The sequence below is a fragment of the Sphingomonas sp. LH128 genome, from assembly GCF_000293195.2.
Classification (GTDB): domain Bacteria; phylum Pseudomonadota; class Alphaproteobacteria; order Sphingomonadales; family Sphingomonadaceae; genus Novosphingobium; species Novosphingobium resinovorum_A.
The window spans coordinates 1-57,323 of record NZ_ALVC01000338.1 but is presented as its reverse complement, the minus strand read 5'-3'; the positions used below and the strand labels follow the sequence as shown (position 1 = coordinate 57,323).

General features: G+C 66.9%; 50 protein-coding genes (1 of these 50 running past the window's edge). 35 read left to right on the top strand and 15 right to left on the bottom strand.

What is annotated here, in order from left to right; genetic code table 11:
• Both LH128_RS23895 and LH128_RS23890 read left to right on the top strand, forming a co-directional pair.
• Window positions 1-1,309 carry the 3' portion of a 3-hydroxyacyl-CoA dehydrogenase/enoyl-CoA hydratase family protein gene (locus tag LH128_RS23895; RefSeq protein WP_008832265.1) on the top strand. It extends 1,016 nt beyond the left edge of the window, so the window shows 1,309 of its 2,325 coding nt (coding positions 1,017-2,325); its start codon lies off the left edge, out of view; the stop codon is at window positions 1,307-1,309.
• 41 nt (window positions 1,310-1,350) lie between these two features.
• Complete coding sequence (locus LH128_RS23890) at window positions 1,351-3,141, top strand: acyl-CoA dehydrogenase C-terminal domain-containing protein (RefSeq protein ID WP_008832264.1); 1,791 nt, start codon at window positions 1,351-1,353, stop codon at window positions 3,139-3,141.
• A gap of 195 nt (window positions 3,142-3,336) precedes the next feature.
• On the opposite strand, the gene LH128_RS23885 is transcribed toward LH128_RS23890, so the two are convergent.
• Window positions 3,337-4,386, bottom strand: coding sequence for a Leu/Phe/Val dehydrogenase (locus LH128_RS23885; RefSeq protein ID WP_008832263.1), 1,050 nt, complete (start codon window positions 4,384-4,386; stop codon window positions 3,337-3,339).
• A gap of 135 nt (window positions 4,387-4,521) precedes the next feature.
• Here LH128_RS23885 and LH128_RS23880 point away from each other — a divergent pair, with 135 nt between their 5' ends.
• The 6 genes from LH128_RS23880 to LH128_RS23855 all read left to right on the top strand — a co-directional run bounded on the left by LH128_RS23880 (window position 4,522) and on the right by LH128_RS23855 (window position 11,537).
• On the top strand, window positions 4,522-4,983 hold the full coding sequence (locus LH128_RS23880; RefSeq protein ID WP_008832262.1) for an Lrp/AsnC family transcriptional regulator: 462 nt from the start codon (window positions 4,522-4,524) through the stop codon (window positions 4,981-4,983).
• 32 nt (window positions 4,984-5,015) lie between these two features.
• Window positions 5,016-6,338: an MFS family transporter gene (locus LH128_RS23875; RefSeq protein WP_008832261.1), complete on the top strand. Its 1,323-nt coding sequence runs from the start codon at window positions 5,016-5,018 to the stop codon at window positions 6,336-6,338.
• 321 nt (window positions 6,339-6,659) lie between these two features.
• Window positions 6,660-7,298, top strand: coding sequence for an aldehyde dehydrogenase iron-sulfur subunit PaoA (gene paoA, locus LH128_RS23870; RefSeq protein WP_008832260.1), 639 nt, complete (start codon window positions 6,660-6,662; stop codon window positions 7,296-7,298).
• A complete protein-coding gene (locus LH128_RS23865; protein ID WP_008832259.1) occupies window positions 7,295-8,245 on the top strand; it encodes an FAD binding domain-containing protein in 951 nt (316 codons plus the stop codon). The genes paoA and LH128_RS23865 overlap by 4 nt, the downstream gene beginning before the upstream one ends.
• Window positions 8,242-10,437 (top strand): aldehyde oxidoreductase molybdenum-binding subunit PaoC, encoded by a 2,196-nt coding sequence (paoC, locus tag LH128_RS23860; protein ID WP_008832258.1) that lies wholly within the window; start codon window positions 8,242-8,244, stop codon window positions 10,435-10,437. The genes LH128_RS23865 and paoC overlap by 4 nt, the downstream gene beginning before the upstream one ends.
• Window positions 10,438-10,631: 194 nt before the next feature.
• The gene (locus tag LH128_RS23855) at window positions 10,632-11,537 is read left to right on the top strand and encodes a LysR family transcriptional regulator (protein ID WP_008832257.1); all 906 of its coding nucleotides are present in this window, start codon (window positions 10,632-10,634) and stop codon (window positions 11,535-11,537) included.
• A gap of 102 nt (window positions 11,538-11,639) precedes the next feature.
• Here LH128_RS23855 and LH128_RS23850 read toward each other — a convergent pair whose 3' ends face one another.
• Window positions 11,640-12,626 carry an aldo/keto reductase gene (locus LH128_RS23850; protein ID WP_008832256.1) on the bottom strand — a complete coding sequence of 329 codons (987 nt, stop codon included), beginning with the start codon at window positions 12,624-12,626 and terminating at the stop codon, window positions 11,640-11,642.
• 193 nt (window positions 12,627-12,819) lie between these two features.
• On the opposite strand from LH128_RS23850, the gene fumC reads away from it, so the two are divergent.
• The 19 genes from fumC to LH128_RS23760 all read left to right on the top strand — a co-directional run bounded on the left by fumC (window position 12,820) and on the right by LH128_RS23760 (window position 33,465).
• On the top strand, window positions 12,820-14,202 hold the full coding sequence (fumC, locus tag LH128_RS23845; RefSeq protein WP_008832255.1) for a class II fumarate hydratase: 1,383 nt from the start codon (window positions 12,820-12,822) through the stop codon (window positions 14,200-14,202).
• A 272-nt stretch (window positions 14,203-14,474) separates the two neighbouring features.
• Window positions 14,475-14,651 carry a hypothetical protein gene (locus tag LH128_RS33750; protein WP_155986136.1) on the top strand — a complete coding sequence of 59 codons (177 nt, stop codon included), beginning with the start codon at window positions 14,475-14,477 and terminating at the stop codon, window positions 14,649-14,651.
• On the top strand, window positions 14,648-16,003 hold the full coding sequence (locus LH128_RS23840) for an AtzE family amidohydrolase (RefSeq protein ID WP_008832254.1): 1,356 nt from the start codon (window positions 14,648-14,650) through the stop codon (window positions 16,001-16,003). Before LH128_RS33750 ends, LH128_RS23840 begins: the two co-directional genes overlap by 4 nt.
• A gap of 5 nt (window positions 16,004-16,008) precedes the next feature.
• Window positions 16,009-17,376 carry an NCS2 family permease gene (locus LH128_RS23835; protein WP_008832253.1) on the top strand — a complete coding sequence of 456 codons (1,368 nt, stop codon included), beginning with the start codon at window positions 16,009-16,011 and terminating at the stop codon, window positions 17,374-17,376.
• A complete protein-coding gene (locus LH128_RS23830; RefSeq protein ID WP_008832252.1) occupies window positions 17,376-18,317 on the top strand; it encodes a 5'-methylthioadenosine/S-adenosylhomocysteine nucleosidase in 942 nt (313 codons plus the stop codon). Before LH128_RS23835 ends, LH128_RS23830 begins: the two co-directional genes overlap by 1 nt.
• Window positions 18,318-18,325: 8 nt before the next feature.
• Entirely contained in the window at window positions 18,326-19,903 is a 1,578-nt protein-coding gene (locus LH128_RS23825; RefSeq protein WP_008832251.1) for a gamma-glutamyltransferase family protein, read from the top strand.
• Window positions 19,897-21,138, top strand: coding sequence for an allantoate amidohydrolase (locus LH128_RS23820; protein WP_008832250.1), 1,242 nt, complete (start codon window positions 19,897-19,899; stop codon window positions 21,136-21,138). The genes LH128_RS23825 and LH128_RS23820 overlap by 7 nt, the downstream gene beginning before the upstream one ends.
• Before the next feature lie 43 nt (window positions 21,139-21,181).
• Window positions 21,182-22,363 carry a pyridoxal-phosphate-dependent aminotransferase family protein gene (locus tag LH128_RS23815; RefSeq protein ID WP_083910339.1) on the top strand — a complete coding sequence of 394 codons (1,182 nt, stop codon included), beginning with the start codon at window positions 21,182-21,184 and terminating at the stop codon, window positions 22,361-22,363.
• Window positions 22,364-22,481: 118 nt separating this feature from the next.
• Window positions 22,482-23,372 (top strand): allantoinase PuuE, encoded by an 891-nt coding sequence (gene puuE, locus LH128_RS23810; protein WP_008832248.1) that lies wholly within the window; start codon window positions 22,482-22,484, stop codon window positions 23,370-23,372.
• Window positions 23,359-23,754, top strand: a complete 396-nt coding sequence (gene hpxZ / locus LH128_RS23805) for an oxalurate catabolism protein HpxZ (protein ID WP_008832247.1) — start codon at window positions 23,359-23,361, stop codon at window positions 23,752-23,754. The genes puuE and hpxZ overlap by 14 nt, the downstream gene beginning before the upstream one ends.
• Complete coding sequence (gene uraD / locus LH128_RS23800; protein WP_008832246.1) at window positions 23,751-24,191, top strand: 2-oxo-4-hydroxy-4-carboxy-5-ureidoimidazoline decarboxylase; 441 nt, start codon at window positions 23,751-23,753, stop codon at window positions 24,189-24,191. The genes hpxZ and uraD overlap by 4 nt, the downstream gene beginning before the upstream one ends.
• Window positions 24,188-25,618 carry an FAD/NAD(P)-binding protein gene (locus tag LH128_RS23795; RefSeq protein WP_008832245.1) on the top strand — a complete coding sequence of 477 codons (1,431 nt, stop codon included), beginning with the start codon at window positions 24,188-24,190 and terminating at the stop codon, window positions 25,616-25,618. Before uraD ends, LH128_RS23795 begins: the two co-directional genes overlap by 4 nt.
• A complete protein-coding gene (gene uraH / locus LH128_RS23790) occupies window positions 25,615-25,947 on the top strand; it encodes a hydroxyisourate hydrolase (RefSeq protein WP_008832244.1) in 333 nt (110 codons plus the stop codon). Before LH128_RS23795 ends, uraH begins: the two co-directional genes overlap by 4 nt.
• A 7-nt stretch (window positions 25,948-25,954) precedes the next feature.
• A complete protein-coding gene (xdhA, locus tag LH128_RS23785) occupies window positions 25,955-27,367 on the top strand; it encodes a xanthine dehydrogenase small subunit (RefSeq protein WP_327195246.1) in 1,413 nt (470 codons plus the stop codon).
• Window positions 27,360-29,666, top strand: a complete 2,307-nt coding sequence (gene xdhB / locus LH128_RS23780) for a xanthine dehydrogenase molybdopterin binding subunit (protein ID WP_008832242.1) — start codon at window positions 27,360-27,362, stop codon at window positions 29,664-29,666. Before xdhA ends, xdhB begins: the two co-directional genes overlap by 8 nt.
• Window positions 29,663-30,586 (top strand): xanthine dehydrogenase accessory protein XdhC, encoded by a 924-nt coding sequence (gene xdhC / locus LH128_RS23775; protein ID WP_008832241.1) that lies wholly within the window; start codon window positions 29,663-29,665, stop codon window positions 30,584-30,586. Before xdhB ends, xdhC begins: the two co-directional genes overlap by 4 nt.
• Window positions 30,587-30,722: 136 nt before the next feature.
• Window positions 30,723-31,991: a guanine deaminase gene (gene guaD / locus LH128_RS23770; RefSeq protein ID WP_008832240.1), complete on the top strand. Its 1,269-nt coding sequence runs from the start codon at window positions 30,723-30,725 to the stop codon at window positions 31,989-31,991.
• A complete protein-coding gene (locus LH128_RS23765) occupies window positions 31,988-32,998 on the top strand; it encodes an adenosine deaminase (RefSeq protein ID WP_008832239.1) in 1,011 nt (336 codons plus the stop codon). Before guaD ends, LH128_RS23765 begins: the two co-directional genes overlap by 4 nt.
• 179 nt (window positions 32,999-33,177) lie before the next feature.
• Window positions 33,178-33,465 (top strand): GIY-YIG nuclease family protein, encoded by a 288-nt coding sequence (locus tag LH128_RS23760; RefSeq protein WP_008832238.1) that lies wholly within the window; start codon window positions 33,178-33,180, stop codon window positions 33,463-33,465.
• 8 nt (window positions 33,466-33,473) lie between these two features.
• Here LH128_RS23760 and LH128_RS23755 read toward each other — a convergent pair whose 3' ends face one another.
• The 3 genes from LH128_RS23755 to LH128_RS23745 form a co-directional block, all read right to left on the bottom strand.
• Window positions 33,474-34,052 (bottom strand): TIGR00730 family Rossman fold protein, encoded by a 579-nt coding sequence (locus LH128_RS23755; protein WP_008832237.1) that lies wholly within the window; start codon window positions 34,050-34,052, stop codon window positions 33,474-33,476.
• A gap of 2 nt (window positions 34,053-34,054) precedes the next feature.
• Window positions 34,055-34,588 (bottom strand): phosphoribosyltransferase, encoded by a 534-nt coding sequence (locus LH128_RS23750; protein ID WP_008832236.1) that lies wholly within the window; start codon window positions 34,586-34,588, stop codon window positions 34,055-34,057.
• A gap of 82 nt (window positions 34,589-34,670) precedes the next feature.
• On the bottom strand, window positions 34,671-35,612 hold the full coding sequence (locus LH128_RS23745; protein ID WP_008832235.1) for a LysR family transcriptional regulator: 942 nt from the start codon (window positions 35,610-35,612) through the stop codon (window positions 34,671-34,673).
• Window positions 35,613-35,904: 292 nt separating this feature from the next.
• Between LH128_RS23745 and LH128_RS23740 the strand changes: the two genes are divergently transcribed.
• The 4 genes from LH128_RS23740 (at window position 35,905) to LH128_RS23725 (ending at window position 42,344) form a co-directional block, all read left to right on the top strand.
• Complete coding sequence (locus LH128_RS23740) at window positions 35,905-37,014, top strand: purine nucleoside permease (protein ID WP_008832234.1); 1,110 nt, start codon at window positions 35,905-35,907, stop codon at window positions 37,012-37,014.
• The gene (locus tag LH128_RS23735) at window positions 37,011-38,546 is read left to right on the top strand and encodes an adenosine deaminase family protein (RefSeq protein WP_037521099.1); all 1,536 of its coding nucleotides are present in this window, start codon (window positions 37,011-37,013) and stop codon (window positions 38,544-38,546) included. Before LH128_RS23740 ends, LH128_RS23735 begins: the two co-directional genes overlap by 4 nt.
• A 146-nt stretch (window positions 38,547-38,692) precedes the next feature.
• Window positions 38,693-41,158 (top strand): TonB-dependent siderophore receptor, encoded by a 2,466-nt coding sequence (locus LH128_RS23730; protein ID WP_155986137.1) that lies wholly within the window; start codon window positions 38,693-38,695, stop codon window positions 41,156-41,158.
• A gap of 67 nt (window positions 41,159-41,225) precedes the next feature.
• Window positions 41,226-42,344 carry a purine nucleoside permease gene (locus LH128_RS23725; RefSeq protein WP_008832231.1) on the top strand — a complete coding sequence of 373 codons (1,119 nt, stop codon included), beginning with the start codon at window positions 41,226-41,228 and terminating at the stop codon, window positions 42,342-42,344.
• Window positions 42,345-42,438: 94 nt separating this feature from the next.
• Here LH128_RS23725 and LH128_RS23720 read toward each other — a convergent pair whose 3' ends face one another.
• The 9 genes from LH128_RS23720 to accD form a co-directional block, all read right to left on the bottom strand.
• Window positions 42,439-43,125 (bottom strand): cytochrome b/b6 domain-containing protein, encoded by a 687-nt coding sequence (locus tag LH128_RS23720; RefSeq protein ID WP_008832230.1) that lies wholly within the window; start codon window positions 43,123-43,125, stop codon window positions 42,439-42,441.
• An 8-nt stretch (window positions 43,126-43,133) separates the two neighbouring features.
• A complete protein-coding gene (locus LH128_RS23715) occupies window positions 43,134-43,610 on the bottom strand; it encodes a c-type cytochrome (RefSeq protein WP_008832229.1) in 477 nt (158 codons plus the stop codon).
• Window positions 43,611-43,641: 31 nt separating this feature from the next.
• Window positions 43,642-44,946 (bottom strand): ankyrin repeat domain-containing protein, encoded by a 1,305-nt coding sequence (locus LH128_RS23710; RefSeq protein WP_008832228.1) that lies wholly within the window; start codon window positions 44,944-44,946, stop codon window positions 43,642-43,644.
• 130 nt (window positions 44,947-45,076) lie between these two features.
• Complete coding sequence (locus LH128_RS23705) at window positions 45,077-46,414, bottom strand: DUF1552 domain-containing protein (RefSeq protein WP_008832227.1); 1,338 nt, start codon at window positions 46,412-46,414, stop codon at window positions 45,077-45,079.
• Complete coding sequence (locus tag LH128_RS23700) at window positions 46,411-49,038, bottom strand: DUF1592 domain-containing protein (protein ID WP_051211569.1); 2,628 nt, start codon at window positions 49,036-49,038, stop codon at window positions 46,411-46,413. The genes LH128_RS23705 and LH128_RS23700 overlap by 4 nt, the downstream gene beginning before the upstream one ends.
• A gap of 345 nt (window positions 49,039-49,383) precedes the next feature.
• Window positions 49,384-50,331, bottom strand: a complete 948-nt coding sequence (locus tag LH128_RS23695) for an acetyl-CoA carboxylase carboxyltransferase subunit alpha (protein WP_008832225.1) — start codon at window positions 50,329-50,331, stop codon at window positions 49,384-49,386.
• 148 nt (window positions 50,332-50,479) lie between these two features.
• Entirely contained in the window at window positions 50,480-51,832 is a 1,353-nt protein-coding gene (gene accC, locus LH128_RS23690; protein WP_008832224.1) for an acetyl-CoA carboxylase biotin carboxylase subunit, read from the bottom strand.
• A 13-nt stretch (window positions 51,833-51,845) separates the two neighbouring features.
• Complete coding sequence (gene accB / locus LH128_RS23685) at window positions 51,846-52,307, bottom strand: acetyl-CoA carboxylase biotin carboxyl carrier protein (RefSeq protein ID WP_008832223.1); 462 nt, start codon at window positions 52,305-52,307, stop codon at window positions 51,846-51,848.
• Window positions 52,304-53,152, bottom strand: a complete 849-nt coding sequence (gene accD / locus LH128_RS23680) for an acetyl-CoA carboxylase, carboxyltransferase subunit beta (RefSeq protein ID WP_008832222.1) — start codon at window positions 53,150-53,152, stop codon at window positions 52,304-52,306. The genes accB and accD overlap by 4 nt, the downstream gene beginning before the upstream one ends.
• A gap of 466 nt (window positions 53,153-53,618) precedes the next feature.
• On the opposite strand from accD, the gene fdhD reads away from it, so the two are divergent.
• From fdhD to LH128_RS23660, 4 genes are all read left to right on the top strand, one after another.
• Entirely contained in the window at window positions 53,619-54,440 is an 822-nt protein-coding gene (fdhD, locus tag LH128_RS23675) for a formate dehydrogenase accessory sulfurtransferase FdhD (RefSeq protein ID WP_008832221.1), read from the top strand.
• 75 nt (window positions 54,441-54,515) lie between these two features.
• The gene (locus tag LH128_RS23670; RefSeq protein ID WP_008832220.1) at window positions 54,516-55,724 is read left to right on the top strand and encodes a toxic anion resistance protein; all 1,209 of its coding nucleotides are present in this window, start codon (window positions 54,516-54,518) and stop codon (window positions 55,722-55,724) included.
• Between the two features lie 6 nt (window positions 55,725-55,730).
• Window positions 55,731-56,441, top strand: a complete 711-nt coding sequence (locus LH128_RS23665; protein ID WP_008832219.1) for a hypothetical protein — start codon at window positions 55,731-55,733, stop codon at window positions 56,439-56,441.
• A 48-nt stretch (window positions 56,442-56,489) separates the two neighbouring features.
• Window positions 56,490-56,843: an EthD domain-containing protein gene (locus LH128_RS23660; protein ID WP_008832218.1), complete on the top strand. Its 354-nt coding sequence runs from the start codon at window positions 56,490-56,492 to the stop codon at window positions 56,841-56,843.
• A gap of 177 nt (window positions 56,844-57,020) precedes the next feature.
• On the opposite strand, the gene LH128_RS23655 is transcribed toward LH128_RS23660, so the two are convergent.
• A partial coding sequence (locus tag LH128_RS23655; protein ID WP_008832217.1) for an SDR family oxidoreductase occupies window positions 57,021-57,323 on the bottom strand: 303 nt, incomplete at its 5' end.

Here is a 57,323-nt window from a genome sequence, read left to right as displayed (position 1 = left end):
GCCGATCGGCGAATACGCCTGGGCGGTTCTGGGCGGGACGCTGGCTTATGCGGCCTCGCTGGTTCCCTCAGCGGCGGACGATGTGGTTGCGATCGACGATGCGATGAAGCTCGGCTACAACTGGAAGGCCGGGCCGTTCGAGATGATCGACAAGCTGGGCACCGCTTGGCTGGCGCAGCGCCTTGAATCCGAAGGAAAACCCGTCCCGGAAATCCTGAAGGTGGCGGGCGACAGGCCGTTCTACCGCGTCGAGAATGGTGTGCGGCAGGCACTGGCACTCAGCGGCACCTACGAGGACATTAAACGCCCCCAAGGTGTCCTCAGCCTTGCCGACGTGAAGCTGGCAGGCAAACCGCTGTTGAAGAATGCCTCCGCCGCGCTGTGGGACATCGGCGACGGTGTCACCGCCCTCGAATTCACCGGCAAGATGAACGCGCTCGACGGCGAGGTCATGAAGCTGATCGTCGAGGCGATTCCGCTGGTGGCATCGAAGTACAAGGCCCTGGTCGTCTACACCGACGCCGACAACTTCTCGGCGGGGGCCAACCTCGGCCTCGCGATCTTCGCGGTGAACATCGCCGCGTGGAGCGAGATCGAGAAGCTCGTCGCCGGTGGGCAGATGGCGTACAAGGGCCTGAAGTACGCGCCGTTCCCCGTGGTCGGTGCGCCGGCGGGCATGGCGCTGGGGGGCGGGTGCGAAATCCTGCTCCACTGCGATGCGATCCAGGCCCATGCCGAGCTGTATATGGGCCTCGTCGAATGCGGCGTCGGCCTCGTTCCGGGCTGGGGCGGCAATGGCGAACTGCTCGACCGCTGGCAGAGCAATCCGATGATGCCCAAGGGGCCGATGCCCGCCGTCGCCAAGGTGTTCGAGACGGTCTCCACCGCCTCGGTATCGAAGTCGGCCGCGCAGGCGAAGGAGATGCTGTTCCTGCGCGCGGACGATGCGATCACCATGAACCGCGATCGCCTGCTCTACGACGCCAAGCAGAAGGCGTTGTCGCTGGTCGAGGGCTACAAACCGCGCGAGGCCCCGCACTTCCGCCTGCCCGGCGAGAGTGGCCGCACCGCGCTGTCGATGGCGGCCGAGGGCTTCCACAAGCAGGGCAAGGCCACTGACTACGACATGGTCGTCTCCGATGCGCTGGCGACGGTGCTGACCGGCGGCGAGGCCGATCTGGTCGATGTGGTGAGCGAACAGGAACTGCTCAAGCTGGAGCGCGAGGCGTTCATGCGGCTGGTCCGGAGTCCGCGCTCGATCGCCCGGGTGGAGCACATGCTCGAAACCGGCAAGCCGCTGCGCAATTAAGATAACAGGGCGGCCACCGCGCCGCCCGAGGAGAGTGACACATGCAAGTCTATGAGGCGCCCCTGCGCGACATGCGGTTCGTGATCCACGAACTCCATCAGGACGACGGCTTCGGCAATCTGGAGGCGCTGGAGGAATTCAGCCCCGACCTCGTCGACGCCGTGCTCGAAGAGGCGGCCAAGGTGGCGCAGGAAGTTCTGCTGCCGCTCAACCGCTCGGGCGACATCGAGGGCTGCGTGCTGGAAAACGGCGTGGTCCGCACCCCCAAGGGCTTCAAGGAAGCCTACGAGATGTTCCGCGACGGCGGCTGGTGCGCGCTCGCGTCCGATCCCGAGTGGGGCGGGCAGGGCCTGCCCGAGGCGGTGAACAAGATGACCGAGGAGATGATCTGCTCGGCCAACCTCTCGTTCAGCCTCTACCCCGGCCTGACGCACGGCGGCACCACTGCGATCGAGGCTTACGCCAGCGAGGATCTGAAGCAGTTCTACCTGCCGAAGATGGTATCGGGCGAATGGTCGGGCACGATGTGCCTTACCGAGCCGCACTGCGGCACCGACCTTGGAATGCTGCGCACGAAAGCTGTCCCGCAGGAGGACGGCTCGTACAAGCTGACCGGCGCCAAGATCTTCATCTCGGCGGGCGAGCATGACCTGACGCCCAACATCGTCCACCTCGTCCTCGCGCGGCTGCCCGATGCGGCAGAGGGCGTGAAGGGGATCAGCCTGTTCCTGGTGCCCAAGTATCTGCCCAAGGACGACGGCACCCCGGGTCCATCGAACGGCGTCTCGGTGGCGGCGATCGAGCACAAGATGGGGCTCAAGGCCTCGGCCACCTGCCAGCTCAACTTCGACGATTCCACCGGCTGGATCGTCGGCAAGCCGGGCAAGGGCATGGAGGCCATGTTCAAGATGATGAACACCGAGCGTGTCTCGGTGGGCGTGCAGGGCCTTGGCGTCGGCGAGGCGGCCTATCAGTCGGCGGTCTACTACGCGAAGGACCGCCTGCAGGGCCGATCGCTCTCAGGCGTCAAGAACCCGAACGGCCCGGCCGATCCGATCATCGTCCACCCCGACGTGCGCCGCATGCTGATGACGATGCGCGCCTACAACGAAGGCTGCCGTGCGCTGGGCGGCTGGGTCAGCCGCGCGCTCGATGCCGAGAAGCACGCGACCGATCCCGCCGTGAAGCAGAACGCCGAGGATTTCATCGCGCTGATGACCCCGGTGGTGAAGGCGCTGTTCACCGACCTCGGCCACGAAAGCGCCAATCTGGCGGTGCAGGTCTATGGCGGCCACGGCTACATCGCCGAGAGCGGCGTGGAGCAGTACGCCCGCGATGCGCGCATCGCGATGATCTACGAGGGCACCAACGGCATCCAGGCGCTCGATCTGGTCGGGCGCAAGATGCCCGCGCACATGGGCCGCTATCTGCGCAGCTTCTTCCATCCGGTGTCGGCTTTCGTCGAGGCGAACAAGGCGGACGCGCAGTTCGGTCCGATGATCGCCGCGCTGGAGAAGGCGTTCGGTGCGCTGCAGCTTTCCACCGGCACCATCGCGCAGAAGGGCATGAAGGATCCCGAGGAAGCAGGCGCTGCGGCGACTGATTACCTGCGGCTGATGGGGCTGGTGGCGATGGCCTACTGCTTCGCGAAGTCGGCGATGATCGCGCGGGACAGGCTGGGCGAAGGCAGCGAGGACGCGGGCTTCTACAAGGCGAAGCTGGCGACGGCGCAGTTCTACTTCGATCGCATCCTGCCGCAGGCGACGGCGGCGTTCCTTGCGATCAAGGCGGGCAAGGCCTCGATGATGGCGCTGGAAGACGCGGCGTTCTGATGGGGGAGGGGTGGGGGTTGCCCACCCCCTCGTTCTAAAATCCGTCATCCCCGCGAAGGCGGGGACCCATCTGATGCCGGTGCAACAGGCTCTGTCATCAGTTGGGTTCCCGCCTTCGCGGGAATGAAGACGTGTAAACGAGAGTGACCTCTCATTCCCCTCCCGCTTGCGGGAGGGGGCAGGGGTGGGCCTCTATTAAGCCGCCACCGTCTCCGGCCGCATCAGTTCCTCGGCCATGCGATCGGCCACGACCGGCGGCGGCAGACCGTCGCTGGCGGCGGTGTCCAGCAGTTCGCGCATGCGCGGACCGATCGCCATGACCCGGCCGCGCACTTCGCTTTCGCTCTCGCCGAGGTATTCGGCCGCGACGTTGATGATGCCACCCGCGTTGGCGACGTAGTCCGGGGCATAGGCAATGCCGCGCTCCATCAGCAGGTCCGCGACATGCGGCGCGGCAAGCTGGTTGTTGGCCGCACCGCACACGACCTTTGCGTGCAATGCCTCGACCGTCGCGTCATCGAGCGCACCGCCCAGCGCGCAGGGCGCGAAGACTTCGGCCTCCACGGCGGCGATGCCCGCGATCCCCATGATCCGCGCGCCGGTTTCCTCGGCGAGACGCGCGCAGCGCAGCGGGTCGATGTCGGCAACCACCAGCTTCGCGCCCGCGCCGTGGAGCAGCCGCGCCAGCCCCGCGCCGACATTGCCGACGCCGGAGATCGCCACCGTCACGCCCGCAAGGCCGCTTCCGTAGCGGAACTCGACCGCCGCCTTCATCGCCTCGAACACGCCGAGCGCCGTCCAGGGCGAGGGATCGCCGCCGGCCAGACCCGGCAGCGCGGTGCGTCCGGCGACATGGCGGGTATGGCGGGCCACGCACTCCATGTCGGCGACGCCGGTGCCGACGTCCTCGGCGGTGACGTAGCGGCCATCGAGCTTCTCGACCGCCTCGCCGAATGCCTCGAACAACGCGCGGCGGTCGAAGTCACCGGCGGGGCGGCGTAGCACGGCCTTGCCGCCGCCGAGCGGCAGGTGGGCCATGGCGTTCTTGTAGCTCATGCCCTCGGCCAGCCGGAAGGCGTCGCGCATGGCGGCTTCGGGGTCGTCGTAAGTCCACAGGCGGCAGCCGCCCGCCGCAGGCCCGCGCGCGGTCGAGTGGATGGCGATGATGCCGTCAAGACCGGCGGCTTCGTCGGACAGGCGGACATATTCGATCGGCGGCATCATGCGCCGGGTCTGGGCAACCATCGTCAAGGCTCCATGCGGGAGTGGTGTTAGCCCCCGCATTATGCCGGGAGAGGCGAGGGCGTTCTGACCTCATTTCGACGTTGGCGGGGAAAATCCGACGCGACGAAGGTGCTGGCCTCGTGATATGCGGTGAAAATGACCGGACTTGATCCTTATGAGCGAAAAATTCTCCGCGAACTGCAGCGCGACGCGAATCAGACCACGGCGCAGATCGCCGAGCGGGTGGGGCTGTCCCCCTCGCCCTGCTGGCGGCGCATCGACCGGCTGGAGCGCGAGGGCTTCATCCAGCGCCGCGTGGCGATCGTCGACCGGCACAAGGTGGGCCTCAACGCGCATGTCTTCGTGCAGGTGAAGCTCAACGCCCATGGCCGCGCCAACCTCGATGAATTCGCCGCCAAGATCCGCGAATATCCCGAGGTTCTGGACTGCTACGTGCTGCTGGGCTCGGTCGATTTCATGATCCGGGTGGTCGCGGAGGACATCAGCGCCTATGAGCGCTTCTTCTTCGAGAAGCTGTCTCAGCTTCCCGGCGTTCAGGAAATCACCTCGACGGTCGCGCTGTCGGAGATCAAGGCGACGACCGCGTTGCCCATCTGATGGGGCCGATTTGAACGAACGAAAGGTTTTGGATGTCGCACCCCCTCACGATCGAGCCCACCCCCGAGGCCCCGCAACTGACGGACAGGATGCGCCTCAAGGCCATCGTCGCGGGCTCTGCGGGCAATCTGATCGAGTGGTACGACTTCTACGTCTACGCCTTCACCGCGCTCTATTTCTCCTCGGAGTTCTTCCCCAAGAGCGACGCGCTGGTGCAGGTCATGGCGACCAGCGGCATCTTCGCGGTGGGCTTCCTGATGCGCCCGATCGGCGGGTGGTTCTTCGGGCGCTATGCCGACCGGCACGGGCGGCAGAAGGCGATGGTCGTCTCGGTGCTGATGATGGGCGCGGGCGCACTGCTGATCGCCGCGCTGCCGACATACGCGACGATCGGCGTCGCGGCCCCGGCGCTGCTGCTGGTGGGACGCATGCTGCAGGGCTTCTCGACCGGCGGGCAGTACGGCACGGCGGCTACGTATCTCTCCGAGATCGCCGGGCCGAAGCGACGCGGGTTCTGGTCCTCGTTCCAGTACGTCACGCTGATCGGCGGGCAGCTGACCGCGACTTTGGTGATCCTGCTGCTTCAGCAGCTCCTGGGCGACGCCGGGATGAAGGCGTGGGGCTGGCGCATCGGCTTCCTGATCGGTGCCGTCGCCGCTGGGTGCATCGTGCTGCTGCGCGATCACATGCACGAAACCGCCGACGCCAGGGACCGTGAAGGCGCCGAGGCTGGAAGCCTTGCGGAACTATTCCGCCACTCGACCCGCGCCTTCCTGATCGTCGCGGCGCTGACGGCGGGCGGCAGCCTGATGTTCTATTCCTTCACCACCTATATGCAGAAGTTCCTCGTCCTGACCGTCGGCATGGCCAAGGAGACGGCGACGCTGATGATGACGGCGGTGCTGATCGTGTTCATGATCCAGCAGCCGCTGATGGGCCTGCTCTCCGACCGGATCGGGCGGCGCAACAACATCGTCGCCTTCGCCGCGCTGGGCGTGGTGTTCACGGTGCCGCTGTTCAGCGCGCTGGCGGTGACGAAGAGCCCGGTCACCGCGTTCCTGCTGATCGCGGCGGGGCTGACGATCTGCAGTTTCTACACCTCCGTCAGCGGGCTGTTCAAGGCGGAGCTGTTCCCCGTCCATGTCCGCGCGCTGGGCGTGGGCCTTGCCTACGGCGTCGCCAACGCGCTGTTCGGCGGCACGGCGGAGAACGTGGCCTTCGCCTTCAAGCAGATCGGGATGGAGCACGGCTTCTACTGGTATGTCACCGCGTTCTGCGTGGTGTCGCTCGTGGCGGCGCTGATGCTGCCCGACACCCGCCGCGAAAATCCGCTGGACCGCGTGGCCACGGCCTAGAGCCTGCATCGTCGTTGCGAGCGAACCGAAGCAATCGAGGGTAGTCTTGCGCCGCTCTGGATTGCTTCGCTGCGCTCGCAATGACGAGAAGAGATGTAATCCAACATCGACATGCGGGACGGTACTATATCCTGCTGTGTATAGTTGTGCTGTGCACAGTGATGAACATTACTCAACATCGCATGCAATCGTGACGCCGTAGCGTCGGGCAACTTATCCGGGCAGAGTGGGTTGATGGTCACATAGGGCGCGCCTTGGGCAAGGAAGGCGTGAACCGGCTGCGGTTTTGCCGTGGTCGTCTCTTAAAAGAAAGCATCACCCATGACGGAAGGATACGGAGCGATCTCTCGGCGCGACGTTCTCAAGACCAGTGCGACGGGCGCGGCGATCGCCGGTTCGCTCGGCCCGGGCAACGTGGCGATGGCACAGGCTCAGACCGCCGCGCCGCCGCATGCCGCCGTCAGCCTCAAGATCAACGGCAAGGCGACCCGGCTGGAGCTGGACACCCGCACCACGCTGCTCGATGCCCTGCGCGAGCATGTGAAGCTGACCGGCACCAAGAAGGGCTGCGACCACGGCCAGTGCGGCGCCTGCACGGTCATCGTCAACGGCCGCCGCATCAACTCGTGCCTGACCCTGGCGGTGATGCACGAGGGCGACGAGGTGACCACCATCGAAGGCCTCGGCAGCCCCGACAACCTGCACCCGATGCAGGCCGCCTTCGTCGAGCATGACGGCTACCAGTGCGGCTACTGCACGCCGGGCCAGATCTGCTCGGCCGTCGCGGTGCTGGAGGAAATCCGCGCCGGCGTGCCCAGCCACGTCACGGCCGACGTCTCCAAACCCTCGCCGATGACGACGACCGAGATGCGCGAGCGCATGAGCGGCAACATCTGCCGCTGCGGCGCTTACTCCAACATTGCCGAAGCCATGGCTCAGGTCGCAGGAGTGAAGGCATGAGGCCGTTCACCTATGAGCGCGCCACGAGCGCGCAGGATGCGGCTGCGAAAGTCGCCGCGACGCCGGGCGCGCGCTTCATCGCGGGTGGCACCAACCTGCTCGACCTGATGAAGCTGGAGATCGAGACGCCGACGCACCTGATCGACGTCAACGGTCTCGGTATGGATAAGATCGAGCCTATAGACGGCGGCGGCCTGCGCATCGGTGCGCTGGTCCGCAACACCGACCTCGCCGCCGACGCGCGCGTGCGCAAGGACTACGGCGTGCTCACCCGCGCGCTCGTCGCGGGCGCCTCGGGCCAGCTGCGCAACAAGGCGACGACGGCGGGCAACCTGCTCCAGCGTACCCGCTGCCCGTACTTCTACGACGTCAACATGCCCTGTAACAAGCGCAAGCCCGGCTCGGGCTGCGCGGCGATCGGCGGTTTCAGTCGTCCGCTCGGCGTGATCGGCACCAGCGACGCCTGTATCGCCACGCATCCCAGCGACATGGCGGTGGCGATGCGCGTGCTCGATGCCTCGGTCGAGACGATCCGCCCCGACGGCACCACCCGCGCCATCCCCATCGCCGACTTCCACACGCTGCCGGGCCAGACCCCGCACGTCGAAACCGCGCTGGAGAAGGGCGAGATGATCATTTCCGTCGCGCTCCCCAAGCCCAAGGGCGGTACGCATATCTATCGCAAGGTTCGCGACCGTGCCTCTTACGCCTTCGCGCTAGTCTCCGTCGCGGCGGTGATCGGCAAGGACGGGAAGGGCGCCGTCGCCCTCGGCGGCGTCGCGCCGAAGCCGTGGCGTGTCGAGGAAGCCGACGCCCTGCTGCCCAAGGGCTCGAAGGCCGTCGCCGAGCGCCTCTTCGCCGGAGCCACCCCGCGCGAGGACAATGCATTCAAGCTGACCCTCGCCCAGCGCACCATCGCGGCGGTTCTTGCGGAGGCAAAGGCATGAAGTTCGACCAACCCGCAGGGACCAACCCGATCGACCGCATGAAGGTCGTCGGCAAGCCCACCACGCGCATCGACGGCCCGCTCAAGGTCACCGGCCACGCGCCTTACGCCTACGAGCATCAGGAACTGCCGGGGAAACCGGCTTACGGCTACGTCGTCGGCTCGGCGGTGGCGAAGGGCACGATCCGCTCGATGGACACCTCCCGCGCCGAACGCGCGCCGGGGGTGGTCGCCGTGGTCACGCACCGCAACGCGGGCAAGATCGCTAAGGGCAACTTCAACACCGCGATGCTGCTCGGCGGCCCGAAGATCCAGCACTACCACCAGGCCATCGCCGTGGTCGTCGCCGAAACCTTCGAGCAGGCCCGCTCCGCCGCCGCGCTGATCGACGTCGATTATGCGCGTGACGGCGGCGCCTTCGACCTCGCCGTGGCCAAGGTCGATGCGCCCGATGCCACCGGTTCGGACGCGCCGACCGCCGTGGGCGACTTCGCGGGAGCCTTCGCCGCCGCGCCGGTGCAGCTCGACCAGATGTACACCACGCCCGACCAGAGCCACGCGATGATGGAGCCGCATGCCACCATTGCCGCGTGGGAGGGCGACAAGCTCACGGTCTGGAGCGCCAACCAAATGGTCGCGTGGGGTGCGGGCGATCTTGCCCGCACGCTGCAGATTCCCCCTGAGAACGTGCGCCTGATTGCGCCTTATATCGGCGGCGGTTTCGGCGGTAAGCTGTTCCTGCGCTCGGACGTGCTCATGGCCTCGTTGGGTGCGAAGGCGGCGAAGCGTCCGGTCAAGGTCGCGCTGCCGCGTCCGTTCATGGGCAACAACACCACGCACCGTCCCGCGACGATCCAGCGCATCCGCCTCGGCGCGACGAAGGACGGCAAGCTGACCGCCATCGGTCACGAAAGCTGGTCGGGCGATCTCGAAGGCGGCGGCCCGGAAAGCGCCACGCAGCAGACCAAGCTGCTCTACGCGGGTGCAAACCGCATGACCGCGCTGCGCCTCGCCGTTCTCGACCTGCCCGAAGCCAACGCCATGCGCGCGCCGGGCGAGGCGCCCGGCCTGATGGCGCTGGAAATCGCTGTCGACGAACTGGCCGAGAAGCTGGGCATGGACCCGGTGAAGCTGCGCGTCATCAACGATACCCAGGTCGATCCCGAAAAGCCCGAGCGCCCGTTCTCGCAGCGCAACCTCGTGCGCTGCCTGGAAGAGGGCGCCGAGCGCTTCGGCTGGGCGCGGCGCAAGGCTCCCGGCCAAGTGCAGGACGGCCGCTGGCTGATCGGCATGGGCGTGGCGGCGGCGTTCCGCAACAACCTCAACATGAAGTCCGGCGCGCGTGTTCGCCTCAGCCCTTCGGGGCAGGTGACGGTCGAGACCGACATGACCGACATCGGCACCGGCACTTACACCATCATGGCGCAGACCGCGGCCGAGATGATGGGCGTGCCGCTCGCCAAGGTGACGGTGAAGCTGGGCGATTCCTCGTTCCCGGTCTCGGCCGGATCGGGCGGGCAGTGGGGTGCGAACTCCTCGACGGCGGGGCTCTACGCGGCTTGCGTCAAGCTGCGCGAGGCGATCGTCAGCAAGCTGGGCCTCGGGCCGGGCGAGGCGACGTTCGAGAACGGACAAGTCCACGTCGGCAACCGCGTCGCCGACATTGCCGCTGCGGCCAAGGGCGGCGAGATCGTGGTGGAAGACTCGATCGAGTTCGGCGATCTCGGCAAGAAGTTCCAGCAGTCCACTTTCGGCGCGCACTTCGTCGAGGTGGCGGTCGATCGTTACACCGGCGAGACGCGCGTGCGGCGCATGCTGGCGGTCTGCGCGGCGGGGCGCATCCTCAACCCCACGGCGGCGCGCAGCCAGGTGATCGGCGCGATGACCATGGGCGTGGGCGGCGCGCTGATGGAGGAACTGGCGGTCGACAAGCGCTTCGGCTTCTTCGTCAACCACGACCTCGCCGGGTACGAAGTGCCGGTCCATGCCGACATTCCGCATCAGGAGGTCGTGTTCCTCGACGAGGCGGACGACAAGGTCTCTCCCATGAAGGCCAAGGGCGTGGGCGAACTGGGCCTGTGCGGCGTCGGCGCGGCGGTGGCGAACGCGATCTACAACGCCACCGGCGTGCGCGTGCGCGATTATCCCATCACGCTGGACAAGCACCTCGACAAGCTGGGCGAAGTGGTCTGAATCCTCCCCCGACGGGGGAGGGGGACCATGCGAAGCATGGTGGAGGGGCACAGCCGGCTAACGTGACCTCTCGTAATCCGAGAGTGCGCCTTCACCACCTTTCAGGTGGTCCCTCTCCCCGCTTGCGGGGAGGAATTGAAGCGGCGCGCTTTGCGGCCTACGCTGGGGTCATCATCTTCAGGACACACCCGTAAATGCCCTTCCGGCGTTCCGATCTTGCCGACCTTTCGTATTTCCTTGCCATCGCGCGGCACCGCAACTTCCGCAAGGCGGCGACCGAACTGGGCGTCAGCGCCTCGGCGCTCAGCCATTCGCTGCGCGGGCTGGAGGAGCGGCTCAAGGTCCGCCTCGTCAACCGCACCAACCGCTCGGTCACGCTGACGGCGGCGGGCGAGGACCTGCAGGCCGCGATCCGCGACCCCTTCGCCGCGATCCACGAGGCCGAGGACCTGCTCAACCTCCACCGCGACGCCCCCACCGGCCGCGTGCGCCTCAACGTCCCCGACGAGGCGGCGATGCGGATGCTGGCGCCGGTGCTGCCCGAATTCGTCACGCGCTACCCCGACGTGGAACTCGATATCAGCGTGGACAACACGATGGTGGACGTGATCGAGGCGGGCTTCGACGCAGGGATACGCTTCGGCGGCACCGTGCCCGAGGACATGATCGCCCAGCGCCTTTCACCCGATTTCCGCTGGGTGGTGGCCGGCGCGCCCGCCTATTTCGCAAAGCACGGCGAGCCGCAGCATCCCGACGACCTCATGCGTCACCAGTGCATCCGTCTGCGCCTCGGTAACGGGCGGATGTACAACTGGGATTTCGACCGGGGCGAGGAGTCCCTCGCGCTGGCGGTGCCCGGCGGCATCATCGTCGACAACGGCAGCGTCAGCCGCGCACTGGCCCTGAGCGGCATGGGCCTGATGTACGCGGCGGAACCGGCCATCGCTCCGCTGCTGGCCGACGGCTCATTGCGCGCGGTGCTGCAGGAGTGGGCCTCGCCGGGGCCGGGCTACTTCATCTATTATTCCAGCCGGCGCCAGGTGCCGAGGGGCCTTCGCCTGCTGATCGACCTGATCCGCGAGATGAAGCCGCTGGGATGAGCAGACCCTTCGACAAGCTCAGGGTGAGCGGAATTGGTGTAAACCTTCCAATCCGCTCAGGCTGAGCTTGTCGAAGCCCCATCGGGAAAGACTGCGCCCGCCTCAATAATCCTCGGTGTCGATCGAGGCGTTCATGGTCGGCGAATAGCGGTGACCGCTGACCGTCTGCTGGTTGATGATCTCTCCGGCACGCGCGATCACCTCCGGCGCGATGTCCAGCGTCATCGTCCCGTGGTTCTGGTCGAAGTGCGCGATCGAACGGGTGCCGGGGATCGCATGCAGGTGCTCGCCCTGCGCCAGTACCCAGGCCAGCGACAGCTGCGCGGGCGTCGCCCCGGCTTCTGCGGCGAGGGCGGCAAGCTGCTCGATCAGCGCGAGGTTGGCCGGCCAGTGCTCTGCCGAGAAGCGCGGCATGCTCAGGCGGATGTCCTTGCCGCCCAGCTGCTCGGGCGCGGTGATCTCGCCGCACAGCGCGCCGCGCCCGACCGGGGAGAACGCGACCAGCGCGATGCCGAGCTCACGCGTGGTGTCCAGCACGCCCAGTTCGACGTTGCGGGTCCAGAGCGAATATTCGGTCTGCACCGCCGCCATCGGATGCACCGCGTGCGCCTCGCGGATATGCGCGCTCGACCATTCGGAGACGCCGTAGGACCCGATCTTGCCTGCCTCGATCAGCCGGGCCATCGCGCCGACCGAATCCGCGATCGGCGTGTCGCGGTCGAGCCGGTGCATGTAGAACAGGTCGACATGGTCGGTGCCCAGCCGCTTGAGGCTGGCATCGATAGAGGCGGCGATGCTCTCCGGGCGGCAGTCGGTGCCGCGACGCTCGCCTTCGAGCACGATGCCGGTCTTGGTGGCGAGGAAAAATTCGTCGCGCCGATCCATGATCGCCTCGCGCAGAGTCTCCTCGCTGACGCCCATGCCGTAGATGTTGGCGGTGTCGAAATGGTCGCAACCGGCGTCCAGGGCATGGCGGAACAGCGAAACCGCATCCGCGCGATCGGGCGCCTCGCCGTAGGCCCAGGCGATGTTCATGCAACCGAGGCCGATGGCGGCGACTTCGCGGCCGGCGAGAAGGCGTTTGGTCATGGGGTATCCTGTATTCGGGGGAACCGCAGAGGTCGGCCAAATTGCCTGGCCAGTCAAGCGCGTGGGACGCAGCAGGCTTGCAGAGATTGCATGTGAATATATGCAACTAAGTCGCAATAGCGATGGACATGATGAACTTGTGCCTTATCTAACCCGATGACGACATTGCATGAGCGAAGGAGGTCTCGAAGCCATGGAAACCCGCCGCGAATCCGACAGCATCGGTGAAATCGACGTACCCGCCAACGCCTACTGGGGCGCGCAGACCCAGCGCTCGATCGAGAACTTCCCCTTCGGCGAAACCGAGCGCATGCCGATCGCCATCGTCCATGCCCTGGCGCTGGTGAAGCAGGCGGCGGCGCGGGTGAATCGCAAACACGGGCTCGAAGCGAAAGTGGCGGACGCCATCGAGACGGCGGCGCAGGAAGTCGTCTCGGGCAAGCTCGACGACCAGTTCCCGCTGGTGATCTGGCAGACCGGCTCGGGCACGCAGTCCAACATGAACGTCAACGAGGTGATCGCGGGCCGCGCCAACGAGATCCTGACCGGTACGCGCGGTGGCAAGTCGCCGGTCCATCCCAACGACCATGTGAACATGGGCCAGTCCTCGAACGACAGCTTCCCCACCGCGCTGCATGTGGCGGCGGCGCGCGCGGCGAACGACAAGCTCTACCCCGCGGTGGCGCAGCTCCATTCCTCGCTTCAGGCCAAGTCGGAAGCGTGGAAGGACATCGTCAAGATCGGCCGCACGCACCTGCAGGACGCGACGCCGGTGACGCTGGGGCAGGAATTCTCCGGCTACGTCCAGCAGCTTCACCTTGCGCGCGGCCGCATAGAACCGGCCGTCTCGGGCGAAGTGAGCGCGCTGGCGCAGGGCGGTACGGCGGTCGGCACCGGGCTGAACGCGGTGCCGGGCTTCGACGTCGACGTGGCGGCCGAACTCGCCAGCCTCACCGGCCTTCCGTTCCGCACTGCCGAGAACAAGTTCGAGGCGCTCGCCTCCAACGATCCGCTGGTGCACTTGTCTTCCACGCTGGCGACGCTGGCGGTGGCGCTGACCAAGATCGCCAACGACGTGCGCTGGCTGGGTTCCGGCCCGCGCTCCGGCCTTGGCGAACTGGACCTGCCCGCGAACGAGCCGGGCAGTTCGATCATGCCGGGCAAGGTCAATCCCACCCAGTGCGAGATGCTGACGATGGTGTCCGCGCAAGTCATCGGCAACCATCAGGCAGCTACAATCGGCGGCCTGCAGGGCGCGTTCGAGCTGAACGTGTTCAAACCGCTGATCGGCGCGGCGGTGATCCGCTCGATCGACCTGCTTTCGGTCGGCATGGTCAGCTTCGCCGAACGCTGCGTCGACGGTATCGAGCCCAACCGTGCGCGGATTGCCGAACTGCTCGACCGCTCGCTGATGCTGGTGACCGCGCTGGCGCCCGAGATCGGCTACGACAACGCCGCCAAGATCGCCAAGCACGCGCATGCCGAGGGCCAGACGCTCAAGCAGGCGGCGCTGGAACTGGGGCTGGTGGACGAAGCGACGTTCGACCGCGTGGTGCGCCCCGAAACGATGGTGTGAGTGGCGAAGGGGGGGAGGGCGCTTCCCCCCTTTTTTCGTCATTGCGAGTGAAGCGAAGCAATCCAGCGCGGCTTAGTACTGCCCTGGATTGCTTCGCTTCGCTCGCAATGACGAGACTGGAATGGGGTTGGTGCTCTCATTTTTGCAACGATCCGTTCCGATCATTGCGTTTGATCGCGCAGGTCTGGCAAGGCAGTTAGGACCCGGGTGCGGGGCGTGGACTTTGACGGTCGCGTGGCGCACCTTCCTGACCCTTCCGACCGCGCGAGACCATGGCCGAACACCCCGCCAATTCCCCCCGTCCTGAAGTACCGCAGGGCGAAGCGGAGATCGCCGCCGCGGCTGCCGCGCGTGCCTTGCCGATCCTGCCCGAGTGCGCGCCTGGCGTTGCCGCCAACCTCGCGCTGCTGGCGCGCCATGTCCGCACGATGCGGGGCGAGCCGGCATGAGGTCGATCGCACAAACCGCCGCCGCCGTGCGCGCCGGGACGCTCAGCGCCCGCGCCATGGTGGAAGAAGTGCTGATCGCCCTGGTCGCCGACGAGCATGTAGCCGTCACCCGCGTCCTGCACGACCGTGCCCGTGCCGAGGCCGACGCGGTCGATGCGATGGTGGCTGCCGGGCGCGATCCGGGGCCGCTGGCGGGCGTGCTCTATGGTGTGAAGGACCTGTTCGACCTCCAAGGGCTGCCGACCACGGCAGGCTCCACGATCTACGTCGACGCCGCCCCCGCCAGGTCCGATGCCGAGGCAGTGGCCAGGCTCAAGGCGGCGGGCGCGATCTGCCTCGCCACTCTCAACATGGACGAGTTCGCCTACGGCTTCGCGACGATCAACGCGGCTTACGGCACGACCCGCAATCCTCACGATCCCTCCCGCCTCGCAGGCGGTTCCTCGGGCGGCTCGGCTGCGGTCGTCGCGGCCGGGCTGCTCGCTTTCGCGCTGGGATCGGACACCAACGGTTCGATCCGCGTGCCCGCCAGCTTGTGCGGTCTCTATGGCCTGAAGCCCACGCAAGAGGGCCTGCCGCTGGCGGGCGTGTTTCCCTTCGCCGAGAGCTTCGACGACATCGGCCCCTTCACCCGCTCGGTGGAGGATATGGCGCTGGTCTGGCAGGTACTCGCAGGGCGCGAGCCCGCAAGCCGCAGCGAGTTTCGCATCGCCCGCCTCGGCGGCCGTTTCCGCGAGAACGCGCAAGGCGAGCAGCTTGCCGCCATCGATGCCATCGCCCCCGATGCACCGCTGATCGAACTGCCCGAGATTGCTCGCGCGCGCTCTGCCGCCTTCATCATCACCGCCTATGAGGGCGGCACGCTTCACCGCCAGGCGCTGGCCGAAAACGCGATGGGTTTCGACCCGCAGGTCCGCGACCGCCTGCTGGCCGGTGCCCTGCTGCCTGAGACGCTCTACGAAGAGGCACAGGCTTTCCGCGCCGAATACCGCGCCCGGATCGAGGCGCTGGTGGCTGACTACGACGTGCTGCTCGCCCCGGCGACACCGACTTTCGCGCCGCCGATCGCCGATCCGCGCATCCTGATCGATGGCGCGCTGTCTCCGGCGCGGGCGGATCTGGGCATTCATACCCAGCCGATCACCTTCACGGCATTGCCGTCGCTGGCGGTTCCGCTCTACCGGCCGGGCATGCTGCCGATCGGCCTGCAACTGATCGGCGGACCAGGGCGAGAGCCCGACCTGTTCGCCTTCGCCGCCATGCTCGAAGCGAACGGGACGATCGGATTTTCCATGCCGCTGGGGGCGGCGCGTATTATTGATTTTACGCCGCCTGTGGCGGCGAGGGGGTAACAGGCGTGACGCAGACCGCAACCACCATCGATGCACCGGAGGTCGTGCCTTCGGGCAAACTGGACCGCTACTTCTCGCTGACCGCGCGCGGCACCACCGCGCGCACGGAAGTGCTGGCGGGCATGACCACGTTCCTGACAATGGCCTACATCGTGCTGGTCAATCCCGCGATCCTGGGCAGCGCGGGGATGCCGGTCGCCTCGGTGGCGGCGGCGACGTGCTTTGCGGCGGCCTTCGCCTCGATCCTGATGGGCTTCGTGGCCAACACCCCGCTGGCGCTGGCGCCGGGCATGGGGCTGAACGCCTATTTCAGCTTCACCGTCGTGCAGCAGATGGGCGTGCCCTGGCCAGTGGCGCTGGGCTGCGTGTTCATCTCGGGCGTGGCATTCCTGCTGCTGACGCTGACGGGCATCCGCCAGCTGATCGTCACCTCGATCCCGCAGTATCTCTTCGCGGCGGTGGCGGGTGGCATCGGCCTGTTCATCGGCTTCATCGGCCTCAAGGATTCCGGCATCGTCGTTGCCAATCCGGCGACGTTCGTGGCGCTTGGCGACCTGAAGGCGCCCGGAGCGGCGCTGGCGCTGTTCGGCCTGCTGGTGATCGGCGCGCTGTCGGTGTGGAACGTGCGCGGGGCGATGCTGATCGGCATCCTCGCCACCACCGTGGTCGGCTGGATCGCGGGCATGGTCTCGATCAGCCCCGAGCCTTACTCGCTCTCCGCGCTGACCGGGACCGCGTTCCAGCTCGATCTTGCGGGCGTCTTCGGGCTTTCCGGCAAGCATGGCCTCGGCCTGCTGGAGATCCTGTTCGTCTTCCTCTTCGTCGACCTGTTCGACAACATCGGCACCCTCGTCGCCGTCACCAAGCGTGCCGGGCTGATGGACGCGGCGGGCCGCATTCCGGGCCTCAATCGCATCCTCGTGACCGACGCGGTCGCCACGATGGTCGGCTCGATGGCGGGCACCAGCACCGTCACCAGCTATGTCGAGAGCGCCGCGGGCGTGCAAGTCGGCGGTCGCACGGGCCTGACTTCGGTGGTCACCGGCGTGCTGTTCCTGGCGATGATGTTCGTGGCGCCTTACGCGCAGGTGATCCCGCTGGCCGCCACCGCGCCCGCGCTCATCATCGTCGGCGGCCTGATGCTGCTGCCGCTGACCGAAGTGGAATGGGAAGACCCGCTCGCGGCGATCCCGGCGTTCCTTACAGTGGCGATGATCCCGCTGACGTTCTCGATCGCCAACGGCCTTGCCTTCGGCATCACCGCCCACGCCGTGCTCAAGATCGTGCGCGGGACGATCACGAAGAAGGACAGCTTCCTGCTGGTGCTGGCGCTGCTGTTCGTCGCCCGCTTCGTGTGGATGGGCGGCGCCTGATGCGCGCCGTCATCGCCTCGGCTCTTGCCCTCGTCGCCCCGTGCCTCGCTTCGCCTGCGCTGGCGGACGAGCGGCTGGACCTCACCCCCCGTACCTTGGTGATGACGGCCTATCAGCCCGAATGGAACGCGTTAGTCCATGCCGTGAGCGAGCAGAAGGAACATAGCCTCAACGGGTCGACTTACCTGACCGGTACGCTGGAGGGCAAACCGGTGCTGCTGATGCAGAGCGGCGTGTCGATGGTGAACGCGGCGATGAACACCCAACTGGTGATTGACCGCTTCACCGTGAAGCGCATCGTCTTTTCAGGCATCGCGGGCGGTGTCGATCCGTCACTGACGATCGGCGACGTCATCGTGGCGGAAGACTGGGGCCAGTACCTGGAAGTCAACTTCGCGCGCAAGGCGGGCCGCAAGGGCTGGAAATCGCCTGAGGCCGTCTCGCCCGAGGCACCGGGCAACTGGAACTTCATCTTCCCGCGCGGGGTTACGGTGCCCAATGCCGCTACCCCGTCGAAGCGGTTCTTCACCTTCGCGATGGACCCGGCATTGCTGGATTTGGCGGGCAAAGTCGCGCCGACGATCGCGATGGAACGCTGCGTACCGCCTTCGGAGCACCAGCTTCCCGGCAGCGAACTGTGTCTCGCCAAGCCGCCCAAGGTCGTCGTCGGCGGCACGGGCGTCAGCGCAGGGGTCTATGCCGACAATGCCGAGTTCCGCGAATATCTCTACAAGGCCTGGCACGCCCGCGTGCTCGACATGGAGAGTGGGGCAGTGGCGCAGGTCGCCTATGCCAACCAGGTGCCGACGATCGTGTTCCGCTCGCTGTCCGACCTTGCGGGCGGCGACAAGCACAAGAACATGGAGGACACTTACGAGCGCCTCGCCTCGGTGAACTCCGCCCACGTGGTGCGCGCCTTCGTGGCGGCGCTTCCGGACTGAGAGGTTTTATGCAGACCGTAACCGCCCGCAACGGCATCGCCACCGCGCCGCACTTCCTCGCCGCGCAGGCGGGCCGCGACGTGCTTGCCGACGGCGGCAGTGCGGTGGAGGCCTGCGTCGCCATCGCCGCGACGCTGGCCGTCGTCTATCCGCACATGACCGCGATTGGCGGCGACGGCTTCTGGGTGATCCGCGAGCCGGACGGCACCGTGCACTCGATCCACGGCTGCGGCGGCGCGGCGGCGACGGCCGACCTGTCGCTCTATGCCGGGCTGGAGGCGGTGCCGACGCGCGGGCCTCTGGCGGCGAATACGGTGGCGGGGACGATCTCCGGCTGGGCGGCGGCGCTGGAGGCAGATTACTGCACCTTGCCGCTTGAGCGGCTGCTGCGCGATGCGATCACCCATGCCCAGAACGGCGTGACGGTGACGAAGGGCGGCGCGGCCATCGCGGCAGGGAAGGGCGACGAACTGCGCGGACAGCCCGGCGCCTACGCCGCGACCTTCGAGCCGGAAGGCCGCCCGTTGGCCGAGGGCGACACGCTGCGTCTCCCCGCGTTGGCGGAGACCTTGCGCAAGCTGGCTGCGAACGGGCTGCAGGACTTCTACACCGGCGAACTGGCCGCTTTGATCGCCGCCGATCTGGAGGCGCTAGGCAGCCCGGTTTCCGCCGCAGACCTCGCCGCGCACACGGCGACCCGGCCGGACCCGCTGCATACGCGCGTCGGCGGTGCGACGCTCTACAACGCGACGCCGCCGACGCAGGGTTTCGCCTCGCTGCTGATCCTGGCGCTGTTCGACCGGCTCAAGGCCGATGCCCCCGAAGGCTTCGACCACGTCCATGGCCTTGTCGAGGCCACCAAGCAGGCGTTCCTGCTGCGCGACGTGCATGTCGGCGATCCGGCGTACACGGACTTCGACTTTAAGGCGCTGCTCTCCGACCCCGCCGCGCTGGACGACCTCGCCGCGCGGATCGACCCGGCCAAGGCGCTGGAATGGCCGCAGCCGCCGCAGTGGGGCGATACCTGCTGGTTCGGCGCCGCCGATGCCGAGGGCCGGGTGGTGTCGTGCATCCAGTCCACCTATTTCGAGTTCGGCTCGGGCCTCGTGCTGCCGCAGACCGGTATCACCTGGCAGAACCGGGGCAGCTCGTTCCGGCTGGCGGAGAGCGGCTGGAATGCCCTGCAGCCCGGGCGCAAGCCGTTCCACACGCTCAACCCCGCGCTGGCCGTGTTCGACGATGGGCGCATCATGGCCTACGGCACGATGGGCGGCGAGGGCCAGCCGCAGACGCAGGCCGCGCTGTTCAGCCGCTACGCCCGCTTCGGCATGGACCTCCAGGACGCGATCAGCGCCCCGCGCTGGCTGCTCGGCCGGACCTGGGGGGACGTCACGACCTCGCTCAAGCTGGAGGACGGTTTTGACGAAGCGCTCTATGCGCAGCTGACCGATGCCGGCCACGACGTCGAGCGCGTCGGGGGGCTGACCGCGACTATGGGGCATGCGGGCGCCGTGGTGCGCCTTTCCGACGGTTCGTTCGAGGGCGCCTCCGACCCCCGCAGCGATGGCGAGGCGGCGGGATGGTGAGCCACATCCCCAGCGGCGCTCGTGCCGTCGCGCGGTGCGACGAACTGCGCGTCGCGCCTTACAGCGACATGGAAGGCGGCCTGTTCCGCGCCTACCTCACCCCGGCTTATGCCGCGGCACAGGAGCAAGTGGCCCGGTGGATGGAGGCCGCAGGCATGCGCGTCCATGTCGACGCCGCCGCCAATCTGGTGGGCCGCTATGACGGCCACCTCGGCCATGCCCCGGCGCTGGTGATCGGCAGCCACCTCGATTCCGTCCGCGACGGCGGGCCTTATGACGGCCCGCTGGGCATCATGCTCGGTATCGAGGCGGTCGCCGCGCTCCATGCCGAAGGGCGCCGTCTGCCGTTCCCGATCGAGGTCTATGCCTTCGGGGACGAGGAAGGATCGCGCTTCCCCGCCGCGATGCTGACCAGCCGGGCGGTGGCCGGGACGCTCGATGCCGCCGCGCTCGATATCACGGATACGGCGGGCGTGACGCTGGCCGAGGCGCTGGTCACCACGTCCGACTATCTCACTGCCGCCCGCGCGGCCGATACCACGCTGGCCTACCTTGAGGCGCATATCGAGCAGGGGCCCGTGTTGGAGGCGGACGGCCTCGCGGTCGGCACGGTCACTGGCATCGCCGCGCAGTTGCGCTACCGCGTCACCGTCAAGGGCATGGCCGGGCACGCGGGCACCGCGACGATGCGCCTGCGCCGCGATGCGCTGGCGGGGGCGGCGGCGATGGTGCTGGCGGTGGAGCAGATCGCCCGCGCGGACAACTCCGATGTCGTTGCCACCGTGGGCGTGCTGGAGGCGCTGCCGGGCGCGCCCAACGTCATCCCCGGCGAAGTGCGCTTCACCATCGACGTCCGCTCGAGCGCGGAAGAACGGCGCGACGCGGTGGCCGAGGCGATCCTCGCGCGGATCGGGGAAATCGCCGAGGCGCGGGCGCTGGAACTGGCCGTCAGCCTGATCCACGACCTTGCCGCCAGCCCCAGCGCCCCCGCGCTGATGGACCTGATGGACGATGCGCTGGCCGCCGCCGGGCAGCCGGTGCGCCGCCTCGTTTCGGGCGCAGGGCACGATGCCATGAACATGGCCGCGCTGTGCCCCACTGTCATGCTGTTCATCCGGTGCCGCGAAGGCATCAGCCACAATCCGGCCGAGCATGTCGAGCCTGCGGACGCGGAGATCGCGTTGCAGGTAATGCTCGGTTTCATAGACCGCCTTGGAGATTCCTTTGTCGCTTGATCCGCAGCTCTTTGGAGAAATCGACCCGCCCCAGCGCCTGCTGATGGGTCCGGGGCCGATCAATGCCCACCCGCGCGTGCTGCGGGCGATGAGCGCCGACCTGCTCGGCCAGTTCGATCCCGAGATGACCGGGTTCATGAATCAGGTCATGGCGCTCTACCGCCCGATCTTCGGGACGCAGAACAAGTGGACGATGCTGGTCGACGGCACCGCCCGCGCCGGGATCGAGGCGGCGCTGGTCAGCCTCGTCGCGCCGGGCGACGTGGTGCTGGTGGTCAACTTCGGCCGCTTCGGCTTGCTGCTGACGGAAATCCTCCAGCGCATCGGCGCGGTGATCGAGACGGTCGAGGCGCCCTGGGGCGAAGTCGTGCCGATGGATCGCATCGCCGACGCCATCGCCCGCTGTCACCCCAAGATCGTGGCGACCATCCACGGCGACACCTCGACGACGATGGCGCAGCCGCTGGAAGGCTTCGGAGAACTGTGCCGCCGGGCGGGCGCGCTGTCCTACGTCGATGCCACCGCAACGATCGGCGGCATGGAGCTGGCGGCGGATCGCTGGGACGTCGATGTGGTCACCGGCGGTCTGCAGAAGTGCCTCGGCGGTCCCTCGGGATCGGCCCCGATCACGATCTCCGACCGCGCCGCCGAGCACATCGGCAAGCGCCGTCATGTCGAGCAGGGCATCCGCAGCGCCGGGACGGTGGACGGTGCGGGGCCGCGCATCGGCTCGAACTACTTCGACCTCGCGATGATCATGGACTACTGGTCCGAGAAGCGCTTGAACCATCACACCGAGGCGACTTCGATGCTCTACGCCGCCCGCGAATGCGCGCGCATCGCGCTGGGCGAGGGGCTGGAGGCGCGCTATGCCCGCCATGCCTCGGCGGGCCGGGCAATGACGGCGGGCCTGCGCGCTATGGGGCTGACGGTGTTCGGCGACGACCGCTATCGCATGACCAACGTGACCGGCGTGTACATCCCCGAGAGCGTCGATGGCGAGGCCGTGCGCGGAGCCATGCGCGAGCTGTTCGAGATCGAGATCGGCACCGCTTTCGGCCCGCTTCAAGGCAAGATCTGGCGCATCGGCGCGATGGGTTACAACGCGATGAAGCACAAGGTGCTGCTGACGCTGGCGGCGCTGGAATCGTGTCTGGTGATGCAGGGCTTCGCGCTGCCGATGGGCGCGGCGGTTCCGGCGGCCATCGCGGCGTGGGAGGCATGAGGATGGGCGTGCAGCATGGGCTTCGACAAGCTCAGCCTGAGCGGAATTTCTCAATGCCGCTTACCCTTTCTCCGCTCGTCCTGAGCTTGTCGAAGGACCACAGTGCCACGGTGCATCCATGACGCGCGACCTCATCGGCTACGGCCAGACCCCGCCCGACCCGCAGTGGCCGAACGGTGCCCGAGTGGCGGTGCAGTTCGTCGTCAACTACGAGGAAGGCGCCGAGAACTCGGTGCTGAACGGCGACAAGGGCTCAGAGGCGTTCCTGTCGGAGATGGTCGGCGCCGCCAGCCACCCGGACCGGGCGATGGCGATGGAGAGCCTCTACGAATACGGCAGTCGCGCCGGGTTCTGGCGCCTCCACCGCCTGTTCACCGAGCGCGGCCTGCCCGTCACCGTGTTCGGCGTGGCCAAGGCGATGGAGATGAATCCCGACGCGGTCGCGGCGATGCTGGCGGCGGACTGGGAGATCGCCAGCCACGGCCTGCGCTGGATCGATTACCAGTACCAGCCCGAGGAAGTCGAACGCGTTCATATTGCCGAGGCCATCGCGCTCCACGAAAAGCTCACCGGCCAGCGCCCGTTCGGCTGGTATCAAGGCCGCACCTCGCCAAACACCGCGCGGCTGGTGGCCGAGGAGGGCGGCTTCGCCTACGACGCGGACAGCTATGCCGACGACCTGCCTTACTGGGATACGAAGTACGGCAAACCGCAGCTGATCGTACCCTACACCCTCGACGTCAACGACATGAAGATCGTTGCGCTCAACGGCTTCACCGAGGGCGAGCAGTTCTTCCGCCACATGCGCGACACCTTCGACCAGCTTCGTGAAGAAGGCGGAAGGATGATGTCGATCGGCCTTCACGCTCGCATCGCCGGCAAGCCCGGCCGCGCGCGGTGGCTGGCGCGGTTCCTCGACCATGTCACCGCCAGCGGCGACGCCTGGGTGGCGCGGCGCATCGACATCGCCCGGCACTGGATGGAGGTGCATCCTCATGCGGATCAATGACCCCGTGCGCCTCGCCGAAGTCAGTCACGCCTTCCACGCCTACGAGACGGCGCTGATGGCGGACGACATCCCGGCGATGGACGCGTTGTTCCACGATGCGCCCACCACCAACCGCTACGGCGTGGGCGAAGTGCTCTATGGCATCGAGGCAATCCGCGCGTTCCGAAAGGGACGCGGCGGGTCTCCGCAGCGCAAGCTGGGGAAGGTCGCGATCACCGTTTACGGCGATACTTTCGCCACCGCCGATGCCGAATTCTTCCGCGAAGGCTCCGCCCCTGAAGCTGCTGGCCGCCGGGGGCGCCAGACGCAATCGTGGGTGCGCTTTGCGGACGGCTGGAAGGTCGTTTCCGCTCACGTCAGCCTTGAGGGGAGCACATCGTGACCGCGCTGTTCGAACACAGCCCCTGGGTGGAAGAGCGCGCCGACGCACGGCCGTCTTCCGGCGATCGTCATGCCGATCTGATGGCGGTCCTGTATGTCGCCAGCCCGGACGAGCAACTCGCGCTGATCCGCGCCCACCCGGAACTGGCGGGCAAGGCCGCGATCGACCGCACCCTGACCGAGGCCAGCACCGCCGAGCAGGCCAGCGCCGGGCTCGACCGCCTGACCCCTGAGGAATATGCCGAGTTCCACCGCCTGAACGCCGCTTACCGCGCAGCGTTCGACTTCCCTTTCATCATCTGCGTGCGCCTGACCGACAAGGCTGGTATCCTCGCCGCGATGGACCGCCGCCTCGCGAACGACCGCGAGACCGAAGTGGCGACCGCGCTGGAGCAGATCGGCGAAATCGTGCGCCTGCGCCTGGAAGACATGACATGACTGACAAGATCGGCCTTCCTGCGCTCGAGGCGCAGCTTGCCCGCGAGCTGGAGTTGATCGGCTTCGCTCGCCCCGAATGGGTGCGTAGGCGCGCGGTCGAGGGCGCGCCGGTGCTCGATGTCGCGGTGATCGGTGGGGGGCAGTGCGGCCTCTCCGCCGCATTGGGCCTGAGGCGCGAAGGCGTGACCAACGTGCGCGTCTTCGACGAAAACGAAGCCGGGTTCGAAGGGCCCTGGGAAACGTATGCGCGCATGGTCACGCTGCGCACGCCCAAGCATCTGAACCCGATCGATTTCGGCGTGCCCTCGCTGACCTACCGCGCATGGTGGGAAGCGCAGCACGGCGCGGCGGGCTGGCAGGCGGTCGACAAGATCGCGCGCGGCGACTGGATGGAGTATCTGCGCTGGTATCGCCGCGTGCTCGACCTGCCGGTGGAGAACGGCGCGAAGCTCCAGCGGATCGAGCCGGTCACGGCGCATGGCGTGCATTGCCTGCACTTCTCTGACGGCAGCGTGGCGCTGGCGCGCAAGGTGGTGCTGGCCACCGGCATCCAGGGCGGCGGCGAATGGCACACCCCGGCGATGGTGCGCGACAACCTGCCCCGGCACTTGTGGGCGCACACCAGCGAGCCGATCGACTTCGCGGCACTGCACGGCAAACGCATCGGCGTGCTGGGCGGCGGCGCCTCGGCCTTCGACAACGCCAACTTCGCCCTGACGCAGGGCGTGGCGGCGGCGGAAGTGTTCATGCGCCGCAAGGAACTGCCCCGCATCAACCCGATCCGCTTCATGGAGCGCGTCGGCTTCACCGCTCGCTACCCGGCGCTGGACGATCAGACCAAATACGCGGCAATGGACGCTTTCCTCGGTCACAACCAGCCGCCGACGAACGACACCTTCGAGCGTGCGGCGGCATGGCCCGGCTTTGCCCTGCACCTCGGCGCGCCTTGGCTGGACGTGAAGGAACATGACGGGTTGGTGCGCGTCACGACGCCGCACGGGCATCACGACTTCGACTTCGTCGTCGTCTCCACCGGCCTCCTCAGCGATCCCGGCCTGCGTCCAGAACTGGCGGACGTGGCCGACCTCATCGCCCGCTGGTCCGATCGCGTGACGCCTCCGGGCAAGCCCAATGCGCTCATCGATGCTCACCCCTATCTCGGCACCGCTTTCGAATTCCTGCCGCGCGATGGAGTGGACGGCGCGCCGCTGCACGGATTGTTCGCGTTCAACTATTCGGCGCTGGTGAGCCTGGGGCTCTCCGCCTCGGCACTGTCGGGCCTGCACAATGCGCTGCCCCGGCTGGTCAAGGGCGTGGCCGACCAACTCTTCCTCGACGACCGGGAGGCTCTGGTGGCCGACTTTCTCGACTATGACGAGCACGAATTCCTCGGCCAGTGGCCGCGTGAGGAGGAGACGGTCGCATGAGCAGTCTGTCCACGCACGTCCTCGATACGACACACGGCGCTCCCGCGACGGGGATTTCCCTGTGTCTCGAAACCGGGTCGGGCACGATCCTGTTCACCGGCGAGACCAATGCCGACGGCCGCTGCCCGGGTCTCCCGGCGCTGCCGACCGGCACGTATCGCCTGACTTTCGCGGTGGCCGCCTATTTCCGGGGCAAGGGGATCAAGCTGCCCGAGCCGCCGTTCCTCGACCATGTCTCGATCGATTTCGGCATTGCCGACCCCGATGCGCATTACCACGTACCGCTGCTGGTCTCGCCTTTCGGCTACTCCACCTACCGGGGCAGCTGACGTGCCGGTGCGCTTCCTTCTTGATGGCGAAGTGGTCGAACTGGACGCGGTCGATCCGACCGCGACGGTGCTCGATCACCTGCGCTACACGATGCGACGCACCGGGACCAAGGAAGGCTGCGCCGAGGGTGACTGCGGCGCCTGCACGGTGCTGGTCGGCTCGCTGGAAGGCGAGGGCGTGGCATGGCGCGCGGTCAATTCCTGCATCCAGTTCCTGCCGATGCTGGACGGCAAGGCGGTTATGACCGTCGAAAGCCTCAAGGACGATACCGGCACGCTCAATGCCTTGCAGGAGACGATGGCCTGCAACGGGAGTTCGCAGTGCGGCTTCTGCACGCCGGGCTTCGTCATGTCGCTGCACGGCCGCACCATCGGCGCGCGCGGCTGCGATCTGCCGGTAGAGGATGTGATCGCGGGCAACTTGTGCCGCTGCACCGGCTATGGTCCGATCATCGAGGCCGGGGAAGGTGCCGGATCTTGCGAGCAGGACGATACGAGGGTGATCGCCGCGCTCAAGGCGCTGGAGGGCAGCGCTTCGGGCGAGTGGCGGGGCCGCCGCTGGTTCGCGCCGCGCACCTGCGATGAACTCGCTGTATTGCTGGCCGAACATCCCGACGCGCGTTTGGTGGCTGGGGCTACCGACGTGGGCCTGTGGGTAACCAAGGGCCTGCGCGATCTGGGCACCGTGATCTTCCTCGGCGGCATCGCCGAACTCGCGGCGATCGAAGAAAGCGACGATGCGCTGACCCTCGGTGCGGGCGTGCGTTACGCCGATGCGCATGCGGCGATGGCTCGATTGCATCCGGACCTCGGCGAACTCGTGCGCCGCATCGGGGGGCTTCAGGTACGCAACGCGGGGACCATAGGGGGCAATATCGCCAACGGTTCGCCGATCGGCGATGGCCCTCCGGCGCTCATTGCACTCGGTGCCGAACTTACGCTGCGCAGCATGGCGGGGCGGCGGACGATGGCGCTGGAGGATTACTTCCTCGCTTACGGCAAGCAGGACCGGCAGCCTGGCGAGTTCGTCGAATCCGTGCGCATCCCGCGCCCTCCGGCGGATGCGGTGATCCTGATTTCCAAGCTCTCGCGCCGGTTCGACAGCGACATCTCGGCGGTCTGCGGCGCCTTCGCGCTGCGCGTCGAGGACGGCGTGATAGAAGAGGCGCGCGCCGCGTTCGGCGGCATGGCGGCGACTCCGAAGCGGGCCGGCACGTGCGAGGCCGCGCTGATCGGCCAGCCTTTCGCCGAAGCTACGTTCGCCGCCGCTGCCGAAGCACTGAAAGCCGATTTCGAACCCCTGACCGACGTGCGCGGCTCCTCCGCCTACCGCGTCGAGGCCGCTGCGAATCTCCTACGTCGTCTCTGGCTGCGCTCGCAGGGCGTCGCGACTTCCGTGCTGGAGGCTGTCGATGGCTGAGCGCGATCCCGCCTGGAAGGTGCTGCCCAAGCCCTCGCATCCGCACGACAGCGCGCGGCTCCATGTCGCGGGCGAGGCGCTCTATGCGGACGATCTGACCGAACCTGCGGACATGCTGCACCTCGCCTTCGGCCAGTCGAGCGAGGCGCGCGCGCGGATCGTCTCGATGGACTTGTCCGAGGTGCGTGCGTCTCCCGGCGTCGTCGCAGTCTATACTGCCGCCGACATTCCCGGCGCGAACGACGTCAGTCCGGTAGCGGGCGACGACCGGCTGCTCGCCGATGGGGAAGTCATCACCCACGGGCAGGCGGTGTTCCTCGTGGCCGCGACCAGCCAGCGCGCGGCCCGCATCGCCGCGCGTCTCGGCCGCATCGCGTACGAACCGCTCCCAGCCGCGCTCACGGTCGCCGAGGCGCAGGCTGCCGGATCGCACATCGAGCCCGCGCAGCGCATGGCCCGGGGCGATGCTCCTGCCGCGCTGGACGCCGCGCCGCACCGCCTTTCGGGCCGCTTCGCCATGGGCGGGCAGGATCACTTCTACCTTGAGGGCCAGGTCTCGGTCGCGACGCCGGGCGAGGACGGGCAGGTCCACGTCCTGTGCTCCACCCAGCACCCGAGCGAGGTCCAGCACCTCGTCGCGCACATGTTGCACGTATCGTCCGCCGACGTGACGGTGGAGGTGCGGCGCATGGGCGGCGCGTTCGGCGGCAAGGAGACGCAGGCCGCGCTGTTCGCCGCCGCCGCCGCGCTCGTTGCCAGCAAGACCGGTCGCCCCGCCAAGTTCCGCGTCGATCGCGACGACGACATGGTCATGACCGGCAAGCGCCATCCCTTCGATGTCGCCTACGAGGTCGGCTTCGACGACGCGGGCCACTTGCTGGCGCTGTCGCTGCACCTCGCCTCGGCGTGCGGGGCGACGGTGGACTTGTCCCCGGCGATCAACGACCGCGCGATGTTCCATTCGGACAACTGCTACTTCCTGCCCGACGTCGAAGTCGTGTCCGAGCGTTTGAAGACCAACACCGTCTCGGCCACCGCCTTCCGCGGCTTCGGTGGGCCGCAGGGCATGCTGGCGATCGAGCGCGTGATCGACGACGTGGCGATGGCGCTGGGCCGCGACCCGCTCGATGTGCGGGTGCTGAACCTCTACGGTCCGGGGCGCGAGACGACGCCTTATGCGATGACCGTGGCCGACAACGTCGCCCCGCAGATCATCGCCCGGCTGCGAACGACTTCGCGCTACGATGAGCGGGCGAAGGCGATCGAGGCTTTCAATGCCGCCAATCCCGTTCTCAAGAAGGGCATCGCGCTGACCCCGGTGAAGTTCGGGATCAGCTTCACCACGACCCATCTCAACCAGGCCGGCGCGCTGATCCACGTCTATGCCGATGGCTCGATCCAGGTGAACCACGGCGGCACCGAAATGGGGCAGGGCCTCTACACCAAGGTCGCGCGGGTGGTGGCCGACGTTTTCGCGGTGCCGATGGAGACCATCCGCATCACCGCGACCCGCACCGACAAGGTGCCCAATACCTCGGCCACGGCGGCCAGTTCCGGCGCGGACCTCAATGGCATGGCGGCGCACAACGCGGCGATGACGATCCGCGACCGGCTGACGGACTTCCTCGCCCGCACTTACAGCTTGGAAGAAGGCGAGGTGCACTTCACCCCCGGCGGCGTGATCGTCGGCGCGGAGACGCTGGATTTCGCGCAAGTCGCGCGCAAGGCGCATATCGGGCGCGTGTCGCTGTCCTCGACCGGCTACTATGCGACGCCGGGGATCGAATACGACCGCTCGGTCTTCAAGGGGCGTCCGTTCTATTATTTCGCTTATGGCGCGGCGGTGAGCGAGGTCGTGATCGATACCCTGTCCGGCGAGCACAAGGTTCTGGCTGTCGACATCATCCACGATGTCGGCCGATCGCTGAACCCGGTGATCGACAAGGGCCAGATCGAGGGCGGCTTCATCCAGGGGCAGGGCTGGCTGACGAGCGAGGAACTCGTGTGGGACACCAAGGGGCGACTGCTTACGCACAGCCCCGCGACGTACAAGATTCCCACCGCCTCCGACCGGCCGAAGCATTTCTCTGTGACTTTGTGGGATGGCGAGAACGTCGAGCCGACCATCAACCGCTCCAAGGCGGTGGGCGAGCCGCCGTTCATGCTGGCGATCTCGGTGTTCTCGGCGCTGAACCGCGCCGTTGCCGCGACGGTGCCCGGCCGGCGCGCGTTGCCGCTGCTCGATGCGCCCTGTACGCCTGAGCGTATCCTCAAGGCGATCGCGGCGTTTTCGGCATGACGCAGTGGATCGGCTGGCTGCGGCGGCTGGACCGGACGGTCCCGACCGCGATGGTGTCCGTGCTTGCCAGCGAGGGCTCTGCCCCGCGCGGGGCGGGCACGCGGATGCTCGTTACTGCGCAGGGACAGGAAGGGACCATCGGCGGCGGCCAGTTGGAATACCGCGCGGTCGAGCAGGCGCGCGCAATCCTGGGTCATGCGCCGGGCACGTGGCGGGTGCAGGATTACCCGCTCGGCCCGCTGCTGGGGCAATGCTGCGGCGGCCGGGTGCGGGTACTGGTGGAGCATCTCGACACCGGGGCGCTCGACTGGCTGCATGACGCCGAGCCCGGCCGGATGCTGGTGACCAGCTTTGCCGAAGACGCCGTGGAACGCCGCGTGTTCGAGCGTGAAACGGTCACCCGCCAGTCCGCGCGCGGCGGCAGGCCCGAAGTCGGCGCTCGCATTGTAGAGCCGGTCGGCGAGCGTCCGCGCCCGGTCTATCTGTTCGGTGCGGGCCATGTCGGGCAGGCCATCGCTCGTCACATGACCGGGTTGCCGCTGCAACTCGCGTGGTTCGACACTCGGCCCGAGCAGGCGCATATCGACGGTGTGACGCTGGTGGCCGAGGAAGACATCGCGCACTGCGTCGCCGAGGCTCCGGCCGACGCGGCCATGCTGATCCTGACGCACGACCATCCGCTGGACTATCACCTGACGCTGGCGGCGCTGGGGCGTGCCGAGTTGCCGGCGTTCGTCGGCCTCATCGGTTCATCCACCAAGATCGCCCGTTTCCGGTCGCGACTGACGGCGGACGGCATTTCACCGGAGGCACTGGACCGCCTCACCGCGCCGATCGGCGTGCCCGGCGTCTCCGGCAAGGAGCCGGACGTGATCGCCATCGCGGTCTGCGCGCAGCTGCTGCAATTGAGAGGAAAATGATGAATATCGATCGTCGTCCCGGACGTGATCCGGGACCGGTGGCAGTCCTTGGGCGCGAAGCATCGGCAAAGCGCCTGGCCGAAAAGTGGGCTGTTCACGGCCAGCGGTCCCGGATCACATCCGGGACGACGCGCGCATGATCCGCGCCTATCGCGCCGAACTGCTCTCGGTCCCGCATGACGCGCCCGATGCCGTGCGGCATGAACCCGACGGCCTGCTCGTCGTCGAGGATGGCGTGGTCATCGCGCGCGGCGCTTACCCGGACCTCGCGGACAAGTATCCCGATGTCGAAATGCTGCCCGGCCTCGTCGTGCCCGGCTTCATCGACGCGCACGTCCATTACCCCCAGACCGACCGCATCGCCTCCTACGGGGAACAGCTTCTCGACTGGCTCGACAAGCACATCTTCCCGGCGGAAAAGGCGTTCGCGGACAAGGCCCACGCCGATGCCGTGGCGGCGTTCTTCCTCGACGAACTGCTGCGCAACGGAACCACCAGCGCGCTGGTTTATCCCACCGTCCACGAACAGTCGGTCGATGCCCTGTTCGAGGCCGCGCTGGAACGGCGAATGCGCATCGTTTCCGGCAAGGTGCTGATGGACCTCGGCCCCGAAGGCCTGCAGGATACCGTCGCTTCGGGACGGGCCGAAACCGAGGCGCTGATCCGGCGCTGGCGCGGGCGGGGCAGACTGGGCTACGCGGTGACCCCGCGTTTCGCGCTCGCCTCCAGCGATGCGCAGCTGGCCGACGCAGGCGCGCTTCTGGCCAAGCATCCCGACGTGCTGATGCACACGCACTTGTCGGAGAACGTCCACGAAGTCGCCGCCGTCGCCGCGCGGTTCCCGGACAGCGCCGACTACCTCGATGCTTACGACCGCTTCGGACTGGTCACGCCGCGCTCGGTCTTCGCGCACGGCATCCACTTGTCCGACCGGGCCTGCACGCGCCTGCACGAGAGCGGCGCGGGCGTGGCAGTCTGTCCTTCGTCCAACCTGTTCCTTGGGTCCGGACACTTCAACTTCGGACAGGCGGACCGGCATGCGCTGCGGCTGGGCCTGGGCACCGACGTCGGGGCGGGGACGTCGTTCTCGATGCTGCGCACCGCCGGGCTCGCCTACCAGGCCGCGCTGGCCCGCGAGGACCGGCTCGATCCGTTCCGCGCGCTCTATCTCGCCACGGCGGGAAGCGCCTCGCTGCTGCACATCGCCGACCGCGTGGGGGCGCTGGAAGTGGGGCAGGAAGCCGACTTCGTCGTGCTCGACAGCGCCGCCACGCCGCTGATGGAGCGACGGACAGAAGGCGCGGACCTTGCCACGCGGCTCTTCGCACTCCAGATCCTCGGCGACGAGCGCGCCATTTCCCGTACTTACCTGCTGGGCGAATGCGCGTACAAAAGGACACCATGACCGATCTTGCCCAGTTTATCGCCGGCCTCCCCAAGGCCGAATTGCACCTCCACATCGAAGGCAGCCTCGAGCCCGAACTGATGTTCGCACTGGCGCAGCGCAACAACGTCGCCATTCCTTACGTCTCGGTGGAGGAGGTGCGCGCCGCCTACGACTTCTCGAACCTGCAGGATTTCCTCGACATCTATTACGCGGGCGCCGACGTGTTGCGCACCCGCGCGGATTTCCATGACCTCGCGATGGCGTACTTCACGCGCGCTGCGGCGGACGGCGTTGTCCATGCGGAGATCATGTTCGATCCGCAGACCCACACCGATCGCGGCATTCCCTTTGCCGAAGTGATCGAGGGCCTGTTGTCGGCAATGGCGGCGGCCGAGGCCGAATTCGGCCTGACGTCGCAGCTTATTCTCTCGTTCCTGCGCCATTTGCCGGAAGAGGCCGCCTTCGCCACTCTGAAGATGGCCGAGCCCTGGCTGGGCAGGATCACGGCGGTGGGGCTCGACAGTTCGGAAGTCGGCCACCCGCCCGCCAAGTTCGCCCGCGTCTTCGCGGCGGCGCGCGAAAAGGGCCTGAAGATCACCGCCCATGCCGGGGAGGAAGGCCCGCCCGCCTACGTCCACGAGGCGCTGGACCTGCTTGGCGTCGACCGCATCGACCACGGCAACCGCGCGCTGGAGGACGAAGCGCTGGTTGCGCGCCTCGCAGCCGAGGGAATGACGCTGACGGTCTGCCCGCTGTCGAACCTCAAGCTCTGCGTGGTGAAGGACCTTGCCGATCACCCGCTGGACCGGATGCTGGCGGAGGGCTTGAAGGCTACGGTGAATTCCGACGATCCGGCTTATTTCGGCGGCTACGTGGCGGACAACTACCGGGCCGTCGCCGAGGCGAGGGGGCTTTCGCGCGATGACCTGGTGACGCTGGCGCGCAACAGCTTCACCGGCTCTTTCCTGCCGCAGGAGATGGTCGCACGGCATGTCGAGCGGCTGGAGGCTTACGCCGCAGGGTAACCTGCCGTCGTCCCGGACTTGATCCGGGACCGGTGGCTGTCTTTAGGTGAGAGCTTGCAGCGCGTGCAGCGAAGTGGGCTGTTGATGGCCAGCGGTCCCGGATCAAGTCCGGGACGACGAGGATTAAACTTTCGCCACCGGGTTGATCCTCACTCGCCAGCCTGGCCATGCTTCGCGCTATGGAAAAAGGCGGCTTCAGCTACATCATGGCGAACCGGCCCTTCGGCGTGCTCTATGTCGGCGTCACTAACGACATTCATGTTCGGATGCACCAGCATTACGAAGGGCGCGGATCGCGTTTTTGCCAGCGCTACGGTATCGACCGGCTGGTGCTGGTCGAGCCGCATGGCTCCATTCAGGAGGCCATCGCGCGCGAAAAGCAGCTGAAGGCCTGGCGGCGAGAGTGGAAACTGGAATTGATAGAACAGGTCAATCCGATATGGGATGACCTGTCCGGGTTGTTGTAAATCGGGCTCTAAACGTCCTGAGCGCCGAGCCAGTGCTCGTTTTCGGGCGGGACGAAGTTGACGATGCGATCGATCATCGCCTCAGGGTCCTTCTCGACGATCAGCATCGCGCGGTGGCGCGGCTGGAGGAAGCCTTCCTCCACCACGTTGTCGATGAACTGGCCCAGCCCCGAGTAGAACCCGTTGACGTCGAGCAGGCCCACCGGCTTGTTGTGATAGCCGAGCTGCGTCCAGCACCACGCCTCGAACATTTCCTCGAACGTTCCGATGCCGCCGGGCAGGGTGACGAAACCGTCCGAGAGGTTGGCCATCATCGCCTTGCGCTCGTGCATGGTCTTGACGACGTGAAGCTCGGTGATGCCCTGGTGGTCGTGCTCGCGCGCGCGCAGGGCCTCGGGGATGACGCCGATGACTTCGCCGCCCGCCGCGCAGGCCGCGTCCGCGACCACGCCCATCAGGCCGACCATGCCGCCGCCGTAGACGAGGCCGATGCCGCGCTTGGCCAGCAGCGTACCGAACTGGTGCGCAGCTTCGCGATACAGGGGATTAACGCCCGCAGAGGAGCCGAGATAGACGCAGATCCGCATGATCAGCCAAGCCTCTCGGGGACCGAGCGCGCTTCCTCGACGATGGCGTCCTTGGTGCCGACCGATTCCCACGGGAACACGAACCAGCGCTTGTCCTCGTCACGGTCGATGGCGTCGACGTAGAGTTCGGCCACGGCCTTGGAACGGGTGTTGTTGATCAGCACCGCGAAGCACAGGTTTTCGGCATCGCAGCCGTTGTCGCCCAGCAGATTGCGGATGTACTCGATGGTGCCGCCGCTGTCGTTGATGTCGTCGACGAAGAGCAGGCGCTTGCCCTCGGCGGTCATCCCTGCGACCTTGCCGAGCAGTTCGTCGGCAAAGCCGGGAACCTTGGCCGAGTGGTCGATCGACAGCATCGGCACTTCGAGCTGGTGCGAGATGTAGACCGCCGGCACGAGGCCGCCGCGGCCGACGCCGATGATGAATTCGGGCTGCCATTCGCCTTCGCGGATCTTGCGCGAGAGCACGCGGACTTTGGCGAGGAAGTCCTCGTAGTATTCGAGGTAATGCAGTTGCGGTTCTTCGGTCTGGCTCATGCGGAGCGAATCCTGTCCGGCGATGTCGGGAAAGGTGTGCCGATAGGGACACTATGGCGCAAGGGCAACCGGGTGAGCAGCATCATGCGTCGTTCTCTTCCGTCGAGAGCATCGATTCCACATAGCTGAGGCCCGCGAACCCGTTCTCGATCTCCGACAGAACGAGACTGGCCGCATAGGAAGGGGTGCGCGCGGAGTTGGTACAGAGCGCCAGCGTCATCGGCCGCAGCAGCGCGTCGGAGATGCGGGTGAAGGACACCTGGCCCGCTTGCACTTCGGTGATCACGTCGAGGGAGGACAGGATACCCACGCCCGCCCCGGCCTGCACCAGCGAGGCGATCATCTGGATGTTGTCGGAGGTCGCGATCCGGCTCATGTCCATGCCTGTCGTGCCTTCGAGGACGGCGATCTGCTGGCTGATCGCCAGAACTTCGGCCGGGACGATCAGCGGCTCGCCGATGGCGGCGGAGAAGCGGGCCTCGGACAGTTCGCCCAGCGGGTGCCCCGGCGGCGTGATGAAGCCCAGAACCACTTCCACGAAGGCGCGTACCGTCAGGTCGCGGTAGCTGTGCGGTTCGAACAGGATGCCGAAATCGACCTCGCCGCTGGCGACGGCTTTGCGCACCTCGTCGTTGGCCTGAACCTTCACGCCGACGGTAATGCCCGGATACCGTTCCTGCACCGAGCGGACGACCGAGGGAATGTAGCCCTTGGCCAGCGCGTCGATGATGGCGAAGTCCACGTGACCGCGTTTGAGCCCGCGCAAGTCCTCTATCTGCGCGCGGATGTCCTGCATGTTCTTCTGCCAGCGGTTGCCCGCCGCCATCATGATCTCTCCCGCCGCCGTCAGGCGCAGGCCGGTGGGCAGACGCTCGAACAGGGGTGTGCCGATCTCCGCCTCGACGTTGAGGATCTGGCGGGCGATGGCGGAGGCCGAGACATTGAGTTCGTCGGCGGCCTTGCGGATCGAACCGTGGCGGCCGACGACCATGAAATAGCGCAGAAAACGGGAAAAGGCGGGCATGGCGACTTTAGACCTGCTCTAATTTTTGCAACGGACCGTGGGATTCATTGCGTTTGCTAGCACTATCTCCTGTGCCGTACCACCGCTAGCAATACCGGAAGGTGCGATCCGACGAACGCGATTTCCCGATCCTCTCCCTACAGGGGGATCGTCGGTCGCCGGAGCCGCACTTTTGGTAAGGGGGCGCGCCGGTGCCGGGTGAATCCACCGAACCTGCGCGGGTGCGCCCCCCGTTCTCGGGGTTCTAGTTACAATGATTGCTTATCGATCCGGCCGCCCCTTGAGGGCTTCCTTGCGTGCGCTGGCGCTTGCCGCAGCAGCGGGCCTGCTTGCGCCCGTCGCTGCGGCAGCGGCGGAGCCTGCCTTGCCGGAAATTCCCAAGGTCACGCCGATTCCGGTGAAGGTCATCGTCGTCGCCACGTTCGAGCCGGGCGAGGACAAGGGCGATGCCCCAGGTGAATTCCAGGCCTGGGCCGAGCGCGAGCATCTCGACGAGGTGATCCCGGTCAAGGGCACGCTCCACCCGCTGCGCCGCAATGCTGACGGGCTTTATGGCATGGTCTGGGGCAGCCCGGACACGATGATCGGCAGCGTGTCCGACCAGCTGACCGCGCTGCTGATGGACCCGCGCTTCGATTTCACGAAGACGTACTGGCTGTTCACCGGCATCTCCGGCGTCGATCCGCAGCTGGCCTCGGTCGGCAGCGCAGCGTGGTCGCGCTGGGTGGTCGACGGCGACAAGCTGCGCGAGTTCGACGACCGCGAAGTGCCGAAGGACTGGCCTTATGGCTTGTTCGCGATCGGCGCCGACAAGCCGAACACTCTGCCCGGAGCCACCCAGGACTTCGCCGGCTTCACGGACACCCGCAAGCTGTCGATGTCGGCCGAGCTGAATCAGGGGCTCGCTTACTGGGCCTATGGTCTCAGCAAGGACGTGAAGATCCCGGACTCGCCGGAGCTTCAGGCCGACCGCGCGCGCTGGAAGGGCTGGCCCAATGCGCAGAAGCCGCCGTTCGTGCTGATGGGCGAGACCTTGGGCGGCCTGCGCTACTGGCATGGTCCGAGCCGCACGCAGTGGGCGCGCGACTGGGTCAAGCTGTGGACCGGCGGCAAGGGTCGCTTCGCCATGACCAACATGGAAAGCCAGATCCAGCAGGGCTCGATCCTGATCGCGGCCAAGAACGGTCTGGTCGATGCGAACCGCGTCATGGTGCTGCGCACCGGCTCCAACCCCTCGATGCCGCCTCCGGGCATCTCGGCAGTCGAGAGCGTCGCCAACGAAGGCGCAGGCCAGAAGGCCGCGTTCGAGGCGAACTATCTCGTCGGCGCGCCGGTCGTGCACGAACTGCTCAAGCACTGGGACAAGTACGAGAACGCGGTGCCGGAGGCCCCCGTACCGTGAGGCGCCTCATTTCCACTTTGCTGACGACGCTGGCCTTGCCTCTCGCGGCTCCGGCGGCGCATGCGGACGAGGCGGCGGCGTCTGCCATGCTCGACGAAATGGCGGGCAATGCCGGGCGGCTGCGCGTGTTCCTGCAGGCGATGCCCAAGGGCGGCGATCTGCACAACCACCTCGGCGGTTCGGTCTATGCGGAGGACTTCCTCAAGGTCGCCGCCGCCAAGGGCATGTGCGCGGACGCCGGGATCACCCGCATCGTGCCGGGGTCGTGTCCCGCCGAACTCCAGATCGGTCCGATGGCCGAGAAGGACCCGTTCACTTACGCGAAGCTGATCGACGCGATCTCTACGCGGGGCTTCCAGAAGGGCATCGGCCCGGCTCTGGTCTCCGGCCACAACCAGTTCTTCTCCAGCTTCCGCAAGTTCGGTCCTGCGGCGGACGGAGAGGACGCGCGCTGGCTGGCTGACGCTTTCGCCAGCGCGGGCCGCAACAACCTCGTCTACGTCGAACTGATGCACAATCCGGACAGCACGACGCCATTCATGCTGTCCGCGCCCGATGCTCCGCTGGGCGTCGATGGTATTGCCGCCGCCTACAAGCGCGACCTTCCGGCGGCTCAGGCGCTGGTCGCGCCGGCTATCGCGGAAGTGGACGAGGAGGAAGCCTTCGCGAAGAAGCGCCTCGGCTGCGGCACGAAGGCGGCCGATCCGGGCTGCGGCGTCGCGATGCACTACATCTACTCGGCCATGCGCGGGTTGCCGCCGCAGGTCGTGTGGCGCTCGATGCTCGCGGGCTTCGTGCTGGCGGACAAGGACCCGCGCTTCGTCGGCGTCAACATCGTCATGCCCGAGGACGATCCGGTCGCCTTGCGCGACTATGACCTGCACATGGCGATGTTCCGCTTCCTCGAAGCGAAGTATCCCAAGGTCAACGTCACCATGCACGCGGGCGAACTGGCGCTCGGGCTGGTGCCGCCCAAGGATCTCGAGGGCCATATCGGCAAGGCCGTCGCCTCGGGTGCCAAGCGCATCGGCCACGGCGTCGACATTGCCTATGAAGTCAACGCCCCGGAAACCCTCGCCCGCATGGCGCGGGACGGGATCGGGGTGGAGATCAATCTCACCAGCAACGCCGTGATCCTGGGCGTGGAGGGCGGCGTCCATCCGCTGCACCTCTACCGCTCGATGGGCGTGCCGGTGATGCTCTCCACCGACGACGAGGGCGTGCTGCGTTCCGACATGACCAACGAGCATGTCCGCGCGGTGCAGCAACAGGGGCTGCACTACACCGACCTCAAGGAACTGGCGCGCAACAGCCTGGAATATTCCTTCGCACCGGGCGCAAGCCTGTGGGCGGACCGCCGCTATGGAGCAGTGGTGGCGCCGTGCGCGACGGATTTCACGGCCGGGTCCTGCAAGGCATTTCTCGCAAAGAACGAGAAGGCCACGCTGCAGGCACGGCTGGAAATGAACTTCGACCGGTTCGAGCGCTCGCTCGACCGGTTCAAGGCCAGACAGGGAGCGGCGGGGGACTGAATTCCCCGCCGCGATCGCGGATGCTTGCCGTCAAAGCAACGGCGCACCGTAAACAGGGAACTGCACAGGGAAGTGCGGGAGAGGAGGGACACAACAGCACGCGGCGGGCGGCAAGGACCGTTCCCGCCGTATCAAGGGGGCATACCATGAGGGATATGATCCGTTTCACTGCGCGCAAGACGGTATTGGCCGCGGGCGCGCTGCTTTGTTGCACTGCACTGACGACACCGGCTTTGGCTCAGGCGGCCGCCGATGAAACGACCGAGGACGGCAAGGACATCGTCGTCACCGGTTCGCTCGGCGCTCTGCCGATCGAGGGTGTCGGCACCGTCTTCGGCTTCGACAAGACCGTGACCGAGACGCCGCGTTCGGTCTCCACCATCAGCGCCGAGCAGATGGAACGCTTCGGCATTACCGACATCTACGACCTCGTCGCGCAGTCGCCGGGCACGTTCACAAACTCGTTCTTCGGCGTCGGCGGCGCGCTCGACATTCGCGGTACTCCGGGCGAAATCTACTTCCGCGGCATGCGCCGCCTCGACAACCCCGGCAACTACCCGACCCCGATCGGCGCCTCCGAGCGCATCGACATCGTGCGCGGCCCGGCCTCGCCGATCTATGGTCCGTCGAAGACCGGCGGCTACATGAACTTCGTGCCGAAGTCGGCGCGCGTGCAGGGCGGTTCCTACCTCGCCAGCCCCGAGGGTGAGGTCACCATGACCGGCGGCAGCTGGCGCAAGGCCGATATCAAGGCCGAAATGCGCGGCCCCGGCAAGATCGGCACGCAGGAATTCGGCTACAGCCTGTTCGCGGAAGTCGAGGATTCGGGCAGCTACTACGACAACATGTCGACCCGTCAGACGATCCTGCAGGGTTCGTTCGACACCGACCTGACGCCCAACCTGCGCCTCGAATTCGGCGGCATGTACCAGAACTACAAGGGCCAGCAGAACGGCGGCTGGAACCGCCTGACGCAGGACCTCGTCGACAACGGCACGTACATTACCGGCTCGGCAAAGCCGCTCGACACCAATGGCGACGGCCAGATTTCGCAGGGCGAGATCAACGCGGCGGTTCCCGGCGGCATGTCGATCTTCGGCGGCTTCGCCTGCGGTGGCGGGGTGTTTGCATCGTCGATCACGGACGCATGCTTTACTAGCTCGCCGAACAGCGCGCTCAACCTGACCAACGTGGGCACCGCCAAGCTCAGCCGCCGCAAGACGCTGACCGGCAAGAACGATCGCCTCGATAACAAGGGCAGTACGCTTTACGCCGACCTGATCTGGAAAGGTGCCGGCGATCTCGAGATCAAGAACCAGTTCTTCTTCGACTCGTACGACAACATCAACGAGAATTCCTACGGCTTCTCGCAGTTCCACGATTCCTATGCGATCGAGAACAAGGTCGTCATCTCGGACAAGTTCGAGAACGATATCGGCAAGTTCGCATTCCAGGTATCGCCGTCGATCCGCTACACCAATTTCAAGCACGGTGACGATTTCAACTACGAATACTTCCATCGCGTCGACCTGACCGTCGGCTACACCCCGGCGTCGGATCGCCTGCTCTCGACCGAGTGCGACTGCGATTACACCAACTATGTCACCGGCCACTACACCGATTACTCAATCGCCGCGCTGGCGGACTTCGACTTCAGTTTCGGTCTCGATGTGACGGTGGGTGCCCGTTACGACTACCTCAAGGCGAAGTCGGCCTACAACATCGGCAAGATGGAAGCGGCGCAGGTCGCATCCAATCGGGCGGACGGCATTCCCGACAGCGCCAGCGGTAACAAGGGCGCATGGTCGTGGTCGGCCAGCGCCAACTACAAGCTGCCCTACGGCCTGATCCCCTATGCCACGATCGCGCGCCAATCGACCGTGATCGCCGGGCAGGGTGCTGAACTCTATCCGGGCGACATCGCCGGACAGACCTTTGTCTCGGCCTCCAAGCTCTACGAAGGCGGCCTGAAGGGAAGCTGGCTCGATGATCGCCTCTATGCGGCGGTGTCGATCTACAAGCAGAAGCGCACCGACTACAACATCCAGTCGGTCACGGTGAACCAGTCGGTCGAGACCAAGGGCCTGGAAGCCGAGTTCCGCTGGTCGGTGGACAAGCACCTGCTGATCACCGGTGGCTACACGCGCACCAAGGTCTACAACCTGACCGCGCTGACCAATGGCACGCTGTTCAGCTTCTTCGGCATCGAGGATCTGGTCAACGTCAGCGATCCGTCGCTCTACCTCGGCGGCCAGCCGATCGGCCTCGTGCCGATCACCAGCAAGAGCGACTCGCGCCGTGCCGGTATCCCGACCAACCTCTACTCGCTGACAGCGACGTATGCCTTCGACAACGGCCTGGCGCTGAGCGCCAGCGGGGTGAAGGTGGACTCGGTGTACTCGGGCCAGTCGCAGGCGGTGAAGCTGCCCGCTTACACCAAGATCGACGCGGCCATCTCGTACGAGACCGGCCCGTGGCTCGCCCGTCTGGTCGTGAAGAACGTCACCGACAAGAAGTACTTCCGTGCCAACTTTACCGAACTGTTCGGCTCCACGATCGTCCTGCCGGAGCTGCCGCGCAGCTTCCAGGCCTCGTTGACGTACAAGTTCTGATCCCCCGAGAGGGAGCGTCGGCGATCGCCGGCGCTCCCTTCTTGCGGTTTGAATCGAAAGGTTACCCATGCGCTCCCAGACGCTCGCGACTCTCATGGCGGGCGCCGTGCTCGCTGCGGCCACCCCGGCGTTCGCCGCCGATGCCACGGCATCGCCCCCCACGACTTCCGCCGTCGCCGACTGCGATCCCGGCGCGCCTTGCGACCATCCGCTGCCGGTCAAGGTGGTGATCGTCTCGCTCTTCGAGATCGGCAAAGACGAGGGCGACGTCGCGGGCGAGTTCCAGCTGTGGAAGGCGCGCCGCGGCCTGACCCAGCGTATTCCCTTCCCGCAGTCGTTCCACGACCTCTACTACAATCCCGAGACGCAGGTGCTCGGCATGGTGACCGGGATCGGCACCGCGCGCTCGACGGCGGCGACGATGGCTCTCGGCCTCGATCCGCGTTTCGATCTGAGCCAGGCCTACTGGCTCGTCGCCGGCATCGCGGGCATCGACCCCGAGGATGCTTCGATCGGCTCGGTCGCCTGGGCGCGCTACGTCGTCGATGGCGACCTCGCGCACGAGATCGATGCGCGCGAAATCCCGGCCGACTGGAAGACCGGCTACTTTGCCCGTCACACCAAGGGGCCGAACGACAAGACCACGAAGCCCGATCCCTCGGGCGGCGAGATGTTCCAGGTCAATCCCAGCCTCGAGAAGTGGGCTTATGAGCTGACGAAGAACATCGAGCTTCCCGACTCTCCGGCGATCGCCGTGGAGCGCGCGAAGTTCGTCGATTACCCGCACGCGCAGGAAGCGCCCTTCGTCCTTGAGGGCGATACGCTCTCCGCCATGACCTTCTGGCACGGTGAGAAGCTGACCGACTGGGCCAACGACTGGGTTCGCTACTGGAGCGGCGGGCAGGGCGAGTTCGTAACTTCGGCGATGGAGGACACCGGCGTCATGCAGGCTATGACTTACCTCGACGCCGTGGGCCGCGCCGACCGTGACCGCGTGCTGGTGGTGCGCGCCGGTTCCAACTTCACGATGCCGCCGCCGGGCGTCGATGCGGCGACCTACCTGCTGCGCGAGAACGAGGGCTATGCCGGGCTCGAGGCGGCGGTGGAGAACCTCTACACCGTGGGCTCGAAGGTGGTCGACGAACTGCTCGGCAACTGGGACCGCTACAAGGACGCGACGCCCTGATTCAGATCGTCATTGCGAGCGTAGCGAAGCAATCCAGGGCGGTTTAAGCGGCCCTAGATTGCTTCGCTACGCTCGCAATGACGCAAGAGAGGGCTCAGTAAGCGGGCGCGTTGCCGAACTGGAAGCCGGTCGAGACTACCCATGCGAAGGCCACGGCGATGACGATGCCGATCAGCGCCTTGACCGGCGACCAGCGCAGGTCCGTCACGTCTTCTCCCGCAGCAACCGGGCGCTTGCCGGTCACCATCGGCCGCACGAGGTTCTGGCGCTTCCACGCAAGGTAGAACACCACCGCCACCACGTGAAGCACCACCAGCGCAAGGATCACGTTGAAGATCGTCGAATGCAGGTCCGACGCGGCCGAGGACTGGTCGAACGACACGTAAGTCGCCAGCGGCCCGTCGTAGAGCATGTCGATGTCGCTGGCGAACAGCCCCGCCGTCACCATCGCGCCGACGGCCAGCAGCATGGCGACCACGCTCCACCCGCCAAGCGGATTGTGCCCGTCGGCATGGCTCGCGGTCCGGTGGCCAAGGCCCTTGAAATAGGCCGCGACCGCACCCGGCCCGCGTACGAAGCTGGAGAACCGCGCGGTACGGGGGCCGAAGAATCCCCAGTAGACGCGGAACACCAGCAGCGCGAGGATGCCATAGCCCGACAGGCGATGGCGTTCGAGGTCATGCTGTTCCCCGCTCCACCACGAAAAGGCGATGAGCGCGACCAGCAGCCAGTGGAACAGGCGGATGGTCGGGTCCCAGACGGGGGTAGTGGAGCGGGTCATGCGTATCCTCAGTCGTCGGCGCGGAACTGCTTGTGGCACGAGCCGCAGGCGCCGCCGACGGCCTTGAACTGCGCGCCGATGGCCGCGGCATTGCCGGTGCCCGCGACGGCGACCAGCTTGTCGGCTTGGGCGATATAGGTCTTCATGGCGCCGTCGAAGGCGGCGCGGTTGGTCCAGATCGCGGGCAGGGCTTCGGTCTTCACCCCGGAAGACGGGCCCGAGCCGTTAGGGAACAGGCCAGCCTGCGCGCGGCCGGTGGCAGCCAGCGTCTTGGCGGCGGCGACGGCCTGGACCTTGTCGATCGAGCCGCTGGCGAGCTGGTCCTTGAGGACCTTCATGGCGCCACCCATCTTCTTGAAGTTGGCGTGGCGGGTGGCGATGGCGGTCTCGGCGGGCGAGGCGGCGATGGCGACGGTCGCGCTCACCGTCAGAACGGCGGCGGACACGCCGAGTACGGCAAGCGAGAGCTTGTTGGAAAGCGTCATGGTTTTTCGATCCTGATCGGTTTGTTGGGATTCAAGGACGATTGGTGGCTAACACAGGCGCGGCCGTTTGGCCAAAGACTTGATCGTAGACCGCTTTTACCGTCGCAAGTCCGCCTTCGGCCATCTGCGCGGGCGTTGTGCCGCGCGCATTGGCGAGGGTAGGTTTCGCGCCGTGCGCGGCCAGCACCTTGAGCATCGCGCCGAGTTGGTCGTGCATGCCGCCACCGATTACCAGATGCAGCGGCGTGGTGCCTTTCGCGTCGGCGACATTGGCATTGGGGGCCAATGCCAGCGCCTCCTCCAGCGCCGCCGCGCTGTGGCCCGAAGCGGCGGCGAGGGCGATGTTGACGCCGTTCTCGGCGACGAAAGTGCGGTTCGCTCCGCCTGCGACAAGACACTTCATAGCATCTATCTGCCCGGCCTGCGCGGCCAGCAGCAGGGGCGGTGTGGGCGGTACGGGGGCGGGCGGCATGCCGAAGTTCGCCTCCGTCACCCACGTGATCCGCGAAGGGCCGGTGAGGCCGTTCACATCCGCGCCTTTCGCCAGCAGCAGGTCGATCAGCGCCGTGTCGCCGCCCTTCGCTGCGACGTGGAGCGGCTGTTCGCCGTTGCGGTCGCGCTCGGTGAGGTCGGCGGCCATGGGCGCCAGCATTTCGGCGGCCCGCCAGTTCTTCTGGTAGAGCGCCAGTTGCAGGGCGCTGGTGTTCTCCGGCCCGCGATGGGTTGTATCGGCTCCGGCATCGAGCAGGGCGCGGGTCGCCTCGCCCGAGCCGCTGGTGATGGCGAAGAACAACGGAGTGAAGCCTTCCCCGGTGGCCCGGTTCACCTTCGCTCCCGCCTTGAGAAGCGCGGCGATCGCGCCGAGGTTCCCGGCGGAGGCGGCCCACATCAGCGGCGTCTGTCCGCGCGCATCGAGGCTGTCGGCCTTCGCGCCCTTCGCCAGCATCTGCGTGACGGTCTCTGCGCCCGAGTAGCGCGCGCAGACCGCGAGCGGGGTGACGCCGTCAGGCCCGGGCTTGCGTACATCGGCGCGAGCGTCGAGCAGTTGCACGACGATGGCCGTACTGCCGCGCTCACAGGCGAGGGAGAGGGGAGTGAGGCCTTCGGCATCGATGACATTCGGCTTCGCGCCATGCTTCAGCAGGGCGGCGACGAGCGCGGGATCCTGCGTCTCGATGGCGCGGGCAAGCGGGCTTTCGCCATAGAGCAACGGCGCGTTCGCATCCGCACCCGCCTTCAGCGCGCCCTCGACGGTGATCGGATCGGCAGTGGCAAGGGCATCGGCCAGTGTGTCGGCCTGCGCGGGCGTGGCGATAAGGCAAGCCAGTGCGGTCAAAGCTCGTCGTCCCGGACTTGCTCCGGGACCGGTGGCGGTCTTTAGGCGCGGCGTCGCGCGATGTGCCTTGCCGCGGCGTGGGCCGTTCACGGCCGGCGGTCCCGGAGCAAGTTCGGGACGACGAGGAGGCTCACGCATCGGCCAACTCCCGCAAGGGGCCGGTACTGTCGCCGAACTTCGCGGTGGGCACGCCCAGCGTCTGCAGGCCCGCCAGCATCAGGTTGGACATGGTGGTGCCCTTCTCGACCCGGCTGTGGCGCCCGCCCTTCACCAGCCCGCCCGCGACGATCACCGGCAGGTCCATGTAGTCGTGCTCGTTGGAATCGCCGAAGGCCGAGCCCCGGATCACCAGCGTGCGGTCCAGCAGCGAGGCCTCGCCATCGCGCGTGTCCTTCATCTTCTGGAGGTAATAGGCGAAGAATTCCATGTGATAGCGGTTGATCTTCGCCAACTGCGCCATCTTGTCCGGGTTGTTGCCGTGGTGGCTGAGCATGTGGTGCGAATCCGGCACGCCGATCTCCGGATACGTGCGGTTCGACAGCTCGCGCCCGATCATGAACGTGCCGACGCGGGTGATGTCGGCCTGCATGGCGAGCACCTGCAGGTCGATCATCAGCCTGACGTGCTCGGCGAAGTCGTCGGGGATACCCGCGGGTTGCTGAAGGTTCGCCGCCTGCGTGGTGGCGGGCGAAGCGGCGCTGCGCTGGATGCGCTTCTCGATGGCGCGGGTGGCGTCGAGGTATTCGTCGAGCTTGCGCTTGTCCTCCATGCCCAGCTGGCCCGAGAGGCGGCGGGTGTCGTCCATCACGAAGTCGAGGATCGAGGACTGGCGCCGCAACTGGGCGAGGCGGCCCGCTTCATCGGTGTCGCCATCGCCGAACAGCCGCTCGAACACGGCGCGCGGGTTCGCCTCGACCGGCAGCGGCACCGTGGGGGTGAGCCACGAGATGCCGTTGGTATAGGCGCACGAATAGTTGATGTCGCACGATCCGAGCAGGCTGGCGGTGTCGATCCCCAGCTCCAGCGAGGCGAGCGGGGTGGCGTCACCCAGGTGCTGCGCGAAGACCTGATCCATCGACACGCCCGCGCGGATGTCCGGCCCTTCGGTCTGCTTGGCGTGTGCGCCGGTGAGGAAGGCGGGGCACGAGCGTCCGTGGCCTGCCGGTCGGTCGCCCATGGCAGCGGCCTGCGGATGGCCGAGGCCACTGATGACGGCGATCTGCTCGCGGTGAGGCGCGAGGGGCTGGAGCGAGGAGGGCAGGACATAATCCGCGCCGGTCGCGGTGGGCAGGAAGTCCGGCATCGTCATGCCGTTGGGTGAGTAGAATACCTGAAGCCGCTTGGGCCGCGAGGACAAGTCGGCGGCCCTGGCGCTCGGCATCATGGCTTCGAGGAAGGGCAGCGCCATGGCGGCACCGGCACCGCGCAGCAAGGTGCGGCGCGAGAGGGCGGGGCGGATCACTCTCATTTCAGGGCCTTCCGGGGAATGGCGATCAGAGACAGGGCGGCGGGCCTTGCCGACGGGGCTTCGACAAGCTCAGCCTGAGCGGAATTGAGAGCGCTTTTGCCAGAGACATAGCCCCAACCCCGCTCACCCTGAGCTTGTCGAAGGGGCAGGCGCGGGGTCTGGCCATAGGCCGCCTTGAACGGCTGCGGCACGCGGCGCAGGGTGAAGGCGGGGCTTTGCGCGATCCCGCGCACGATGGTCTGGATGCGGTACTGGTCCGCCGCCGCCGCAGAGGCGATCGCGCGCACCGTGGGCATGTCGTTGGCCGAAAGCCCGCGCGCCACCGCATAGGTCATCAGCCGTTCGGTGAAGGCGCGGGTGAACTCGTCCTTGCGGTCCATGAGAACCTGCTGGAGCCCGGTGAGACCGTCGAATTTGAACCCGTCGGGCATCGTCGCGATCGTGTCGATCGGCTGGCCCGCATCCACCGTCCGCCACTGGCCGACCGCATCGAAATTCTCGAGGGAGAAGCCCATCGGATCCATCTTCACGTGGCAAACGGCGCAAGTCGGGTTGGCGCGGTGCAGTTCGAGTTGCTGGCGCGCGGTGAGCAGGCGGCCGTCGTGGCTGGTCTTGAGCGCGGGCACGTCGGGCGGCGGCGGGGGCGGCGCGGCGGCGAGCATGTTCTCCAGGATCCACTTGCCGCGTTTCACCACGCTGGTGTGGTTTCCGTAGGAGGTAACGGTCAGCACGCTGGCCTGCCCCAGCAACCCGCCACGATGCCATTCGGGACGCAGCGCCACGCGGCGGAACGCGGGGCCGGAGACGCCGGGGATACCATAGTGCTCGGCAAGGCGTTGGTTGAGGAAGGTGTAGTCGGCGCTGATGAAGTCCAGCACCGGGCGGTCGCCGCGCAGCACGTCGGCGAAGAACATCTCCGTCTCGGTCGCCATCGCCGACTTGAGGCGCACGTCGAACTTCGGGAACACCTCGGTGTCGGGGCGCTGCTGGTCGAGGTTGCGCAAGTAGAGCCATTGCCCGGCGAAGTTCGTCGTCAGCGCCTTCGCGCGCGGATCGGCGAGCATGCGGGCGATCTCGGCGTTCAGTACGGTGGGTTGGCCCAGTTTGCCCTGCTCGGCGAGAGTCAGCAGGCGGTCGTCGGGGATCGAACTCCACAGGAACAGCGACAGGCGCGTCGCCAGTTCGAGGTCGGAGACGCGGTTGACGCTCCCGGGCATCGCGCCTTGCGGATCGCGCTCCACCACGAAGAGGAATTCAGGCGAGACCAGCACGGCTTCCAGCGCCGCCTCGATGCCGTGCTCGAAGTCCGATGCCTTGCGCTCCTCGGCGTAGATGCGCAGCAGAGGAGCGACGTCGAAGCCGGCGACCGGGCGGCGCCAGGCGCGGCGGGCGAGGGTGGTGATGATCTTCGTCGCGCAGGCATCTTCCTCGCTGGCCTTTTTCGGGCGGCAGAGGAACACGGCGCGGCGGCTGGCGGTGTCCGGCACGCCTGCCGCATCGAACGGCCCGGCGACATCGACCTGCAGCACGTCGCGCGGGAAGTTCCGCTGCGAGTACCGCTGGTGCATGCGGTAGCTAGGCACGCTCAGCGTCTTGGCCAGCTTGCCGTCCACCCACACGTCGAGGGGGAGCATCTTCGGCTTGTCGAGGGGCAGTGGCACCTTGTCCGTATCGTTGCGCAGCACCTGCACCGCCTCGGACGGGGCGATGGTGCGGCGGAAGGACAGCGCCACGAGGTGCGAGCCCGCCTTCATCGGCACGCGGGCGGTGACTTTGTCCTCGGCCAGACGATCGGTTTCGTTGTTGGTGTTGGCATTGAGCCATGCCGAAACGTCGTACTGGCCGTCGTAACGGGCATAGTAGCGCTGGGCATAGCCGCCGCGCGAGGCCAGCGGCAGCATCGCGTCCGCCCGCTCGTTATACGCCGGAACGCCCGAGTTCTGGACCGACCCGTCCTTGGGCACTTGCCACGTCGTCACCACCTCGCGTCTTGAGGTGAGGCCGGTGGCCATGCGGCCGACCTTGCCTGCCACCGCGACGTAGCGTTCCATCAGCGTGGGCGAGACGGAGAGCACATCGGCGATGTTGTCGAAGCCGAAGCCGGAGTTGTCGGCAGGCAGTTCGCGGCTGAAATCGACGTCGAGCGCAAGCAGGTCGCGCACCGCATTGGCGTATTCCATGCGGTTGAGGCGGCGCAGCGCCGGGCGGCCGGGATCGGGATTGGCGGCGAGGTAGCCCGCGCGAGAGGTGTCGAGCCAGTTCACGAAGGCGGCGCGCATCTGCGCCGAGGGCTGCGTCTTGCCGTGGGGCGGCATTTCTCCGGCGGCGACGCGGCGCAGGATTTTCTCCCATTCGTCGGCGTGTTTGCCGGTGCGGATGTCGTCGGCGCGCAGGTCTTCCACCGAGAGGTCGGCGATGTTGTCGATGTCGTTGTGGCAGCGTGAGCAGTATTCGCCCAGCATCGGCTCGACGAAGTTCGCGGCCTGCTGCGGGGTCATCGCGGCGAAGCCGGGTGTCTGGTCTGGCGCGGCGTCCTGAGTTGCGGCGTAGACGGTGGCGGCGGTGACGAGTGCGCTGAGCGCGAGCGTCGTCCTGCCGAGGTTTTGTCGCCCGAAGAGGCTCATCGATGTTTCCGACCCCATGGCCGGGCCCGCGTTTTCGCGGGTTTCCGGCACGCCCTGTCCCGCCGAAACGGGTCCTGTTGGGCGGACGGGTTATCGGTTGGGGGTGTTGCGGTCCAACAGCATTAATCGGACATGGCGTGCGAGAAATTGGAGCGGGGGCGTTCGGGGACACGCGGGGGGCTTCGACAAGCTCAGCCTGAGCGGGATTGAGATACTGCGCTACCTCCGCTCACCCTGAGCTTGTCGAAGGGTTAGGCTGAGCTTGTCGAAGCCCCCGCAGCCCAAGCCGACAGCCGTGCCGTTCACGGCCAGCGGTCCCGGATCAAGTCCGGGACGACGACGCGCTTAAAGCGAGCCGATCGCCAGGAAGCGGTCTTCGCGCTGGCGGACCAGCTCAGCGCTCGAACGGCGGCTCAGCGCATCGAGTTCGCGGCCCACGGCATCTGCCAGCGCGCGTGCCGTGGCGGCGGGGTCGCGGTGCGCGCCGCCGGTGGGTTCGGAGACAATGCCGTCGATGACCTTGAGACCCAGCAGGTCCTGCGCCGTCACCTTCATCGCGGTGGCCGCGTCGGCGGCCTTGTCGGGCGTGCGCCACAGGATCGAGGACGCACCCTCGGGCGAGATCACCGAGTAGACCGAGTGCTCCAGCATCAGCACGGTGTTGGCGGCGGCAATCGCCACCGCGCCGCCCGAGCCGCCTTCGCCCACGATCACCGCCACCATCGGCACGCCGAGGGCAAGGCAAGCCTCGGTCGAGCGGGCGATGGCTTCGGCCTGGCCGCGTTCCTCGGCCTCGACGCCGGGGAAGGCACCTGCGGTATCGACCAGCGTGACGACCGGCAGGCCGAACTTGCTGGCCATCTCCATCAGGCGGATCGCCTTGCGGTAGCCTTCGGGCTTGGCCATGCCGAAGTTGTGCTTGATGCGGGTGGTGGTGTCGTGGCCTTTTTCGTGGCCGATGACCATGACCTTGCGGCCGTCCAGCGTTGCGAGGCCGCCGATGATCGCGGCGTCTTCACCGTAGAGGCGGTCACCGCCCAGCGCGACGAAATCGGTGAAGATCAGGCGCAGGTAATCGACGAAGTGCGGGCGCTGCGGGTGGCGCGCCACCTGCGTCTTCTGCCAGGGGGTTAGCTTGGCGTAGGTCGCCTCCAGCATGCCGGAGCTTTTCTTGGCGAGCTTGTCGATCTCGCTCTCGATGTCGAGGTCGCTGCCGTCGGCGGTGGCGCGCAGTTCGGCGATGCGCGCTTCCAGCTCGGCGATCGGCTTTTCAAAATCGAGGAACGAAATCATGTCAGTCTCTCAAATACGCTCGGCTTGGTCTTGAAGCCGGCCATTACCCTACATTCGTCATTGCGAGGGGCGATAGCCCCGCGGCAATCCAGAGCCGCCTAAGCTGCCCTGGATTGCTTCGCTTCGCTCGCAATGACGAGCGAAGGGTTCAGTCGGCGGCGCGTTTCGCCAGCCAGTCTTCCAGCCACTTGATCGTGTAGTCGCCTGAGTTGAACTCGGGGTCCTCCAGCAGTGCCTGATGCAGCGGGATCGAGGTCTTCACACCGTCGATCACCATCTCGCCCAGCGCACGCTTCAGGCGCATGATCGCGCCGTTGCGGCTGCGGCCGGAGACGATCAGCTTGCCGATCATCGAATCGTAGTACGGCGGGATGCGATAGCCGGCGTAGAGCCCGGAATCGACGCGCACGTTCATGCCGCCTGCCGCGTGGTAGCCCGTGACCTGACCCGGCGAGGGTGTGAAGTTCCACGGGTCTTCCGCGTTGATGCGGCACTCGATGGCGTGGCCCTTGAACTCGATCTCGTGTTGCTTGAACGACAGCGGCTGGCCGTCGGCGATGCGGATCTGTTCGCGCACCAGATCGACGCCGGTGATGGCCTCGGTCACCGGATGCTCCACCTGCAGGCGGGTGTTCATCTCGATGAAGTAGAACTCGCCGTTTTCCCAGAGGAACTCGATCGTACCCGCGCCGCGATAGGCCATGTCGGCCATCGCCTTCGAGACGATGCCGCCCATGCGGTCGCGCTCTTCCGGCGTGATGACGGGCGAGGGGGCCTCTTCGAGCACCTTCTGGTGGCGGCGCTGCAGCGAGCAGTCGCGCTCGCCGAGGTGCACCGCTTCGCCGTTGCCGTCGCCGAACACCTGGAATTCGATATGGCGGGGGTTGCCGAGGTACTTTTCCATGTAGACCGTGGCGTCGCCGAAGGCCGCCTTGGCCTCCGAACGGGCCTGGCCCATCTGGCTCTCAAGCTCGTCGGCCGAGTTCACGACCTTCATGCCGCGACCACCGCCGCCCGAAGCGGCCTTGATGATGACCGGGTAGCCGATCGTCTCGGCCAGCGCGCGCGCCTCGTCGAAGTCCTCGATCGCGCCGTCCGAACCGGGGACCAGCGGCAGGCCGAGGGCACCGGCGGTGCGCTTGGCCTCGACCTTGTCGCCCATGGTGCGGATGTGCTCGGGCTTGGGGCCGACCCACTTCAGGCCGTGCGCCTCGACGATCTCGGCGAAGCGGGCGTTCTCGGAGAGGAAGCCGTAGCCGGGATGCACCGCGTCGGCCTGCGTGATCTCGGCGGCCGAGATAATGGCCGCGACGTTGAGGTAGCTGTCCTTGGCGGCGGGCGGACCGATGCAGACCGCGTGGTCTGCCAGGCGCACGTGCATCGCGTCGGCGTCGGCGGTCGAGTGGACCGCGACGGTCTCGATGCCCATCTCGTGCGCGGCACGGTGGATGCGCAGCGCGATTTCGCCGCGATTGGCAATCAGGAGGCGCTTGATGGCCATGTCAGTCCCGCTCTCAGCCGATCACGACGAGCGGCTGGTCGTATTCGACCGGCTGCTGGTTGTCGACGAGGATCGCGGTGACGGTGCCCGCCTTGGGCGCGACGATCTGGTTCATGACCTTCATGGCCTCGACGATGAGGAGCACGTCGCCCTGCTTCACGGTCTTGCCGACCGAGATGAAGTCGGGCGCGCCCGGCTCTGCGGCGAGGTAGACGGTGCCGACCATCGGCGACTTCACGGCATCGACCGGCGCGGCGGCAGCGACGGGCGCGGCCTCTGCGGCGGCGGCAACCGGAGCAGCAGCAGCGACGGGCGCGGGCGCATAGCCCATCGGCGGCAGGCTGGCGGCCATCTGCTGGACCATCTGGCGCGAGACGCGGATCTTGCGATCGCCGTCCTCGACCTCGATCTCGGTCAGGCCGGTGTCGGCCAGCAGCTCTGCGAGCTCGCGTACCAGGGCGCTATCGATATTCACGCGACTTCCTTTCGTGCAAGATAACCGAGCAGCGTTGCCAGTGTGTCTTTCAGGTCCTTGCGGTGGACCACCATGTCGACCATGCCGTGGGCATGGAGGTACTCGGCGCGCTGGAAGCCGTCGGGGAGTTTTTCTCGGATCGTGTCCTGGATCACGCGCTGGCCGGCAAAGCCGATGAGCGCGCCGGGTTCGGCGATCTGCACATCGCCGAGCATGGCGTAGCTGGCGGTGACGCCGCCGGTGGTGGGATCGGTCAGGACGACGATATAGGGCAGGCCCGCTGCGGCAAGGCGGCGGGTGGCCACGGTGGTCTTGGGCATCTGCATGAGGGACAGGATGCCCTCCTGCATGCGCGCGCCGCCCGCAGCGGTGACGATGACGTAGGCGCAGTTCTCGGCGATCGCCTTCTCGGCACCGGCGACGAAGGCTTCGCCCACGGCCATGCCCATCGAGCCGCCCATGAATTTGAAGTCCTGCACGCCCAGCACGGCCTTGGCGCCGTTGACGGCACCGAAGGCGTTGGTCAGCGCATCGGGGTAGGGGTTGGCGGCGCGGGCGGCCTTGAGGCGGTCGGGATACTTCTTGGTATCGCGGAAATTCAGCGGGTTCTCGGGAACCTTGGGGGTCGGCAGGACGGTATAGCCGGTGTCCAGCAGCAGATCGAAGCGGGCCTTGGCGCCGATGCGGCCATGGTGCTCGCACTTCGGGCAGACCGAAAGATTGGCCTCAAATTCCTTGATGAAGAGCATCTCGCCGCAGCTGGCGCACTTCATCCAGAGTTCGTCGGGCGTATCGCGCTTGGCGAGGCTCGATATGGAATTTCGGACTTTGTCGAGCCAACTCATTCGATTTCGTACCAATCCTGCGGAAAAAGGGCCTTCGAGACTGGCCTTCTTCCCCCCTGTGTTTCGGCGCGTCTCGTGCGCGTACGGCGGCGACCCGGGAAACGCGCCGGAGCCGTACGAGGCGCGCCCATTAGAGGAATCCGCGTGATGGTCGCAAGCCAATTCGCCCCAGCCTGTGGGCAACTGCGTGGCGCAGGCATCGCCGGGGCGTAACGGAGCGGCGATATGATGGGCTCGATTGGATACGAAAACCGCGAGTAATCGGCGCTGACTGCACGCATTCTATGCAATCGTATTCATACGCTTTCCCTAAGGGGAAAGGGCGGGTTTTCGTCGTCCCGGACTTGATCCGGGACCGGCGGCGGTCTTTAGAAGCGACATTGTGTGATGCGCCTCGCCGCCACGTGGGTCGTTCACGGCCAGCGGTCCCGGATCAAGTCCGGGATGACGAAGGGAATGCCTCCTCATGCACACTCCTGGCTCCACCTCCAGCGCCGTGCGCCGCAGCACTTATGGCAACGCGCCGGGTGACGCCTTCGACTTATCCATTCCCGTCGAGGCGCCCGTGGCGATCGAAACCAACGGTATTGCCTATGCGGTGATGATGGCGACTCCGCTGGCGCTGGAGGATTTCGTCACCGGCTTCCTGATGGCCGAGGGGCTGGCGCTGGCTGGCGAGGTCGGGGAAGTCGCCGTTCATGCGACCGACGATGCCGAATGGGGCAGCGGTTATGTCGCGCGGGTGAACCTGCCGCCCGAGCGGCTTGGGCCCATCCTCGAACGCGCGCGGCGGCGGGTGGGCGACAGTTCCTGCGGTATATGCGGGATCGAGGGGGTGGAAGCCGCACTGCGCCCGCTGCCGCCGCTGGCCCGGACTTCCGAAGCGAGCCCGCAGGCGATCCGGCGCGGTCTCGACGCCATGCGCGAGGGTCAGGTGCTGGGCAAGCGGACCCGCGCCACGCACGCCGCCGCGTTTTGCAGCGAGGCGGGCGAAGTGCTGGCGCTGCGCGAGGATGTCGGGCGGCACAATGCGCTGGACAAACTGGTGGGCGCGCTCGCCCGTGCCGCGATCGATCCGGCGCAGGGGTTCATCGTCATGACCTCGCGCTGTTCCTACGAACTGGTCGAGAAGACCGTGCGGGCCGGGTGTCCGCTGCTGGTGGCGATCTCGGCGCCTACCGACCTCGCGGTACGCCGGGCGCAGGCGGCCGGGCTGCGGCTCGCGGTGGTGGCGCGCGAGGATTCCATGCTCATGGTCGATCCCGGTAAGCGGTTCGTCGAAGGCTGAACCCCGGTTATCCTTGCAGACAGGCCTGAGCGCACATAGGTTCGCGGACAACCGGGTTTTTCACGAGGACTACACATGGCTACGGCCACTGAAACTGCTGGCGAACTCAAGCTCACTCCCCCCGATCCGGTGCCGACCGTCGCGCCTGAGCGTGCGGCGGGTCTCGTGGCCATCGGGGACGAGGCGAAGTCCAAGCTGCAGGTGCGCGTGGACGAGTTCGTCGACGACCTCGTCTCGCAGGACGCCGCCTCGCCCGATTTCGGGCGCAAGGTGGACCAGATCACCAACATGGGGCGCAAGGAAATTTCCGACGCCTCCAGCCATTCCAACCGCTTCCTCGATCGCCCGGTGCGGGCGATGGACAAGGATGCGGGCGTGGGTGCCGATCTTGCCGAACTGCGCCGCACGGTCGAGGACCTCGACCCCAGCCGCAAGGGCAAGCTGCTGGAGCCGCGCAAGATCTTCGGGGTGATCCCCTTCGGCAACAAGCTGAAGAACTACTTCGACGGCTACCAGAGCGCGCAGGGTCATATCAGCGCGATCCTCGCCCGCCTGCAGGGCGGCAAGGACGAACTGCTGATGGACAACGCCGCCATCGACGTCGAGCGCCAGAACCTGTGGGCCGCCATGGGCAAGCTCGAACAGATGATCTACATGGCGCGCACGCTGGACCAGGCGCTGGAGGACAAGGCCAACGACCTCGACCACACCGACCCGGCCAAGGCGAAGGCGGTGCGCGAATCGGCGCTGTTCTACGTGCGCCAGCGTACGCAGGACCTGATGACGCAGATGGCCGTCTCGGTGCAGGGCTATCTGGCGCTGGATCTGGTGAAGAAGAACAACGTCGAGCTGGTGAAGGGCGTGGACCGCGCTTCGACCACCACGGTCGGCGCGCTGCGCACGGCGGTGACGGTGGCGCAGGCGATGGCGAACCAGAAGCTGGTGCTCGACCAGATCACCGCGCTCAACACGACGACCGCGAATATCATCGACGGCACCGGCCAGATGCTCAAGGACAACACCGCGCGCATCCACGAGCAGGCGGCGAACTCGACGATTCCCCTGGAGACGTTGAGCCGCGCGTTCCAGAACATCTACGACACGATGGATTCGATCGACACTTTCAAGCTGAAGGCGCTCGATTCGATGAAGCAGACGGTGACCTCGCTGGAGGGCGAGATCAGCAAGTCCAAGGCCTACATTGCCCGCGCGCAAGGGCAGTCCGAAGGTCTGGCGGCGGGCGACGATGCCGCCGCGAAGACATTGCTGGAGGCTCTGGACTAACCGACGATGGCTCAGCTTCCAGCCAAGACCTCGCAGCGCGTATCGCAGGACATCGTGCGCGCCGCGCGGCGCCAGCGGGCCGCGCGCATCTACAACGCACGCAAGGAGCAGTGGCGCTTTCGCATGCGCCGGTTGCGCCGGGCATTCCTGGCGATGGCGGGCATCTACATCGCCGGGCTGGTCGCGGCCCTGGTGCTGGGCGGGGTGTCGTTCACCGCCGGGCTGCTGACGTTCCTGCTGGGAGTGGCGGTCTTCGTGGTGCTCTCGATCTTCCCGGCCACCCCGCGCACCCATGTCGAGGATTTGAACGCCGCCAGCCTGCCGGAACTGGCGGGTTCCACCGAGCTATGGCTGGAAGGCAAGCGCAAGGCGCTGCCGAACGCCGCCGTCGATGCGGTGGACATGATCGGCGTGCGCCTCGAACAGCTGGCCCCGCAGCTGGCGATGCTCGACGAACGCGGTCCCGCGGCGCGCGAGGTTCGCAAGCTGCTGACCGAGCACTTGCCTGAGATGGTCAACAGCTACACGCGCATCCCCGCGCAGCTACGTGGGAAGACCGGCTCTGGCGGCACCTCTCCGTCCGAGCAGCTGGTCGACGGCCTGTGCGTGATCGCCGACCAGATCGAGGCGATGAGCGAGGATTTGTCCCGCAATGACGTCGATGCGCTGGCCACGCGCGGACGGTTCCTCGAAGTGAAGTACCTCGATAAGGAGTGATCGCGGGGGCGGCGCGCGCCGGGTCAAGGACCGTGCTATCGGACCCGGATGCACAAGATCCTGCTGTTCATGAAGCGTCGGCCGGACATTTCGGTCGAGGCATTCCGCGACTATTACGAGACGCGCCATGCGCCGCTGGCCGCGAAATATTCGCGCGGGGTGACACGCTATATCCGCCGTTACGTCGATCCGCAGCCGCATCCGGAAACCGGCGCGTTCATCGATGGCCCGGACGTGATCACCGAACTGTGGTTCGCGGATGAGGCCATCTACCGCGCGACGCTGGCCTACATCACCACCAGCCTGATGCCGGACGATATCGTCGAGGACGAGAAAAACCTGTTCGACCGCGCCTCCTTTCGCATCGCCACGGTCGTGGAGCGGGAGACGGATTTCGGGTGAGGGGCTAGGCCCACCCCGTTGCGACTAGGCAGCAAGCTGCCAAGTCTCACTCCCCTCCCGCTCGCGGGAGGGGCTGGGGGTGGGCTCTACCGCCGCAACCCTTCCTCCTTCGGTTTCCACGTCCTGTCGGTCCTTGAGGTACGCGACGGTCGTGGCAATGTCGCTCCCAGCCTCCCGTCACTGCGCGTTGCCCCTGGTATTGAGCAGGCCGATGATCCCCCCATCCACGCGAATGTCCACGCCGCTGACGTAGGACGCGGCGGGCGAGCACAGGAATTCCGCGACAGAGGCGATTTCGTCGCCCTGGCCCATGCGCTGCTGCGGGACCATGCCGATCATGGCGCGGAGCTGTTCGTTCGCCTCCGCCTCGGCATTGCCCATGGGGGTCGCGATGAAGCCCGGTGCGATCGAGGCGATGCGCAGGCCCTTCGCGCCGAAGGCGGGGGCGTCGCGCTCGACGATGCCGATCACCGCGCGCTT

What these genes read in the sequence shown, in the direction of transcription:
- LH128_RS23720 (WP_008832230.1), bottom strand. Translation starts at nt 43,125, where the DNA reads ATGACCCGCTCCACTACCCCCGTCTGGGACCCGACCATCCGCCTGTTC.
- xdhC (WP_008832241.1), top strand. Translation starts at nt 29,663, where the DNA reads ATGACGCAGTGGATCGGCTGGCTGCGGCGGCTGGACCGGACGGTCCCG.
- LH128_RS23875 (WP_008832261.1), top strand. Translation starts at nt 5,016, where the DNA reads ATGTCGCACCCCCTCACGATCGAGCCCACCCCCGAGGCCCCGCAACTG.
- LH128_RS23820 (WP_008832250.1), top strand. Translation starts at nt 19,897, where the DNA reads ATGGTGAGCCACATCCCCAGCGGCGCTCGTGCCGTCGCGCGGTGCGAC.
- LH128_RS23765 (WP_008832239.1), top strand. Translation starts at nt 31,988, where the DNA reads ATGACCGATCTTGCCCAGTTTATCGCCGGCCTCCCCAAGGCCGAATTG.
- xdhB (WP_008832242.1), top strand. Translation starts at nt 27,360, where the DNA reads ATGGCTGAGCGCGATCCCGCCTGGAAGGTGCTGCCCAAGCCCTCGCAT.
- LH128_RS23880 (WP_008832262.1), top strand. Translation starts at nt 4,522, where the DNA reads ATGACCGGACTTGATCCTTATGAGCGAAAAATTCTCCGCGAACTGCAG.
- hpxZ (WP_008832247.1), top strand. Translation starts at nt 23,359, where the DNA reads ATGCGGATCAATGACCCCGTGCGCCTCGCCGAAGTCAGTCACGCCTTC.
- puuE (WP_008832248.1), top strand. Translation starts at nt 22,482, where the DNA reads ATGACGCGCGACCTCATCGGCTACGGCCAGACCCCGCCCGACCCGCAG.
- LH128_RS23695 (WP_008832225.1), bottom strand. Translation starts at nt 50,331, where the DNA reads ATGATTTCGTTCCTCGATTTTGAAAAGCCGATCGCCGAGCTGGAAGCG.
- accD (WP_008832222.1), bottom strand. Translation starts at nt 53,152, where the DNA reads ATGAGTTGGCTCGACAAAGTCCGAAATTCCATATCGAGCCTCGCCAAG.
- LH128_RS23890 (WP_008832264.1), top strand. Translation starts at nt 1,351, where the DNA reads ATGCAAGTCTATGAGGCGCCCCTGCGCGACATGCGGTTCGTGATCCAC.
- LH128_RS23815 (WP_083910339.1), top strand. Translation starts at nt 21,182, where the DNA reads ATGGGTCCGGGGCCGATCAATGCCCACCCGCGCGTGCTGCGGGCGATG.
- LH128_RS23745 (WP_008832235.1), bottom strand. Translation starts at nt 35,612, where the DNA reads ATGCCCGCCTTTTCCCGTTTTCTGCGCTATTTCATGGTCGTCGGCCGC.
- LH128_RS23795 (WP_008832245.1), top strand. Translation starts at nt 24,188, where the DNA reads ATGACTGACAAGATCGGCCTTCCTGCGCTCGAGGCGCAGCTTGCCCGC.
- accC (WP_008832224.1), bottom strand. Translation starts at nt 51,832, where the DNA reads ATGGCCATCAAGCGCCTCCTGATTGCCAATCGCGGCGAAATCGCGCTG.
- LH128_RS23850 (WP_008832256.1), bottom strand. Translation starts at nt 12,626, where the DNA reads ATGACCAAACGCCTTCTCGCCGGCCGCGAAGTCGCCGCCATCGGCCTC.
- LH128_RS23750 (WP_008832236.1), bottom strand. Translation starts at nt 34,588, where the DNA reads ATGAGCCAGACCGAAGAACCGCAACTGCATTACCTCGAATACTACGAG.
- LH128_RS23725 (WP_008832231.1), top strand. Translation starts at nt 41,226, where the DNA reads ATGCGCTCCCAGACGCTCGCGACTCTCATGGCGGGCGCCGTGCTCGCT.
- LH128_RS23665 (WP_008832219.1), top strand. Translation starts at nt 55,731, where the DNA reads ATGGCTCAGCTTCCAGCCAAGACCTCGCAGCGCGTATCGCAGGACATC.
- LH128_RS23715 (WP_008832229.1), bottom strand. Translation starts at nt 43,610, where the DNA reads ATGACGCTTTCCAACAAGCTCTCGCTTGCCGTACTCGGCGTGTCCGCC.
- LH128_RS23840 (WP_008832254.1), top strand. Translation starts at nt 14,648, where the DNA reads ATGAGGTCGATCGCACAAACCGCCGCCGCCGTGCGCGCCGGGACGCTC.
- guaD (WP_008832240.1), top strand. Translation starts at nt 30,723, where the DNA reads ATGATCCGCGCCTATCGCGCCGAACTGCTCTCGGTCCCGCATGACGCG.
- LH128_RS23825 (WP_008832251.1), top strand. Translation starts at nt 18,326, where the DNA reads ATGCAGACCGTAACCGCCCGCAACGGCATCGCCACCGCGCCGCACTTC.
- fumC (WP_008832255.1), top strand. Translation starts at nt 12,820, where the DNA reads ATGGAAACCCGCCGCGAATCCGACAGCATCGGTGAAATCGACGTACCC.
- LH128_RS23755 (WP_008832237.1), bottom strand. Translation starts at nt 34,052, where the DNA reads ATGCGGATCTGCGTCTATCTCGGCTCCTCTGCGGGCGTTAATCCCCTG.
- LH128_RS23830 (WP_008832252.1), top strand. Translation starts at nt 17,376, where the DNA reads ATGCGCGCCGTCATCGCCTCGGCTCTTGCCCTCGTCGCCCCGTGCCTC.
- paoA (WP_008832260.1), top strand. Translation starts at nt 6,660, where the DNA reads ATGACGGAAGGATACGGAGCGATCTCTCGGCGCGACGTTCTCAAGACC.
- LH128_RS23730 (WP_155986137.1), top strand. Translation starts at nt 38,693, where the DNA reads ATGAGGGATATGATCCGTTTCACTGCGCGCAAGACGGTATTGGCCGCG.
- LH128_RS23855 (WP_008832257.1), top strand. Translation starts at nt 10,632, where the DNA reads ATGCCCTTCCGGCGTTCCGATCTTGCCGACCTTTCGTATTTCCTTGCC.
- LH128_RS33750 (WP_155986136.1), top strand. Translation starts at nt 14,475, where the DNA reads ATGGCCGAACACCCCGCCAATTCCCCCCGTCCTGAAGTACCGCAGGGC.
- paoC (WP_008832258.1), top strand. Translation starts at nt 8,242, where the DNA reads ATGAAGTTCGACCAACCCGCAGGGACCAACCCGATCGACCGCATGAAG.
- LH128_RS23760 (WP_008832238.1), top strand. Translation starts at nt 33,178, where the DNA reads ATGGAAAAAGGCGGCTTCAGCTACATCATGGCGAACCGGCCCTTCGGC.
- LH128_RS23705 (WP_008832227.1), bottom strand. Translation starts at nt 46,414, where the DNA reads ATGAGAGTGATCCGCCCCGCCCTCTCGCGCCGCACCTTGCTGCGCGGT.
- LH128_RS23670 (WP_008832220.1), top strand. Translation starts at nt 54,516, where the DNA reads ATGGCTACGGCCACTGAAACTGCTGGCGAACTCAAGCTCACTCCCCCC.
- LH128_RS23885 (WP_008832263.1), bottom strand. Translation starts at nt 4,386, where the DNA reads ATGGTTGCCCAGACCCGGCGCATGATGCCGCCGATCGAATATGTCCGC.
- LH128_RS23865 (WP_008832259.1), top strand. Translation starts at nt 7,295, where the DNA reads ATGAGGCCGTTCACCTATGAGCGCGCCACGAGCGCGCAGGATGCGGCT.
- LH128_RS23700 (WP_051211569.1), bottom strand. Translation starts at nt 49,038, where the DNA reads ATGAGCCTCTTCGGGCGACAAAACCTCGGCAGGACGACGCTCGCGCTC.
- fdhD (WP_008832221.1), top strand. Translation starts at nt 53,619, where the DNA reads ATGCACACTCCTGGCTCCACCTCCAGCGCCGTGCGCCGCAGCACTTAT.
- uraH (WP_008832244.1), top strand. Translation starts at nt 25,615, where the DNA reads ATGAGCAGTCTGTCCACGCACGTCCTCGATACGACACACGGCGCTCCC.
- LH128_RS23660 (WP_008832218.1), top strand. Translation starts at nt 56,490, where the DNA reads ATGCACAAGATCCTGCTGTTCATGAAGCGTCGGCCGGACATTTCGGTC.